The sequence below is a fragment of the Tomitella cavernea genome (assembly GCF_016599145.1).
In the GTDB taxonomy this organism is placed as follows: domain Bacteria; phylum Actinomycetota; class Actinomycetes; order Mycobacteriales; family Mycobacteriaceae; genus Tomitella; species Tomitella cavernae.
In genome coordinates this window covers 1-57,276 of the sequence record NZ_JAENKO010000025.1, presented here as the reverse complement: position 1 = coordinate 57,276, position 57,276 = coordinate 1, and the positions used below count along the sequence as shown (strand labels likewise).

Below are 57,276 nucleotides of genomic sequence, written 5' to 3'. Positions count from 1 at the left end.
CCGAGCCCGACGTGCCCGGGGGTGGCGACGATGGAAGCGGTGACGATGGAAGCGGTGACGACGGTAATGTCACGGAAGGCGCCGTGTCGAGCGACGGGATGCGGGATGACGATCCCGTCGCGTGGGCCGAATCCGTACGGGAGCTCGCCGCAGCCGCCGCCGTGCACACTGCGGACGAGCTGCACACGCGGCGGACTGCGGCCGCGGAGGCACGCTCGCTGGCAGATCGCGAACGGGAAAGGGCGAAGGCGCAACACCGGCGCGCGGAGGCATGTGCCGCGGTAGCGACTTTCGAGCAGGGGAACGAAGCCAGGACGCGCGTCACTGCGGAACTCGGCGCCGCGCGCCGTGCAGAGCACACAGGTTGGGCGGAAAGATCGAGGGCCGCGGCGGAAACGGACCGGGATGCGGCCGTCGCGCGCCGCGACGCGCTTGCCGCCGCCTTCGCCGCGCACGATGCGGAATCCGCCGCCGTCCTGGATGCGGCGACGTCCGATGGCGGCGACATCGACTCCTTCGCGCTGGAGGCGGGTGCCCGCCGGCTCGATGAGGAACTCGTCCGCCTGGACGCTGCCGCCGGAGACGAAGACGCGTTGACCGCGCTCATCTCGGAACAATCGCAGGCCACGGAGCGGCGCGAACGTAATGAGGCCGAGCTGCACGCCGTTCTGGATCAGTCGGAGGCGTTGCCCGCGTCGATCGAGCGGGTACGCGAGGAGCGTGACCGCGCATCGCAGGCGACGACGGCGCTTCCCGCGCAGGCTGCAGCGCTGGACACCGCGAGGACGATCGAGGAAGCGGCGCTGGCGATCCCGGCTGCGCGGGCCGCGCAGGAGAGCGAGGCCGCTGCCGTCGCTGACGCCGAGTCCCGCTATAACGATGCGCGCGCGCACGCGCTGGACCTGCGTGAGCGGCGGCTCAACGGCATGGCCGCGGAACTCGCCGGTGAACTCCGTACAGGGGAGCCGTGCGCGGTGTGCGGATCAGAGCAGCACCCCCGGCCGGCGGCGGCAGCAGAAGGATCGGTGACCCAGCAGGACGAGGACTCTGCGACGCGCGAGGTAGACACGCTCGCAGGCCGGTTGGACGCAGCACGCCGTTCGCTGCGGGATGCAGAGACGGAGCTCGCCGTCCTGGCGCAGAAGGCGGACGGCGTGGACGCCGACGACGCGACCCGACGTCGCGTGGCGGCTGAGGGGGCCCACGTGGAGAGCGCGCGCCTCGCAGGGCGGCTCGACGAGGCCACATCCCGGCTCGAAAGCCTGGAGTTGCAGCTGGGCGCACTGCAGGTGGACCTTGAAGCGCGGCGGGAGGCGAAATCCGGACTGGATTCGCACGCAGCGGGATTACGTGCGCGTATCGACGCTATTCGGGGGCGGCTGCACTCCGCGGTGGGGCAGCACACGGGCGTTCGCGAGCGCGCTGTGGAGATCCGGGGGATCCGTGCGAGGGTGGAAGAACTGCGCGGGGTCGTCGCTGAAACCGACACCGCGGCGGAGGCGCTGCGAAAGGCACAAGAGTCGGTGGTGGCCGCGGCCCTCGAAGCCGGTTTCAAGGACGCCGATGAGGCTCTCGCGGCGGTGCGCACGACGTCCCGGTGCGCCGAGATCGAGGCCGAGCTGGCGGCCGCCCACGAAGCGGTCGCCAGTGCTCGCTCGATTCTCGAAGAACCGGACATCGTTGCTGTCGCCGACCTGCCGCCGGCCGACACCGAATCGGCCGCGGCGGCGTCCGCCGAGGCCGATGACCGGCTCGAGTCGGCAGTGCGGGCGCAGGACCAGGCACGCACGCGGCTGACGGCAGTGACCGAGCAGGCGGAACGTCTGGGCAAGTCCGTCGCGGCGCTCGACCCGCTACGGGACGAGCACGTGTGGCTCTCCGCGCTGGCGGACGTGATGAAGGGCGACGGTGAGAACGCGCGCCGGATGTCCCTGCGGTCTTACGTTCTCGCTGCACGACTCGAGGAGGTCGCGTTGGTTGCGTCGCAGCGACTGCGCGTGATGTCCGGCGGCCGCTACGAATTCGTCCACACCGAGGCAACCATCAAACGTGAGCGGCGAGGAGGGCTGGGCCTCGACATCCTCGACGCCAACACCGGTGCCGTCAGGCCGACGTCCACCCTCTCCGGAGGGGAGACCTTCATGGCTTCGCTGTCGCTGGCGCTCGGGTTGGCCGACGTGGTCTCGGAAGAGTCCGGCGGTATCCACCTGGAAACGCTCTTCATCGACGAAGGCTTCGGCACCCTCGACGCCGAAACCCTCGACGTGGTGATGGGCGTGCTCGATGAACTGCGCGACGGAGGCAGGGCGGTGGGCATCGTCAGCCACGTCGCCGAGATGCGGCACCGCATTCCCAGCAGACTGCACGTGGTCAAGGGGGAGGCCGGTTCGTCGCTGCAGACTTCGAGCTCACGAGTCGGCTGAATCCGTGCGCGGCGGTGCTCAATCGTCACTGCGGCTGCGGCGAATGAGGCGCGCAACGAGCGAACCCCGGGGTCCCTCCGCCTCTGCGGTCTCGGACTGATCCGCGTCCTCCGAAAGAGACGCCATCTGCGGACCACCGGTGCCGCCCGTTCCCGAAGCCTCGGGCAGTCCCACGCCGCTGCCGGCCGGGAGCGGCGAAACTTGGGCGTCGATGTGCTCACTGATATAGCGGACGAAGACCGCGACCACGGCGGCGACGGGCACCGCGAGGAACGCGCCCACGATCCCCCAGAGGCTGCCGCCCGCCGTCACCGCCAGCAGCACCACCACCGGGTGCAGGTCCATGGACCTGCTCTGCAGCATCGGACTGAGCACGTTGCCCTCGAGCTGCTGCACGGCGATGATGAGCGCAAGCACGATCAGCGCGGTGGTCCAGCCGTTCGCCACCAGAGCGACGAGTACCGCCAACGCCCCCGCGACGAAAGCGCCGACGATCGGGATGAACCCGCCGAAGAACGTGATCACCGCCAGGACGCCGGCCAACGGTACGCCGATGATCACCAGGCCGACGCCGATGAACAGTGCGTCGATGAAGGCGACGAGCGCCTGTGTGCGGATGAAGCCGCCGAGCGTCGACCACATCCGCTGCAGCACCTCCTCGACATGGTGCGAGGCGGGCCCGCCGGTGGATCGGTGCATCCAGGGGATGAACTTGGGGCCGTCCTTGATGAAGAAGAACAACAACACCACGATCAGCAGCAACGTCACGACCACCGACCCTGCGGTGCTCACACCGGTGAACACGCCCTGCGCGATCGTCGAGGCGCTGGACTGCACCTTGCTGGTGATGGCGTGGACGGCCTCGTTGATCTGCTCGGGCCGGATGTTGAACGGCGGCCCCGTCAGCCAATCCTGCACCTTGTTGACGCCCTCGACGGTCCTGTCGGCGAGCGGGCCGATCTGGTTCATGACCGACGGCACGATGCCGGCGATGACGGCGGCGAGCACGATCAACCCGCCCACCATCGTCGTCAACGCGGCCACGGCGGGCGGAACCCTGTGCCGCTGCATCCAGCCGCTGATGGGCCACAGCACGGTCGCCATGATGGTCGCGATGAGCACCGGAAGCACGACCACCCAGACCTTGCCCAGCAGGTGGTCGATCAGCCACAAGGCTCCGAGAATGAGGATGATGCGCAAGCTCCACTCGGCGAGCCACCGACCGCCGCGTCCGATCACCTCGCCGCGCGTACGTGCAGGGGTGTGCTGCGACATCGATCCTCACTTCACTGTCGGGAGTTGTGCGTACGACACACCGACGGAGCGTGCGCCGCTGGTCGTCCCTCATCATCGCCGATGATGGGGTGCGGATAGGCGAACATGCCCGCGTGTCACGCATCTCGGCCGCACGGGCCCGACGTGCAAGCGGATGCGGAAGCGCCGGGGTGGCCTTTCGTCGCCCCGATTTGCCGACGGCCGTCCCGGGGCAGCCGGAGCGGGCTACGGTGAGCGGATGACCGTTCGGGGAGGTGGCGGCCGGCTCTTCACCGTTGTCTGCGATGCGTGTCGACGCGCGGGCCGCACGCTGGGTAGGGCGTCGTATCTGCAGAAGTGGCTCGTGCTCGGTGTGCTCATCGGCGCGATCGCCGGCCTCGGTGCGATCGGCTTCTACTGGCTGCTCACCCACGCGACGGATCTGCTGCTCGTAGGCCTGGGCGGCTACACGCCTCCACAGCCGGACGCCGCCGGCGGTGGCGCCCCCGGTGGCATCGGATTCTCCGACTTCACACGGCCGTGGGCGATTCCGCTGGTCGTCGGCGGCGGTGCGCTGGCGTCCGGTTTGCTGGTATTCACCTTGGCGCCGGAAGCCGAGGGGCATGGCACCGATGCGGCGATCGCGGCGATCCACCGCAATCCCCGGCAGATCAAGGTACGCACCGTGATTGTGAAGATCGTCGCGTCGGCGTTGACGATCGGCTCCGGCGGCTCCGGCGGACGCGAGGGGCCGACGGCACAGATCTCGGCCGGATTCGCTTCGTTGCTCACGCGGTTTCTGGACCTGCGGCCGGCGGATGGCCGGATCGCGGTGGGGGTGGGCATCGGATCCGGCATCGGCGCGATCTTCGGAGCGCCCCTGGGCGGCGCCGTGCTGTCGGCGTCGATCGCGTACAAGAACGACTTCGACGCCCGTGTGCTCATCCCCGGTTTCATCACGTCGATCTCGGCCTACGCGGTATTCGGCAGCGTCGAGGGATACCGACCGTTGTTCGGCGATGCCGCAGCCGGGTACATGTTCGACGACCCGGTCCACTTGGTCTGGTTCGCGGTCATCGGAATTCTGTCCGGGGTGGTCGGGCTCGCCTACAGTCGCACCTTCTATGCGACGGTCAGGCTGACGAAGCGGTTGCCGGGCGCCGGTCGCGCCGCGCGCATCGGCAAGGCCACGGCGGGCGGGGTCCTGGTGGGTCTGCTGGCGTTGGCCATCCCACAGGTGCTCGGCAGCGGGTACGGGTGGGCGCAGTTGGCGCTGGACCGGTCCGGGCTCTTGTCGTTGCCATTGTGGGTTGTGCTCATTCTGCCGGCCGCGAAGATCCTGGCCACCGCGCTGTCGATCGGGTCAGGCGGGTCGGGCGGGATCTTCGGACCCGGCATGGTGATCGGCGCCTTCGTCGGCGGAGCGGTGTGGCGGGTGCTGGAGGCCGTGGGCGCGCCGTCGGTCCCCGAGAGCCCCGCGGTGTTCGTCGTCGTGGGCATGATGGCGTGCTTCGGCAGCGTGGCACGGGTGCCGTTGGCGGTGATGCTCATGGTGGGGGAGATGACCGGCAGCTACACCGTGCTCGTGCCCGCGATGCTCGCCGTCGGCCTGGCATATCTGCTCGTGCGGCAGGCGGGCGACACGATCTACAGCGAGCAGGTGGACAGCCGTGAAACCGAGTACGCCGCGCGCGTCGGCTCTGCGCTGCCACTTCTGGACCGCGTTCCGGTGCGCACGGTCGTGTCGGCGCCGCCGGTCGTGTTGTCGTCCCGCGACGCCTGGGGCGACGCGGAACTGAAACTGCGCGCCGCCGGCGTCGTCAGTGCACCGGTCACGGACGTGGACGGTCGTTTCGTCGGCGTGCTCGCCGCCTCTCAGTGCACCGGATCGGCTGATTCCGGCATCGGGCCGGCCATCGATCGTGCCGCGGTAGCCGTGGGGATGGACCAGAACCTCGATGAGGTGCTCGCAGTGCTGCCGCCGGGGTCGGAGGCGGACCAGCGGTGGGCTGTGGTCGTGGATCCGGACCGGGTGCTGCGTGGGGTGGTCACCGTAAACGGCATCGTGCGCGGTTATCAGACTGCGCTGCACATGGACGCCACGCGCTTCCACGGCGTCTCCAAGTACGCGGATGTGGTAGACATCCCGATTGCTGCGGGCTCGACGATGGTCAGGGCCGGCGTGGCCGGTCCGGCGGTGCCGGGCGAGGTGATCGTGCTGTCCATCCTGCGCGGCGGAGCGATCCTGCAGGGCGCGGACGGGGTTGCACTCCAGGAGGGGGACGTGGTGACAGTACTCGGACCTCCGCACAGGCTGGCCGAGTTCCGTGAGCGCGCCTTCGGCGCCGACGAGGTGCGAACGGCCACAACGTAGACTCTGGAGACCGTGAGTCTGACCCTCGGTATCGTCGGCCTGCCCAACGTCGGCAAGTCCACGCTATTCAACGCCCTTACCCGCAACGACGTGCTCGCGGCGAACTACCCGTTCGCCACTATCGAGCCCAACGTCGGCGTCGTCGAGCTACCGGATGCGCGGCTGCTCCGGCTCGCGGAGATCTTCTCGTCGGAGCGGATCCTGCCCGCCACCGTGTCGTTCGTCGATATCGCCGGCATCGTCAAGGGCGCCTCCGAGGGGGAGGGGATGGGCAACCAGTTCCTCGCCAACATCCGCGAGGCTGACGCCATCTGCCAGGTGGTGCGGGTGTTCGACGACGGCGACGTGGTGCACGTGGACGGGCGCATCGATCCGCTTGCCGATATCCAGGTGATCGAGACCGAGCTGATTCTGGCGGACATCCAGACCATAGAGAAGGCCTTGCCGCGCCTGGAGAAGGACGCGCGCAAGAACAAGGACCTCGCCGAGACGGTCGCGGCCGCCAAGCAGGCGCAGGAGATCCTCGACGCGGGCCGGACCCTGTTCTCGGCGCAGGGCGAGATCGACGGGCCTGCGCTGCGCGAGCTGCACCTGATGACGACGAAGCCGTTCCTGTACGTGTTCAACTCCGACGAGGGCGTGCTCACCGACGAGGACCGCAAGGCCGAGCTGCGCGCCGCCGTCGCCCCCGCCGACGCGGTCTTCCTCGACGCCAAGGTGGAGGCCGAGCTGCTCGAGCTGGACGCCGAGGACGCGCTGGAGCTGCTCGAATCGGTGGGCCAGAACGAGCCTGGTCTGGACTCGCTGGCGCGCGCCGGTTTCCACACCCTCGGCCTGCAGACCTATCTCACCGCGGGGCCGAAGGAGTCGCGGGCGTGGACGATCCGCAAGGGCGATACCGCCCCCAAGGCCGCCGGCGTGATTCACACGGATTTCGAGAAGGGCTTCATCAAGGCGGAGATCGTCTCGTTCTCCGACCTCGACTCGGCCGGATCCATGGCCGCCGCAAAGGCCGCCGGCAAGGTGCGCATGGAGGGCAAGGACTACGTGATGGCCGACGGTGACGTGGTGGAGTTCCGATTCAACGTGTGATTGCGTTCCGCAAAGCTGCAGTGCTGACCGCCCCGGTTGCTTGGTGACGAGGCGGCCGAGGCGGTGTCGTCTGATGGATCGTGTGCTCCGCTGATGAGGCTGCGTCGATCGCGCTATCATGAGTGATAGCAGAGGAGGTGGTTGCCGATGTCGTCCATCATCGTTCGCGGTCTCGACGACGCCGTGAAGCAGCAACTCGCCACGCAGGCGAAGGAACACGGCCGATCCATGGAGGCCGAGGTCCGCGACATCCTGACCAGGGCAGCGCGACGGCCGCACATCGGCATGGCGTTGCTGGCTGCCGCTCAAGAGGTCGGCGGTGTCCAAGAACTGCCGGTCCCAGTGCGCGATGACGTCGCACGGTCGGTGGACTTCGGGTGATCGTCCTCGACACGAACGTCATCTCGGAGGTCTTTCGGCCTTCGCCGGAGGCGCGCGTCGTCGGTTGGCTCGCGTCGCTGACGGGGGACGTTTCGATCACGTCAGTGACGCTCGCCGAACTGCTCGCAGGCGTGCGGAGACTGGCGGACGGTCGTCGCAAGACAGAGCTGACGAAGCACATCGAATCGGCGCTCGGGCCGTACCGGGGGAGTCGTTCGGTGCTGCCGTTCGATGAAGCGGCGGCGGAGTGCTACGCGGACGTGCTTCTCGCCCGCGAGGCTGCAGGAGCGCCGATCAGCACGGCCGATGCGCAGATTGCTGCGATCTGCCTGGCGCACGACGCGACCTGCGCGACGCGGAATGTCAAGGACTTCGCGAACACCGGCATCGACCTGATCAACCCGTGGAGAACTGACGGATGACGCATTCCGTGCTCGACGTCATCGCTCACGAAAATCTCACCGAGGGTGAACTGTGTGAGCTCCGGCGGCTCTTCGACGGCGAGCATCTCGATGATTTCGGAGAGTGGGATCGAACAGCCTTATGGCTCCGCACCGCACGATGTTCACGTTATCGCGCGCATCGACGGCCGCGTAGTCGGGCACGTGCGATGAGCCCACCGTGAGATTGATATCGGTCTCGAGACTGTCGCGATCGCTGGAATCGGCGGAGTCCTGGTCTCCGATGAAGCGCGAGGGATGCGCCTCGGGGCTCGCTCATGGAGCGGGCAGAGCGGTCGATGAAGGATCATCACAGCGTCGCCTTCGGCTACCTGGGCTGCCGGAAGCAAGTCGTCGCGTTCTCCGAGGTGTGTGGGTGGACGCGGATCGTTGCCCGCGAGAGGTCGATCGGGCGCAAGGGTGCACCCGTCGTGGATGAGCCGGGCCGGCCGATCCTCATCCGACCCATCAGCGCGTCGCTGGAGTTGTGGCCGGACGGCGACATCAACCTGCGTGGACGTGCTTGGTAGTTCTGTCGGCAGATGGCCTTCTGTGCCGGAACTCGGTCGAGTTCCGGTTTAACGTCTAGCGTTAATGACGGTCCCCGTTATAGACTCGCCTCGTGATCAGATCGTTCGGCACCAAGGACACTGAACGCATCTGGCATGAGCAGTACGTCAAGCGCGTCGACCGGACCGTGCAGCGGGCGAGCATGCGGAAGCTCGAGCTGATCCATGCGGCGAAGGATGTCGAAGACCTCCGGGTCCCGCCGGGGAACCGGTTGGAGCGGCTCGTCGGCGACCGTCGCGGACAGTACAGCATCCGCGTGAACGCGCAATGGCGGCTCTGCTTCTTCTGGAGACATGGAGGTGCGGACAATGTCGAACTCGTCGACTACCACTGAGGCGGATCTGATCGAGCCGATTCACCCTGGAGAGGTCCTCATGGAGGACTTCATCGAGGGCTTCGGGATCACGCAGAACAAGCTGGCCGTGTCCATCGGGGTGCCGCCGCGGCGCATCAACGAGATCGTGCACGGCAAGCGGGGAATCACGGCGGACACGGCGATTCGGCTCGCGAAGTACTTTGGGACGTCCGAGGAGCTCTGGATGAATCTGCAGTCGAACTACGAGCTGCGCCTGGAGCGCCGGGCGCTGCGCGACGAGGTCGCTGCGATCACTCCGCTGCAGGTCGCGTGACCGGGCACCTCATCGTGATCTCCGGTCTCCCGGGTGTCGGGAAGACCAGCGTTGCCGAGGTCTTCGCTGTGAACACGGGAGCGGTCCACCTGTCCATCGACCCAATCGAGGAGTCGATTCTCGCCTGCGGATTGCCGGCGGGGCGGCAAGTCGGTGTCGCGGGGTATGAGACGGTACGTGCGATGGCGGAGCAGAATCTGCGGCTCGGTCACGATGTCGTCGTAGATGCAGTCAACGACGGTGAGGAGGCGCGGCAGATTCGGCGGACGGCGGCCGCGCGTACGGGCGCATTCCTCGAATTCGTGCACCTCATGATCTCTGATGTGCCGGAGCATCGGCGAAGGCTCAGCGGCAGGGATCGCGGTCTCGCCCACGTCAGTGAGCCGACCTGGTCGGATGTGCAGCGTCGTCGCGCTGACTATGCCGTCTGGTCCGATGAGGTCTTGGAGTTTGACACGGCAGCGCAGGCTGCGGACGAGATCGCGGACTCACTCACCGAGCGCCTCAGTGCGAGATGAGGCACCGTCGTCGCTGATGACTCTCCGTGCCGGAACGTGGTCGAATTCCGGTTCAACGTGTGAGCGCGCGCCCGCCCATCGTCCGCCCATCGTGATGGTCGTGACGTGATCGTGCCGATTATGGTCGTGTCATGGCATCGATCCAGACCTTGAGCGATTCGGACCGGCGGGTACTGGCGCGGTGGGCGCTGTCATGCGCTGAGCGGGTGCTTCCGCGGTTCGATGCCGACGCTGCTGCGCAAGCCGAGATCTGCGATGCGGTGGACCGTACCCGTGCCTACAGCGCCGGGGAGAGCAGCGCTGGTGAGGAGATCAAGAAGCGTTTGTTCGCTGTGAAAGCGGCCAAGGCCGCGACGACTCCGGCCGGTGGTGCCGCAGCGCGGGCAGTGGGCCAGGCGGCCGCGGTCGCACACATGGATGCCCACGCGTTGGGGGCTGCCGCCTACGCTGCCAAGGCCGTCTCGTTGGCTCACCCGGATCGACCGGAAGCCGTGCAAGAAGAAGTACGATGGCAGATCGCGGACCTCACAGATCGTGAGCGTGAGGCGCTGCGTCGGCTCCCGCCTCTCGGGGCTGACTCATCTGGACCGCTCGGGGAGGGTCTTCTGTCGCGTGGCGTGCTCGGCTCAGTGATCCGCCAGATCCAGGCGGCTATTGGGTAGCGATCGCTCACGGAGCCTCGGGCAGCGTCAGCAGTGACGTCTCCAACCTCCCGAGAATGTACATTTCGGGGTACTCTTGAGTCGTGGAGATCACCGCAACCAAGGCACGCGACCAGCTCGGTCGGCTCATCGACCGGGCGCACAGCGAGCCCGTATACCTCACTCGCCACGATCGGCGGGTGGGCGCGATCGTGGATGCCGACACCCTCGATCGGCTGATGGAAGCGGCCGAGGAACTCGAGGACATCGCGGCCTATGACGCGGCGAAGGCCGAAGGCGGGGAGAGCGTCACGCTCGATGAGCTCCGTCGCGAGCTCGGTCTGTGACCTGTACCGTTCGAATCGCGTCCGCCGCGCGTCGTCAGATCCGCAAGCTCCCGCGTGACGGTCAGGAGCGGGTCAGCGCTGTACTTGTCCTGCTGGCTGATGAGCCTCGGCCGCCAGCGTCGAAGAAGCTCACTGGCCGTGACGCCTGGCGCGTTCGTACGGGGAACTGGCGAGTCATCTACGAGATCCACGATGACGAACTCCTCGTCATGGTCGTCGCGGCGGGGGACAGGCGTGACGTTTACCGGCGCTGACGCACATGGTTCTACGTGTCGGAACGTGGTCGAGTTTAGATTTTCGAACTGACATCCGGCGGCGAGATGGAGTGGGCTCTGCAGGGGAGAACGTTGGCGAACGACCCGCCGAATCTCGATGGAGCTATTGTCAAATCCTGTGGATGAGTGTGTGTCAGGCGGCCTGTGATTCGCCCTCGGTGGCGGCCGGATCGCCTTCGGTGCGTTCGACGAGGACGCCCTTGTCGAACGTGGTACCGGCACGGACGTGGGCGACCAGGTGCGGCGCGTTCACGGCCCGCCAGCGGCCCTGTGCGGCTTCGATGAGCTTGTAGGCCATCGCCATCGCGGCGGCCCGCGAGCCGGGCCCCTTGGTCACGCGTTTACGCAGACGGACCGTCGAGAAGGTGGACGCGATCGGGTTCGTGGTGCGCAGATGCGTCCAGTGCTCGGCCGGGTATCGGAAGAACTCGAGCAGCACGTCGGCGTCGTCGGTGATCTTCGCGGCAGCCTTGGGCCACTTGACGCCGTAGTCGTGCTCGAATGCGGCGATCGCCTTACGGGCGAGGTCGATGTCCTCGGCCCCGTAGATTTCCTTCATCGCCGCATTCGCACCGCGGTGCACCGATTTCGGCAGGGCGGCAAAAACATTGGCCTGTCTGTAGAACCAGCATCGCTGCTGACGGGTATCAGTGAACACCTCCCGCAGCGCGTTCCAGAAGCCCAGGGCGCCGTCGCCCATCGCCAGCGTTGGCGCCCGCATGCCGCGGCGTTCGCAGTCGCGCGGCAGATCGGCCCACGACTCGTTCGATTCGCGGTAGCCGTCGGTCAGGGCCACGCGCTCTTTGCGGCCGTCGGCGCGCACCCCGATCATGACCAGGAGACACAGTTTGCCCTGCTCGAGCCGCACCTTCAGGTGGATCTCGTCCACCCAGAGGTACACGTATTTGACCTGTGAGAGGTCCCGCCGGCCGAAGGCGGCCGCCTCTGACTGCCACTGGTGAGTCAGCCGGGTGATCGATGCCGGCGACAGGCCGGCGCCGGTGCCGAGGAACTGCTCGAGCGCGGGCTTGAAATCGCTGCCAGGCAGGCCCCGCAGATACAGCAGCGGCAGCACCTCGGATATCTGCGGCGACTTGCGGGCCCAGGCGGGCAGGATCGCCGAGGCGAACCGCTTGCGCTGCCCGGTGTCGGGGTCGATGCGCTTGTCGCCCACGCGCGGCGCGGTCACCGGCACCGCGCCCGCAGAGGTGATCACCTCCCGCTCGTGGTGGTAACCATTACGGACCACGAGCCGGTGGCCCTTGTCGTCGACCTGACCTGCGTGCGCCTCGATATAGTCGGCGACCTCGGCCTGCAGGGCGGCGGCGAGCATCCGCCGGGCCCCGTCCCGGACGATCTCATCGAGCAGCGACCGGCCGGCACCGGCCATCACCTCGCCGCTGTGCTGGTCTTCGCTGCCGTCGTCGTTGTTGTCTACTACCGTGAGCGCGGGCGTACCTTCCCGACAGCGTTGCCGCGCTGGTCTTGATCAGAGTCCTGTGAGTTCGTAGATCATCTTCCGGGAAAGTACGCCCTTCCCGACATCCACAGGTTCTGATCATTGCTCCTCCGGCCGCGCAACGGGATATGTCTTCGATCGAGGACTTCACCGCAGGGCGCTGGATCGTCGGTCAGAAGGAAAGGTACATCCGCGAGATCCAGGCGTCGGTCGAGCGGCAGTGCGCGGTACCTCGCTCCGTCGGAGAGGAAGCAGTCCCCGTGCCTGATACACGAAGTGCGGTCCACGCGGTGCGCACTGCCTACGGGGCACGCGCCCAGGAGTACACGGAACTGCTCGGTTCGATGGAGTCGATGTCGCTGAGCGACGTGGCGGCGATCAACGGCTGGGCCCGCCACGTCGACGGCGCGATTCTCGACGCGGGCTGCGGCCCCGGACACTTGGCGAAGCATCTGCGTGATCGGGGCGCCGACGTCGTGGGTGTGGACATGGTCCAGGAGTTCGTCGAACCCGCACGCGCACGGTTCGCCGGGGTGCCGTTCAGCGTCGGCCGTCTCGAGGCGCTGCCGGTGGACACGGACGCACTTACGGGCCTGCTCGCGTGGTACTCCGTGATCCACAGCCCGCCGAGCATCGTCGCGGAGATTCTCACCGAGTTCGCCCGATGCCTCAGGCCAGGGGGCTCCCTTCTCCTCGGATTCTTCACAGGGCCGCGGATCGAACCGTTCGGTCACGCGGTGGCCACCGCCTACATCTGGCCGGTCGATGCAATGGCACGGCTACTGCGAAGCTCAGGGTTCGATGTGGTGGACGTCCAGACGCGGGAGGATCCCGGCGTGCGGCCGCACGCGGCCATCACCGCCGAATTCCGCGGCTGATCGTCCGGACATGGGGCGCCCTGCGCACCAGCAGGACTGGGATGAGCGCAAGCGCGAGCACGCCGCCGCCGAGCGCCAGCCACTGGTAACCGGCGGAGGACATGACGACCCCGGACATGGTGCCGCCGCCCGCCCCGGACAGTGCGATGAGAACGTCGATGGTGCCCTGCATCCTGGGTCGGTTCTGCGGAACAGTCGCGTCGACCACCAGCGCGGTCCCGGAGACCAGGCCGAAGTTCCAGCCGAGGCTGAGCAGCATGAGCGCGAGGGTCAGCAGGCCCAGCGAGTCGCCCGAAGCGGTGGACGCGACGATCCCGGCCAGTAGCAGCGTGACCCCGGAGGCGACGGCCATCGGTGTGCGGCCGAGCTTGTCGACGAGGAGGCCGGTGACGAGCAAGGACAGCCACATCGCCCCGATGCGCATGCCGATGACGAGCCCGACGGCCGCCAGATCGAAATCGTGCGCGCGCATGTGCACGGGCGTCATCGTCATGATCGCGACCATGACGAGCTGCGCCACGACCATCACCGTGGCGCCCGCGTATGCCCCGGCCCCGATTCGCGGCGCAGCCCCCGTCGGCGACATATCGGTGCTGTCCCCGTGCGGGGGTCACGCTCGCGATGCGCCGCGCGAGCAGGTACGGGTCGGGGCGCAGGAACACGAAGAGCACCAGCCCGGCGGCGACGTAGGCGGCGGCGGCCAGGATGAGCGGACCGGCGAGCGTGGGCACGCCCAGGGCGTCGGCGAGGCTGCCGAGCGGGTCGATGAGGTTCGGCCCCGCCACGGCGCCGACGGCGGTGGCGACCATCGCCACGCTGCTGCCGAAGCCGCGTCTATCGGGCGGGGCCAGATCTGCGCCCGCGTAGCGCGCTTGCAGGTTCGTCGCGGCTCCCGCCCCGTAGACGAACTACGCGACGAACAGCAGGGGCACGCTTCCGGCCATTGCGGCGACGACCACGAACGCCGCCAGCGCTGGACCGAGGGTGAACAGCCCTGTCGGCAGCCCCGAGTGCGCATCGGAACCCAGCATGTTCTCCGCGAGCAGCGCGCCCACCGAGATTCCCGCGGCGAGACCGGCCCCGCCGAGGATCTGGCTGAGGACGACGGCGGTGAGGGTCCGCTTGTGCACCCGCGCGCGCTGGGCCTCGGCGGCAGCGGCGCTCGCGGAGAAGGGGATCGGTCTGCACCGGAACCGGTCTCCTTGCCCCCCGCGTCGGCGCGATGAGCACGACGGCAACGTCGACGGTAATCTAGCGGGCCGAAAGCAGTGCAGGGCGGAGTCGTTCAGACGTGGGTCCCGACGTTGACGACGCGTCCCGACGCGTCGCGGTAGAAGAACCGGCGCACGCCCCACGGCTCTGTGGACAGGGGATGGATGATCTCCAGCCCCGAGGTCACGGCGGCGGCATGGGCCGCCTCGACGTCGTCGACGAAGACGGAGACATCAGGGTTGACGGGGGCGGTCGCATCGGTGGTCATCAGACCGATCTGCCTGCCGTCGTGGTCGGCGAGGAACACGATCCACCCCATGTTCATCACCACCCGCATCCCGAGGACGGATGAGTGCTCGGCGACGGCGGCGTCGATGTCGTCGACGGTGAGTATGGGTGCGATCCGTTCGACCTTCATACGTGCTACACGAGCATCTCGGTAGCGCCTGGTCAAGAGGGGCGCACGTCGCTGTGAGGCGGAAGGATCCGATAAAGTCGCCCAGCGTGAACACTCGTAGGTGCGCCACCGTAGGGCGGAGCTGACGCGATGCCGTTCGAAGGCACTCCTGATATCAGCATCCGCAGCACGTTCGGGCCGGAGGAGTATCCGCGGCTCGTGGCGGTGTGGCGCAGCGCGGTGGATGCCACGCACGACTTCCTCGCCGAGGAGCACCGCGCCGAGATCGAATCCCACTTGGCCTCGGACTACTTTCCGCAGGTGGAGTCGTATGTGGCGGAGCGCGGGGGAGTGCCCGTCGGATTCGCCGGTGTCGCGGAAGGGAATCTGGAGATGCTGTTCGTCGACGCGTCCGCCCGCGGCCAGGGGATCGGGAGCGCGCTCCTGTCGTCCGTCGTCGCCGGGCACGGTGTGCGTACCGTCGACGTCAACGAGCAGAACGCACAGGCGGTCGGATTCTACGATCGCCACGGATGCCGGGTGGCCGGCAGGAGCGAGTTGGACGACCAGGGCCGTCCGTATCCGCTTTTGCACATGGTGCAGGGGTGACGCTGCTACCGTACGTTTCGGGGCGGTACGCGCCTACGTGTGAGAACGGCGCCAGGACCCCGCCTCGCGGTTGAGCCGCCTGCGTGAGGAGGTCCGATCCGCCATGGGAACCCTCAGCTACGCGGCGACGGTGTCCATCGACGGCTACGTCGCCGACTCCGACGGCGACTTCCAGTGGACCGCCCCGGACGACGCGGTGTTCGCGGCCCATCTCGAGCGCATCGCCGGAGTGTCCACCGAGGTGCTCGGGCGCAGAACGTACGAGTTGATGGGTTTTTGGGATACCTATCCGGACTCGGCGGACAGTCCTGCGGCGGAACGGGAGTTCGCCCGGCATTGGCGGGCCATCGACAAGGTCGTGGTGTCGTCGACGATGACGCCGGAGCGGCTCACCTCCGAACGGGCTCGCATCGCGTCAGCGGTGAGCCTCGTCGAACTGCAGCGGATCGTGGAACGTGCAGAAGGCGCGGTCGAGATCTTCGGGCCCACCACAGCGGCGGAGGCGATCCGTGCGGGGCTCATCGACGACTACCACCTCTTCGTGGTGCCGAGGATCGTCGGCGGCGGCCTTCGGGCTCTGCCTGACGGCGTGCGACTCGATCTGAGGCTCGCCGGACACCGGGTCTTCGACGGCGGCGTCTCATATTCGCGGTACCGGCGCCGCTGAGCCGGCCCGGGGCCCGCTCACCGGTCGATCATGACCGCGAAGCGAGCCCGCGGCGCACAGCGTCGAGCGTCGTTTCCGGCGAGTCGTTGAAGCAGAACGGGACGCCCGGCCGGAGGGCGGCCACCGTGTTGACGACCCGCTCGAATACGAGTGTGTACTCATGCGACGTCCGCAGCCCGGATCCGACCTCGACCGCGTCGAACGGCTCGTCGCCGACGACCTTCCGCACCGCCGACTCGGCGGCGTCGGCGTCGTCGGGCAGCAGGCACACCGTCACATCGACATCGGCCCCGCGGAGCGCCGCCTCGGCCTCGCCGAGGCGGGCACGCAGCGCGCCGGCGTCCTGGCCGGGCCACGGCGAGAAGTCGATCACTTCCGGGTCCATCCCGATCTGCAGCACTCGGGGAGCAGTCATGATTCCACCGTACGACCCGCGGCCATGCGCCTCCAGGGGGAAGGGGCGTGCACTCGGGCTCAGTCGATGGTCACGATCATCGGGCAGTCGCGGGTCGGGTGGTCGGTGACGAGTACCTCCTGCCGGTAGACCTCCTTGATCCGGCGTGCGGTGAACACCGCGCGGGGCGGTCCGTCGGCGACGACCACGCCGCCGTGGAGCATGACGACACGATCGGAGTAGGCGGACGCGAGGTTCAGGTCGTGCAGCACGACGACGACGCAGGCGCCATCGTCGCGGAGCCGGCGCGCGTGCCGCAGCACCGCCTCCTGGTGGCGCAGGTCGAGGGCGGCGGTCGGCTCGTCGAGCAGCACGACGGGAGTGGTCTGGGCCAGGGTGCGGGCGAACGCGGTCCGGGCCATCTCACCGCCGGACAGGGTCTGCACGTCGCGACGGCGCATGTGGCCCACCTCGGCGGCCTCCATGCTCTGTGCGACGATCCTGTCATCCGTTTCCGGGTCGGTGGGATGCGAGAGCCGGGCGAGGTGGACGACCTCCTCGACCGAGTACGAGAACCGCACCAGATGGTCCTGCGGCAGCACCGCCCTGCGCAGGGCAAGCTGGCGCGGACGGTACGATCGCACCGGCGCACCGTCGAGCAGCACCTGGCCGCGAGTGGGCTCCAGGTCCCCCGACAGCGTGGCGAACACCGTCGACTTGCCGGCGCCGTTCGGGCCGATCAGAGACGTGAGTCGTCCCGCTTCGACATCGATGTCGAGTCCTTTGAGGATGTGGTTGCCGCCGAGCATCACGTCGACCCCGGTGGCGCTGAGCAGACCGGTCATGCGCGCATCTCGCTTCGTCGACGGAACAGCAGCCACAGGAAGAACGGTCCGCCGACGAGGCCGGTGAACAAGCCGATCGGCACCTCCGACGGGGGGTTGAGCGTGCGCGCGCCGATGTCGGCCACCACGAGCATCAGTGCGCCGCCCAGCGCCGAGATCGGCAGCAGCCACCGGTGCCCGGGACCGATCAGGAGGCGCACGATGTGGGGGACGACGAGGCCGACGAAGCCGATCGAGCCGGCGAGTGCCACCGCGGCGCCCACCACCAGTGCCGTGGCGACGATGAGCAGGATCCGGGTGCGCTTGACGTGCAGGCCCACATGGTGCGCCTGCCGTTCGCCGAGCGCGAGGACGTCCAGCGGCCTGGCCAGACTCAGCATCACCGTCACCCCGACGACGTAGAGAGGAAGTGCGGCGAGCATGGTCGACCACGACGCGCGGTTGAGCGACCCCATCGACCAGTAGGTGATCGACTCGAGCTCGGTGGTGTCCGCGATGTAGGTGAAGAAGCCGTTGGCGGAGCCCGCGATCGCCGTGATCGCGATGCCCACGAGCAGCAACTGGACGGTGCCCCGGCCTTTGCCGGGACGCGCGAGGACGTAGATCAGCCCGGTGGTCATCAGGCCGAACAAGAACGCCATGCCGGGCACGGTCCACGTGCCGAGGACGGTCAGGCCCAGCACGATGGCGGTGATCGCGCCCAAGGATGCCCCGGCGGTGACGCCGATGATGCCGGGGTCGGCCAGCGAATTGCCGAACAGTCCCTGCAGCGCCGCGCCGGAGATGGCCAGCGCCGATCCGACCATGGCGGCCAGCAGCACGCGGGGGAAGCGGATTTCCCAGACGACGTTGACCTCGGCGACCGAATGCTCTGCGGCGTCGCCGATGCCGATCTTCGCGGCGAGGATGTCGATGACGTCCAGCGGGGCGAGCCCCAGCGGCCCGGTCGCGATGCCGGCGACGAGGCCGGCCAGCAGGAGCGTGGCGACGATCGCGACCGCCAACGGTCCGCGGGGGCGGCGGACGACGCCCTTGGACTCGCCGTCGTCATCGAAGCGTGCGGCCGTGACCGGGGCGGTGCGGGGTGCGGCGCTTTCGGCGGTCGTCATGCGTTCTGATGAAGCTTGGACTGCAGGTCGAGAATGCCCACGCCGGCGCTGATGCCGCCGCCCTTGAGCTGCATGTCGTCCATCACGATCAGCGTTTCAGACTGGGCGGCCGGCGTGCCGCGCAGGCCCTTGACGTGCCCCCAGATGCCGTCCTCGCCGCCGAGGTCGTCGATCTCCGAGGAGGCCACGACGATGACCTCGGGTGCCGCGGCGATCAGGCCCTCGGCGGTGATCGACTGGTAGCGGTCCAGCCCGGACTCGGCGCCGGTGTTGAGTCCGCCCGCCTGGACGATCACCTGGTGTGCAGGAGTCTGCTGCCCGGCGGCGGTCGTCGCGCCGCTGTCACCTGCGCCGCTGGAGGAGAGGATCATCACCCGCGGGCGCTCCGTGACCCCGTCGAGCTGGGCTGCGGCCTGGTCGAACTGCTTTTGCACCGCATCCGCGAGCTGCGCGCCCGCCTCCGGAACGCCGAGCACCGCCGCGGTTTTGCCGATCTTCTGCGGGGCCAACTGTGTGCCGTCGATCAAGGTGGCCGGGATCCCGGCGTCCTGCAGCCCGGTGATGACCTCGCCGTGGCGGCGCATGCTGGTGCCGATGACCAGCGTCGGTTCCAGGGCGACGACGCCCTCGACGGTCAGGCTGCCCCGGCCGGCGGTGGTGATGCGCTCATCGGCGTTTGCGGCGACGTCCTCGATCAGCGAGGTTTCGGGCGCAATGCCGATCGTGTCGGCCATGCCCAGCGCGGCCATGATCTCCATGGTGGCGTCGTCGAGTACCAGCACCCTGTCGAGGCTGGTCACGGTGATCTCGACGCCGTCGTCGCCGGTGAACGTGATGGGGAGCTGCGGATCGGGTGCATCGACCGACGGCACCCCGGCGCCCTGGACGCCTCCGGCTCCGGAGGCGTCCACCGCAGCTGCTTCGTCCGATGCGCTCTGGGCGGTGTCGGAACCGCATCCGGCCACGGCGAGGATCAGGGCCATCAGAAGTGCCGAGAGGGTCAGGCGGCACGGGATTCGGGTCACGAGATCTCCTGGGAACACGCGGATACAGGAACTCGGCGGCTCGAAATGGGACGAACGGCCGAATCGGTAATGTGACCGTACCCTAACTCAGGCAAGGCTTGCCTTATGGATCACTTCACGGCAAGGGGGTATCCCGTGCATAGCGCCCGATCCGCGTGCCGGGCCGACGGCTCTTCGGTGTTCCACGCCGCTTCGAGCACCGAAGAGCCCCCGGCTCGGGGCCGCAGCTATGCCGGTGCCACCACCGCCCACTTCACGCCGAACTTGTCGACCACCTGTCCATAGAGGTCGCCCCACGGCGCCACCTCGAACGGCATCGCGACCTCGCCGCCCGTCGACGTCACGCGCTCGATGAACGCCCGGCCTTCGTCGGCGGAATCTATCTCGAGCAGGAACGAGTACACGTCCGAGCGCAGGGGCGGACGGTCCGAGCTCATGGCATCGCCGCCGCTGATCGCGATGGCGTCCGCGGTGAGCTTGGCGTGGGCGACGGCCTCCGGCGGAGGCGTGAACGGCAGGCCGTCGAGGTCGGCGCTGCCGTAGGTGAGCAACTCCAGTTCACCCCCGAGCAGGTCCTGGTAATAGACGAAGGCCTCCGCGGCGTTGCCGGGGAAGCTGATGTAGGTGCTGCTGGTCACGGACATGTCGGGCCTTTCTCGGTGCATATCGGACGGGGAGTTCCCGCTGTGCATGCGGACCCGCGCTCGCCCGGGAACTCATCGCCGGCGGTTCCCGCGCGTGCGTAACCTGGTGGCATGTTGTTCGCATTCTCCGTGGCCCCCACCGTCAGCGACGCAGAGGACGGCTCGGTGAGCGAGGCGGTGGCCGCCGCGATCGGGGTCGTCCGCGCGTCGGGGATCCCGCACCGCACCGACTCCATGTTCACGACGCTCGAGGGCGAGTGGGATGAGTGCATGGCCGTGGTCAAGCGCGCATGCGACGCGGTCGCAGAGTACGGCCCGCGGGTGAGTCTGGTGCTCAAGGCGGACCTGCGCCCTGGCCGCACCGGAGAGCTTGACGGCAAGGTGGACAGGGTCGAGCGGCTGCTGGAGTGAGCACGGGGCGGATGAGAATCCCGGGTCACCCCATCCGGAACGCACGCACCGGTAGGGCCCGCTCGACGCCCGCCGCGGCACCGCCTTCCGTGGTGATCCCGGTGATCATCTCGCCGGGGGCCATGTGGCCGGGGAGCGCGGACAGGTACACCGTGTGCGCCTCCAGGGACGCGATGCCCTTGGCGACGGAACCCTCGCTGAGGGGGATGGCGTGCGCGGCGCCGGGGCCGGGGACGAGAAGCCACTTCGTAGACCAGGGCTCGAGCCCGTCTTCGGTGAGCTGGTCGCGGAAGATCCACGGATTGTCCGCGTCGCGGATCGCGTCGATGGTGGCGATGCCAGTGTGGCGGTGGTCCACGTGGTTGAGCCCCCAGCCGGGTTCCAGCTCCCAGGTCTGCCCCACGATGGCGTCCGGCCGGAACTCGCGGATGCGCCGTGCGATGGCTTCGCGCACGGTGTGGTCGGCAGGCACGAGCCCGTCAGGAAAGTCGAGGATGGTCAAGTCGTCCACGCCCACGATGGCGCAGGCGTCCCGCTGTTCTTCGGCGCGCAGGGGCCCGACCTCCTGCGGCAGCCTGTCGCGGATGCCGGCCTCGCCCGCGGTGAGTAGCAGGTAGGCGACCTCCACGCCGCGGGAGCTCCACTCGGCCACCACCGCCGAGCCCCCGTACTCCATGTCGTCGGGATGGGCGACGACGCACAGGACTCGGTGGAGGCCGGCGTCGTCGAAGACCTCGAGAGGCGTCTGCGGACCAGTCATGGGCTCAACATACAGGCGGGGCGGGTGCGTCGGCAGTGATCAGCGTGGCCGCTGCGGGACGCGCATGCGGAAGTACTCGTCACTGCGTGCACGGGACCAGCCACGTGACTCGCGCAGGCCCTCCGCGAGGGTCGCCAGGTAGGGCTCGCCGGGCGCGGTATGCGGAACGGTGGCACAGGCGTGCGATGCGGTGATGGTGAGCATCGGCGTGCCGTCGAGGCGGCCTACCTCGACGACGGTCTCGTAGTGCCCCGGTCCGGATGCGTGCCGCCCGCCGGGGAGCCCGGCGAGTACGACGGCCTCCAGCGGGTCGTCGGGCTGCGGCCGCCGGTGCATCTCCTGCGCGGCGATGTCGACGAACTGCCCCACGGTGACCAGGAAGGCCCGGGCCGGTGTGGGGCCGGCCGCGTCATGGTCGTAGAAGGCCATTCCGCCGCCCCACGTGCGCGATTCGCCCGCGAAGTAGACGCGCCCCGGGAGCGTGACGGCCGCGTCGCGCACCGGCGGGGTGCGGTCGCGTGCGCCCACGTGGTCCACGCGGCCGCCGCGGGGCCGGCCGCCCTCGAGGTAGCACCGCAGCCGGGCGGCGCTCATGTTCGAGCCGTAGCTGACGTACCAGATCAGATCCTGTGCCATCGTCGCCATTGTGCCCCGCCGGCCGCGACCTCGCGGGCACTGCCGAGCAGCGATGGCGCGCGGTGCGTCCCGCGCATCGGCCCCGGCGAGCGGGCGGCCGGGCGTAAGGTTCGACCATGGAACCTGGCTCGGGCGCTGATCCTGACCCGGGCGCTGGGCCGACCGGTCCCGAGCGGGTCATCGTGCTCGGCGGGGATCGGGTGCGGATCGGCCGCGGCACGGACAACGACGTGGTGATGGACGATCTGACCGTCTCCCACCGGCACGCCGAGCTGCGTCCGCGCCCGGGGGAGGGCTCCGGCATCTGCTACGAGATCGTCGACCTGCACACCGACGGCGGAACCTACCTCAACGGCGGCCCCGTGGATCGTGCTCTCGTCCGCGACGGCGACGTCATCGGTATCGGACATGCCACGTTCGTCCTCGACGGCACGCGCCTGGCGGAGTTCGACGACTCGGCCGGGGTGTGGCTGGAGGTCGAGGGGCTGGTGGTCACCGCCGCGGACGACGGGCACCGGCTGCTGGACTCCGTTTCCTTCCCCGTACCCGAACGCTGCCTGGTGGGCGTGATCGGGCCGAGCGGTGCGGGAAAATCAACGCTGCTCAGCGCCCTCACCGGCCAGTTGGACGTGGACGAGGGGCGCGTCCTCTACGACGGCCGCGATCTGCACCGCGACTATGCGGAACTGCGCCACCGCATCGGTGTCGTGCCGCAGCAGGACATCCTGCACGTGCATCTGCCGCTGCGCCGGGCACTGGGTTTCGCCGCCCGCCTGCGGTTCTCGCGTGACACCACAGCGGACGAGCGTGATGAACGGGTGGAGGCGGTGATCGCCGCTCTCGGCATCGCCGGCCGTGAAGAGCAGCGCATAGTCACGCTCTCCGGCGGCCAGCGCAAGCGGGTCAGCGTCGCGTTGGAGTTGCTGACGAAGCCGTCGCTGCTACTGCTGGACGAGCCGACGTCCGGGCTGGATCCGGGCATGGATCGGTCGATGATGATGCTCCTGGCAGAGCTGGCGCACGAGGGGCGCACGGTCATCGTGGTGACGCACAGCGTGCTCAACCTGCAGTTCTGCGACCGGCTGCTGGTGTTGGCGCCGGGCGGTCGGGTGGCGTATTACGGGCCCCCGGAACAGACGCTGCGTTTCCTCGGCTTCGACTCGTGGCCGGAGGCGTTCGACGCGTTCCAGAACGACGGGGCGCGCGACTGGGCGGGGGAGTACCACGGCTCGGAAATGCACACCGGCTACGTGAGCGGCCCCGGGGGGCGAGGGGAGGGCGACGCGATGGGCGCGCCGGAGCGCAGGCTCACGGTGCGCAGGTGGATCGGACTGGTCCGCACGCTCGTCACTCGTTATGCGGCGGCGATCGCGTCGGACCGGACGTTCCTCGCGATCATGGCGGTGCTGCCGATAGTGCTGGGCGCGATGGCGAGGGCACTGGCGGGCGGGGCCCTCGACGCGGAGCACACGGTGAACACGGTTCTCATCATCTGCGTCGGGGCAGTGCTTACGGGCACGGCCAACTCGGTGCGCGAGCTGGTCAAGGAGAGACCGATCTACCGCCGTGAACGCGCGGTGGGGTTGCCGCGGTCCGCGTATCTCACCTCCAAGGTGCTGGTGCTGGGGACGATCAGCGTCGTCCAGGCACTGGTGCTCACCGCGGTCGCCGTGGCCGGGGTGGACGTGGACCCGCGGGGCTTCGGCGGCGTGTGGGGGCAGGTGCGCCTGGAGCTGCTGATCGTCGCTGCGGCGCTGGCGTTCACCGCGATGATGGGCGGGCTGGTGGTGTCGGCCCTCGTGGGTCGCGAGGAGGTGACGATGCCGCTGCTGGTGCTCATCGCCATCGTGCAGGTGATCTTCTGTGGCGCGCTGCTGCCGTTGTATTCGATTCCCGGCCTGGCGGAGGTCTCCTGGTTCGTCCCGGCGCGGTGGGCGCTCGGCGCGATGGCCGGCACGCTGCACCTGCAGGAGCTCCTGCCCGGCAAGTTCGGCGAAGACCCGCTCTTCGCCTCCGACGTGGGCTCGTGGGTGATGGACGTGGGCATCCTCGCGGCGTTGTCGGTGACGGCGGGGGGCGTGGTGTACTGGTTGCTGCGCAGGCAGGAGCCTGCGGTGATGCGGCGCAGATGAGGCAGAAGATGCTGCCGGATCCGTGATCGAGGGGCTGATATGACGGACGTGAGCGCGGAGGATCTGCGGCACCTGCGCCGGTGCGTGCAGTTGGCGGCCGAGGCGGTGGACGCCGGCGACGAGCCGTTCGGGTCGGTGCTCGTCGGAGCGGACGGCGCGGTGCTCGCGGAGGACCGCAACAGGGTTTCGGGCGGCGACGCCACCCGGCATCCGGAGTTCGCGCTGGCCCGCTGGGCGGCGCGAAACCTGCCGGCGGCGCAGCGCGCCACGGCGACGGTGTACACCTCGGGCGAGCATTGCCCCATGTGCGCGGCCGCGCACGCCTGGGTGGGACTGGGGCGGATCGTCTTCGCCACGTCCGTCGGGCAGCTCGGCGGGTGGCTCGCCGAGCTGGGGGTGCCGGCGGCCCCCGTGGCGCCTCTGCCGATCGCGCAGGTGGCGCCGGGAGTCGACACCGTCGGCCCCGTGCAAGAGCTGGCAGGGGAGATCCGGGACCTGCACGCCCGCGCGCACGCGTGACCGTCCCGGAACAAGGGTCGGAAGTCGGCGGGACGCTGCTGAAGCCGCGTGTCGGGCGATAGTCTCGGCGCATGCGTTCGCCGATCCACGACTACCTGACCGAGCTCCTGCAATCGTGCGCGGCCGTCGGAGGCGGCGCGCCCGCCTCGTACATCCCCGAGCTCGCCGAGGCGGACCCGACGTTGTTCGGGGTCGGCCTTTCCGCAGTGGACGGCGCCGTGTACTGCGCGGGAGACGCGGACGTGGAGTTCACGATCCAATCGATCTCCAAGCCGTTCGTCTATGGTTTCGCGCTCGAGGACCTGGGCCCGGAGACGGTGTGGGAGGCGGTGGACGTGGAGCCGTCGGGCGATGCGTTCAACGAGCTGTCGCTGGAGCCGGAGACCGGCCGTCCGATGAACCCCATGATCAATGCCGGTGCGCTGGCCACCCACGCGCTGCTGCTCCCCGGCGGCGGGGTGGACGCGCGGGTGGAGCGGATCCGCGCCGGGCTGTCCGCTCTTGCGGGGCGTGAGCTGGAGATCGACGAGCAGGTCTACCACTCCGAGATGGAGACCGCGTACCGCAATCGTGCGCTGGCCAACATGCTGCGCAGCGCGGGCAACGTGGATCTGGAGCCGCTGCAGCTGGTCCGCGGCTACACCCGGCAGTGCGCGGTGCGGGTGACGACCCGTGACCTGGCGATCATGGCCGCGACGCTGTCGAATGGCGGGGTGCAGCCCAGGACGGGCGAACGGGTGTTCTCGGCGCGCGTGGTGCGCCAGGTGCTCACGGTCATGACGACCTGCGGGATGTACGACTCTGCCGGTGATTGGCTCTCGACCGTGGGGATCCCGGCGAAGAGCGGCGTGGGCGGCGGCATCATCGGAGTGCTGCCCGGCCAGGCGGGGATCGCGACGTTCTCGCCGCCGCTGGATACGCACGGCAACAGCGTGCGGGGGATCGGCGTGTTCGAGCGGATGACCGAGGACATGGGCCTGCACCTGATGTCGGTTCCGCCGCCGGCCCGCTCGGTGCTGCGCGACGACGGCGAGGTCACGGCGGCCGACGGCGGCCGGGTGGGCATCTATGCGCTGCAGGGCGCCATCCAGTTCGCCGGCGCCGAGTGGATCGCGCGGCACCTTGAACAGTTCCCGCCGGAGTCGCCGACGGTGGCCTGGGATCTCTCGCGCGCATACTCCGTCAACAAGGTGGCGCGCAGGCTGCTGCTGGAGATCGCCCGCGGGCTCGAGGACGACGGCCGCACCGTCGTGCTGATCGACCCGGACGGAGTGATCGCGGACCCGGTGATCGGCGACGGGCGGCGGCTGCGCGTGGTGGATTCGCTCGCGGGGATCGTGGGGGAGGAGGCCCTGCGCGTGCCGGCCTTTTACACGAGCCCCAGCGTGGACACTCCGACACCCGACGTCACCACGGTGGAATAGCCGGGGGATCGCACGGCGCGCCGCCGAGGAATGACGAGGGCCTCCGCCGGTTTCGGAATTCGGCCCGGCGGGCCGTGCCCCGTGGGTAGCATCGGCGGCGTGAAGTGGAAGCGCGCCGCACGGCCCTCCGCCCGCGGCGGGACGGATGCGGCTCCCGGCCGGCGCCCCGCCCGCGTGCTGGTGTACAGCAGCGACCACTCCACGCGCGCCGCGGTCGTGGATGCGATCGGCACCCGGCCGTCGCCCAACCTGCCCGAGGTGGCGTTCCTTGAGGTCGCCACAGCACCCATGGTGCTCCGGTACCTGGACGCGGGCGGCATCGACGTGGTGATCCTCGACGGCGAGGCGTCGCCGGCAGGCGGGCTCGGCCTGGCGCGTCAGCTCAAAGATGAGATCGATCAGTGTCCGCCCGTGCTGGTGTTGCTGGGGCGACGTGCCGATGCATGGCTCGCCGAGTGGTCGCATGCGGAGGCGGCAGTGGTGCACCCGCTGGACCCGTTCGACGTCGCGGATGAGGCGCTGCGTCTGCTCCGCTCGATGGTCGGTTCCGAGGCCGGCTGATCCGGCGCCCCCCACACGCCGTGCCGTGGAAAACGAAACACGTCGGCAGGGTTCGTGAGTAGGGTGAGTTCCACGTCACAGAAGAGTCCTGGGTCACAGGGCTGATCCGCATCCCGCGCAATCCTGTCCGTGCGGACGCGGATCCGCTCAGGGGATGAATTCGAGTGCGGCATAGGCGTTTCCGGTGGGTTGCGGCGGAGCGAGAGGAGCTGTCGGACGATGAACGCATACGTGCCGATCTTCGTGATCGGGGCCATCGCGCTCGCCTTCGCGGTGTTCTCGGTGGGCGTGGCGTCCTTCATCGGCCCGCGGCGCTACAACCGGGCCAAGCTGGAGGCCTACGAGTGCGGCATCGACCCCCTCGCGCACCAGTCGGGCGAGCCGGGCGCGGCGGCCGGCCAGCGGGTGTCGGTGAAGTTCTATCTGACGGCCATGCTCTTCATCATCTTCGACATCGAGATCGTCTTCCTCTACCCGTGGGCGGTGCACTTCGACGCGCTCGGGTACTTCGGGCTCGCCGCGATGGCGCTGTTCGTCGTCAACGTCTCGGTGGCTTACGCGTACGAATGGCGGCGCGGAGGGCTCAAGTGGGCGTGAGCGGAACGGGAAAGGACGGAGGCGTCGGCTGATGGGACTCGAGGAACAGTTGCCCAGCGGAATCCTGTTGTCGACCGTCGAGGCGGTGGCGGGCTATGCGCGCAAGGGCTCGCTGTGGCCGGCGACGTTCGGGCTGGCGTGCTGCGCCATCGAGATGATGGGCACCGCGGCCGGCCGCTTCGACATCGCCCGCTTCGGCATGGAGCCGTTCCGTGCATCGCCCCGGCAAGCGGACCTGATGATCGTCGCCGGGCGGGTCAGCCAGAAGATGGCCCCGGTGCTCCGGCAGGTGTACGACCAGATGCCCGAGCCCAAGTGGGTGCTGTCGATGGGCGTGTGCGCCTCGTCGGGCGGGATGTTCAACAACTACGCCATCGTGCAGGGCGTCGACCACGTGGTTCCCGTCGACATCTACCTGCCGGGCTGCCCGCCGCGCCCCGAGATGCTGCTCAACGCCATCATCACGCTGCACGAGCAGATCGGCCGCATGCCGTTGGGCGTCCACCGCGAGCAAGCGGTGCGGGCCGCAGAGGAGGCGGCGCTCGCCTCGCCCACCACGCTCGACCTGAAGGGAAAGCTGCGTTGACCGGCGGGCGGCTGCCGGGCGGCGCGACCGGCGGAGGCATCGGGGCCGAACGCCGCGGACTGTTCGGCGTGCGCGGGTCCGGCGACACCTCCGGCTACGGGCGGTTGGTGCGCAGGGTGCCGGCGCCGCCCGCGGCCCGGCGCCCGTACGGCCGGTGGTTCGACGACGCGGCCGATGCGCTCGCCGCGGGTCTCGAGCATGTGGGAGGCGCCTTCGACGACGCGGTGGAGGCCGTGACGACGGTGTTCGACGAGCTGACGTTGTACGTGCGCCGCGATCACCTGCCGCTGGTGGCGCAGCTGCTGCGGGACGACCCGGCCCTGCGGTTCGAGCTGTGCTTGGGAGTGTCCGGCGTGCATCACCCGGAGCAGGCAGGGCGAGAGCTGCACGCCGTGTACCACCTGTTGTCCATCACTCTGGGCCGGCGGGTGCGCCTGGAGGTGGAGGCGCCCGATTCCGACCCGCACGTGCCCACGCTGACGGGCGTCTATCCCACCACCGACTGGCACGAACGCGAGACCTACGACTTCTTCGGCCTGATCTTCGACGGGCACCCCGCCCTGACCCGGATCGAGATGCCCGACGACTGGGAGGGGTACCCGCAGCGCAAGGACTACCCGCTGGGCGGCATCCCCGTCGAATACCACGGCGCGCAGATCCCGCCGCCCGAGTCGAGGAGGTCCTACAACTGATGTCCGACGGGGCGACCACGCACAGGTCCGGTCCTTTCACGTCCGCCGGCGGGGACTGGGACGAGGTGGCGAACGCGATCCGCGACTCCGGCGACGAGCACATCGTGGTGAACATGGGCCCACAGCACCCGTCCACGCACGGCGTGCTGCGGCTGATCCTCGAGCTCGACGGTGAGACGGTCGTGGAGGCGCGGTGCGGTATCGGGTACCTGCACACCGGAATCGAGAAGAACCTCGAGTTCCGGAACTGGACCCAGGGCGTCACCTTCGTCACCCGCATGGACTACCTGTCGCCGCTGTTCAATGAGGCCGCCTACTGCCTGGGGGTGGAGAAGCTCCTCGGCGTCTCCGGCGACATCCCCGAGCGCGCGAACGTGCTGCGGGTGCTGCTCATGGAGCTCAACCGGATCTCCTCGCACATGGTGGCGCTGGGCACCGCGGGCATGGAGATGGGCGCGGTGACGGTCATGGTCTTCGGGTTCCGTGAACGCGAGCTGGTCATGGACGTCTTCGAGGAGATCACCGGCCTGCGGATGAACCACAACTACATCCGCCCGGGCGGGGTCGGCCGGGACATGCCGGAATCCGCAGTGCCCCTGATCCGCCGGCTCATAGAGACGCTTCCCGGCCGGATCGATCAGCTCGAGAAGCTGCTTACCGACAATCCCATCTGGCGCGGCCGCAACGAGGGCATCGGATACCTGGACCTGGCCGGGTGCATGGCGCTCGGCATCACCGGGCCGGTGCTGCGGTCGACGGGGCTGCCGCACGACCTCCGCCGCAGCGAGCCCTACTGCGGGTACGAGGACTACGAGTTCGAGACGGTGACCGACCGCGGCTGCGACTGCTTCGGCCGGTACCTGATCCGCATCGGCGAGATGCGCGAGTCGCTCAAGATCATCGAGCAGTGCCTGGACCGACTGCGCCCGGGGCCGGTGATGATCGAGGACAAGAAGCTGGCGTGGCCCGCCGACCTGCAGGTGGGCGACGACGGCATCGGCCAGTCCCGCGAGCACGTGCGGCACATCATGGAGTCGTCGATGGAGGGCCTGATCCACCATTTCAAACTGGTGACGGAGGGGTTCCGGGTTCCCGCGGGGCAGGTGTACACGGCGGTGGAGTCGCCGCGCGGCGAGCTGGGCGTGCACATGGTCTCCGACGGCGGCTCCCGCCCGTACCGGGTGCACTTCCGCGACCCGTCGTTCACCAATCTCCAAGCGGTGGCGGCGATGTGCGAAGGCGGGATGGTCTCCGACGTCATCGCATCCGTCGCCAGCATCGATCCGGTGATGGGGGGTGTGGACCGATGACGATCCAGCACCGGTCCTACGTGGACCGTTCCGGGGCCGCGGCGCCGGCGGGCGCCGCGGCCCCGGAACGCAGCTCCTATGCCAGCGGCTCCGCGCCGATGAGCGGGCCGGTGCCCGTCCGTATCGGGCGCGCGGCCTCCGAGGACGGCCGGCTGGTCAAGCCGGGTGCGCGCGAAAGCTACGACGCGGACACCCTGCAGCGGCTCGACGAGGACGCCGCGACGATCATCGCCCGCTACGCCGACCCTTCCGCCGCGGACCCAGAGGGCGGCATCGTGCCCGAGCGTTCGGCGCTCATCCCACTGCTGCACCTGGTCCAGTCCCAGGACGGCTACCTCACGCCGGCGGGCATCGAGTTCTGCGCGCGTCACCTGAGTCTGACCACGGCGGAGGTCACCGCGGTGGCGAGCTTCTACTCGATGTACCGCCGCAACCCCACCGGCACCTATCACGTGGGCGTGTGCACCAACGCGCTGTGCGCCACGCTGGGCGGCGACGAGATCCTCGCGGCACTGCGGCGGCACCTCGGAGTAGGCGTGGGCCCTGACGACACCACGGACGACGGCGCCGTCACCGTCGAACCCATCGAATGCAACGCGGCCTGCGATTTCGCCCCCGTGATGATGGTCAACTGGGAGTTTTTCGACGACCAGACGCCGCGGTCCGCGATCGACGTGGTCGACAGGCTCCGTGCGGGCGAGACCGTGACCCCTACGCGCGGTGCGCGGCTGGGCGACTTCCGCGCCACCTGCCGCACGCTCGCCGGGTTCGACGATGAGCGGCCCGGCGCCCTCGCGGCGGGCGGCGCCGCCGGGCACGCGTCCGTGGCCGGGCTCCGGCTGACCAGCGGCGGCGACGGTGCAGGGACGACGAGCCTGACGCCGGTGCTCAGCGAGGGCTGGGACGACGAGGCCCCGTGGACGCTGGACGGCTACCGGGAGCGCGGGGGGTATGAGGGCCTGCGCGCCGCCCTGGCGATGACGCCCGACGAGGTCGTCACGACGGTGAGCGACTCGGGCCTCCGCGGGCGCGGCGGCGCGGGGTTCCCCACCGGCCGCAAGTGGTCGTTCATCCCCCAGGGCCCCGGCCCGGACGGCCGCACCAAGCCGCATTACCTGGTGGTCAACGCCGACGAGTCCGAGCCGGGCACGTGCAAGGACATTCCGATGATGCTGGCCAACCCGCATGCCCTGGTGGAGGGGGCGGTCATCTCCTGCTACGCGTTCCGCGCGCAGCGCGCGATCATCTATCTGCGCGGCGAGGTGGTGCCGGTGCTGCGCCGCCTGCGGGCGGCCGTAGACGAGGCCTACCGGGCCGGATATCTCGGCCGCGACATCCTCGGCAGCGGCTTCGACCTGGAGCTGATGGTGCACGCCGGTGCCGGCGCGTACATCTGCGGCGAGGAGACCGCACTGCTCGACTCGCTCGAGGGCAAGCGCGGCCAACCGCGGCTGCGCCCGCCGTTCCCCGCCGTGGAGGGGTTGTACGCGTGCCCCACCGTCGTCAACAACGCCGAGTCCATCGCGTCGGTACCGGCGATCCTGCGCCGCGGCGTCGACTGGTTCCGTTCCATGGGCAGCGAGAAGTCGCCCGGCTTCACGCTGTACTCGTTGTCCGGCCACGTGGTGCGGCCGGGGCAATACGAGGCGCCGATGGGCATCACCCTGCGCGAGTTGCTCGACTACGCGGGCGGCGTTCGGGAAGGCCGCCGGCTCAAGTTCTTCACCCCTGGAGGATCGTCCACGCCGATCCTCACCGCCGAACACCTGGACCTGCCGCTGGACTACGAGGGCATGGCGGCGGCCGGTTCGATGCTGGGCACCAAGGCGCTGCAGATCTTCGACGACACCACGTGCGTGCTGCGCACCGTCCTGCGCTGGTCGGAGTTCTACAAACACGAGTCCTGCGGCAAGTGCACGCCGTGCCGGGAGGGCACCTATTGGCTGGTGCAGCTGATGGAGCGGCTCGAGGCCGGACGCGGCACGGAGGAGGACCTGGACACTTTGCTGGACCTGTCCGACAACATCCTCGGCCGCGCGTTCTGCGCGCTGGGCGACGGCGCCACCAGCCCCATCACCTCGTCGATCCAGTATTTCCGGGACGAGTACATCGCACACCTCACGCACGGCGGTTGCCCGTACGACCCGGCCGACGCGACGGTCTACGGCGGGGGTGACCGGGCATGACGGCACCACACGACGGCGCGGGCGGCGCAGCCCGCACTCCCATGGTCACCTTCACCATCGACGGCCGCGAGCTGACTGTGCCGAAGGGCACGCTGGTGATCCGCGCGGCCGAGAGCATCGGGGTCGAGATCCCGCGGTTCTGCGACCACCCGCTCCTGGACCCGGTCGGGGCCTGCCGCCAATGCTTGGTGGAGGTGGAGGGGCAGCGCAAACCACTCGCGTCGTGCACCACCGTGGCCACCGACGGCATGGTGGTGCACACGCAGGAGACCTCGCCGGTGGCGGACAAGGCGCAGCGCGGGGTGATCGAGTTCCTACTGATCAACCACCCGCTGGACTGTCCGGTCTGCGACAAGGGCGGCGAGTGCCCGCTGCAGAACCAGGCGCTGGAGCACGGCGACCCGGAGACCCGCTTCGGCCTGGTCAAGCGCGAGTATCCGAAGCCGATCAACCTGTCCGCACAAATCCTCCTGGACCGCGAACGCTGCGTGCTGTGCGCACGGTGCACGCGGTTCTCCGAACAAATCGCGGGCGACCCGTTCATCGACATGCTCGAACGGGGTGCGCTGCAGCAGGTGGGGGTGTACGGCAAGCAGCCGCTGGAGTCGTACTTCTCCGGCAACACCGTGCAGATCTGCCCCGTCGGGGCGCTCACCGACGTGGACTACCGATTCCGGTCGCGCCCCTTCGACCTCGTGTCCACGCCGTCGGCGTGCGAACACTGCGCGTCGGGCTGCGCGCAGCGCACCGACCACCGGCGCGGCACCGTCCTGCGCCGGTACGCCGGCGAGGACCCGGACGTCAACGAGGAATGGAACTGCGACAAGGGCCGGTTCGCCTTCGCCTACACCGCGGAGCCGAACAGGATCACCGTCCCGTTGGTGCGCGGAGACGACGGAGAACCGGCCCCCGCCTCCTGGCCGGCGGCAGTGCGCGCCGCGGCCCGGGGCCTCGCAGAGGCGGCGGCCCCGGGCGTGCTCGTGGGCGGGCGCAGCACGTGGGAGGACGCCTACGCCTACGCCAAGTTCGCCCGGGTGGTGCTGGGCACCGACGACATCGACCACAGGGTGCGCGTGCACAGCGACGAGGAGGCGGGCTTCCTGGCGCAATGCGTCGCCGGACGCCGACTCGAGGTCACCTACGCCGACCTGGCCGCGGCACCCGTGGTGGTGCTCGCGGGCTTCGAGCCGGAAGAGGAATCGCCCATCGTGTACCTGCGGCTGCGCAAGGCGGCCCGCACGCGGCGCATGCCGGTCTACTCGCTCGCGCCGTTCGCCTCGGCCGGGCTGCGGAGGATGAACGGGCGGCTGCTCGAGACGGTCCCCGGCCACGAACCCGTCGTGCTCGACGGCATCGCGGCGGGCGCCTATGACGATGTCGGCACGCTGCTGCGCCGCCCGGGAGCTGTGATCCTCGCCGGCGAGCGGCTGGCGTCGGCGAAGGGCGCCTTCACCGCCGCCCGTCGTCTGGCCGATGCCACGGGCGCGCGTCTCGCGTGGATACCGCGGCGCGCGGGTGAACGCGGCGGCGTCGAGGCGGGAACCATGCCGGGGTTGCTCCCAGGCGGCCGTCGGCTGGCCGAGCCCGAACACCGCCGGCGGGTGGCGGAGACGTGGGGAATCCCCGATCTTCCCGCCGGTCCGGGCCGGGACACGGCCGGGATCCTCGCAGCGGTACACGCCGGCGACGTCGACGCGCTGCTGGTGGGCGGCGTGGACCCCGACGACCTGCCGGACGCGCGGGGCGCGCGTGGGGCGCTGGCGCGGTGCGGATTCGTGGTGAGCCTGGAAATGCGGCGCACCGCGGTGACCGACGCCGCGAACGTGGTGCTGCCAGTCGCGCCCGTGCAGAACAAGGCGGGAACGTTCCTCGATTGGGAGGGCCGCGGCCGGCCCTTCGACGCGGCGCTTCCGGAGCCGGGACTGCTCTCCGACCTGCGGATCCTGCACGTCCTCGCCGGCCGGATGGGTGTCGATCTGGGACTGCCTCACCTGGATGCCGCGCGCGCCGAGATCGCGTACCTGGGCACCGCTGCGCAGGGCAACGGGAAGCAGGGCTCTGCGGGGCCTGGGGCCGGCCCGTCGACCACTGCGCGGGCGAGTGGGGACGGGGCCGGGCGTGGAGTCGGCGCGCCGGCAGCCGGTCAGGCGGTGCTGTCGACGTGGCGGATGCTGCTCGACCGGGGAGCGATGCAGGACGGGCGCCCCAACCTCGCAGCCACCGCACGCCGGCCGGTGGTCCGATTGTCTGCGGCCACGGCGCAGGAGATAGGCGCGTCCGACGGCGGTGCGGTGACGGTGACGACGCCGCGGGGTGCGGTGACACTGCCGTTGGTGGTGACCGCGATGCCCGACCGCACCGTATGGCTGCCGATGAACTCGCCCGGCAGCGCCGTCTACTCCGTGCTGGGCGCAGCGTCCGGCAGCGTCGTCGGGATCGAGAGGGGTGGTGCGGGGTGACCATCGCGACCATGACCGCAGACGCAGCGCGGGTGCGCGCGGCGGACCAGTTCACCGACCTGTCCGACTTCGGCCGCGACCCCTGGTGGCTGATCCTCGCCAAGGCGATCGTCGTCTTCGCGTTCCTGGTGCTCACCGTGCTGGTGGCCATCCTTATCGAGCGCAAGATCATGGCCTACATGCAAAACCGGGTGGGCCCCAACCGCTGGGGCCCGTGGGGTTCTCTGCAGAGCCTTGTCGACGGCGTCAAGCTCGCACTCAAGGAGGGCATCGTCCCGGTGATGGTGGACCGGCCGGTGTACTTCCTGGCGCCGATCATCGCCGTGGTGCCGGCCATCATGGCGTTCGCGGTGATCCCCTTCGGCCCCGAGGTATCGGTGTTCGGGCACAGCACGCCGCTGCAGCTCACCGACCTGCCGGTGGCCGTCCTCTACATCCTCGCCGTCACGTCGGTGGGCGTCTACGGGATCGTCCTCGCCGGGTGGTCGTCCGGATCCACCTATCCGCTGCTGGGCGGGCTGCGCTCGACGGCGCAGGTCATCTCGTACGAGATCGCGATGGGGCTCACCTTCGCGGCGGTCTTCCTCGCCGCGGGCACGCTGTCGACGTCCGGGATCGTCGCCGCGCAGGGGCGCTTCTGGTATGTGCTGTTGCTGTTCCCGTCGTTCGTGATCTACCTGGTGTCCATGGTGGGGGAGACCAACCGTGCGCCGTTCGACCTGCCCGAAGCAGAGGGGGAGCTGGTCGGCGGCTTCCACACCGAGTACTCGTCGTTGCGCTTCGCGATGTTCATGCTGGCCGAGTACATCAACATGACCACCGTCTCGGCGCTGGCGATCACGATGTTCCTGGGCGGCTGGCAGGCGCCGTGGCCGCTGAGCCTATGGGCCGGCGCCGACAGCGGCTGGTGGCCCGTGCTCTGGTTCGTCATCAAGATCTGGCTGCTTCTGTTCCTGTTCATCTGGCTGCGGTCCACCCTGCCCCGGTTCCGCTACGACCAGTTCATGAACCTGGGCTGGAAGGTCCTCATCCCCGCGGCGCTGCTGTGGGTCATGCTCGTCGCTTTCTACCGGGCGCTGCGGGACGACGGCAAGGACGGAGCGGCGATTGCGCTCATCGTGTGCGGTATCGCGATAGCGATCGCCGTCGTCGTCGGAGTGCGCAGGCACTATGCGGCCGCGCGGGCGGAGGTGCGGGCGGGTGGACCACCGGAGCCGGCGGGTTTCGATGCGGCGTCCGGCGGCTTCCCCGTGCCGCCGCTGCCCGAACAGCGCGGCGAACGTGCCCTGACCGGTCGAGCCGAGGGCGGTGTGGACGCCGGCAGGGACCCGGGCGGCGGGGGACCAGGCGACGGGGGCTCCGAGAACCGGAAGGAGAGCAGCGATGTCTGACCTGGGCGGGATGTTCGAGGGCCTCGGCGTCACCTTCGCGACGATGTTCGCGGAGCCGAACACCGAGTTCTATCCGGAGGAGAAGCGCACGCTGGCCGCCGGGTACCACGGCAGCCACCAGCTCAACCGGTACCCGGACGGGCTGGAGAAGTGCATCGGCTGCGAGCTGTGCGCGTGGGCGTGCCCGGCCGACGCGATCTACGTGGAGGGCTCCGACAACACCGACGAGGAGCGCTACTCGCCGGGCGAGCGTTACGGCAGCGTGTACCAGATCAACTATCTGCGCTGCATCGGGTGCGGGCTGTGCGTCGAGGCGTGTCCCACGCGCGCGCTGACGATGATCGCCGATTACGAGATGGCCGACACCGATCGGGGTGCCCTCATCTACGACAAGGACCGTCTGTTGGCGCCGCTCGAGGAGGGCATGGAGCAGCCGCCGCACCCGATGGCCCCCGGCGCGACGGACGAGGACTATTACCGCGGTGCCGTCGGCCCCGTGGACGGTCCGCAGGAGCAGCGGTGACCCCCGGGCAGGCCGCGGCGCTCGCCGCAGGGACGGGCGGCGCCGGATCGCCGGCAGGTGACGTCGCGGCCACGACCTCCACGGGCGAGGCGGTGCTGTTCTGGCTACTCGCCTCCGTCGCGGTGATCGCCGCGCTGGGCGTCGTGGCGTCCCCGCGTGCCGTCTACTCGGCGCTGTTCCTGGCGTTGACGATGATCATCATGGCCGTGTTCTACATCGCCCAGGGGGCGCTGTTCCTGGGCGTGGTCCAGGTGGTCGTGTACACGGGCGCGGTGATGATGCTGTTCTTGTTCGTGCTCATGCTCGTCGGCATCTCGTCCGAGGAATCGCTGGTGGAGACGCTGAAAGGGCAGCGCGTGGTGTCGATCCTGGTGGGGATCGGCTTCGGGGCGCTGCTGGTCGGCGGCATCGGTCACGCCGTCGCCGCCATGGGGCCGGGCGGCACCGGGGCGCCCGGCCCGGACGGTGACGGGCACGTCGACGCACTCGCGGAGCTCATCTTCGATCGCTATCTCTGGGCCTTCGAGCTCACCGGGGCGCTGCTCATCACCGCGACGGTGGGCGCGATGATCCTGGCCCACCGTGAGCAGATCGGCCCCGTACGCACGCAGCGCGAACGCTCACGCGAGCGGATCCGCACTGGGCGGCACGTGACACCCATGCCCCCGCCCGGCGTTTACGCACGCAACAACGCCGTCGACTCGCCGGCCCGGCTTCCCGACGGAACCTACTCGACGCTGTCGGTCAGCCCGGCCCTGCGGGCCGGGCACACGATCGTCGGCCCGCGCCCCGGCGTCGAGGCGGGCTCCGCGGCACCCCCTCCCACATCTTCCGGAACATCCTCCGGCACAGCGCAGGCGGTGGACGGCGGGACGCAGGCGCTGGACGATGGGGACCCGGACGATGGAGGACGGGGGCCGGCCTCATGAACCCCGACAACTACCTGTACCTGGCCGCCATCCTGTTCACGATCGGCGCGGTGGGCGTACTTGTACGGCGCAACGCCCTGGTCGTGTTCATGTGCATCGAGCTCATGCTCAACTCCGCCAATCTCGCGTTCGTGACGTTCTCGCGCAGGCTGGGCAGCCTCGACGGGCAGGTGCTGGCCTTCTTCACCATGGTCGTCGCGGCGGCCGAGGTGGTGGTGGGCCTGGCGATCATCATGACCGTGTTCCGGACGCGCCGCAGCACGTCCGTCGACGAGGCCGACGAGCTGAGGGGGTGACGGCGCGATGACGGTGATGGACTCCGCGTCCGGCCACGGCGCGGCGGTGGCCGCGGACATGGCCGGCGGCGCCGCGTCGGTGCTGTGGCTGGTGCCCGCGCTGCCGGCGGCAGGCGCGCTGCTGCTGCTCGTGGTGGGCCGGCGCAGCGACCGATGGGGCCACCTGCTCGGCTGCGCCACGGCGCTCGCGGCATTCGGGCTGGGCCTCGCATTGTGGTCGCAGATGCTCGGCCAGGATGCGGCGGCGCGGACGGCGGACAAGGACCTGTTCAGTTGGGTGCCGGTGGGGGATTTCCACGTCGACTTCGGACTGCTGCTCGACCCGCTGTCGCTGTGCTTCGTCCTGCTCATCACGGGCGTGGGATCGTTGATCCACATTTACTCGATCGGCTACATGGCGCACGGCCCCGACCCGGCCGGCCGCTTCGCCGGGGACGCGCCGGGGCGGCGGCTGTTCTTCGCCTACCTCAACCTGTTCCTGGCCGCGATGCTCGTACTCGTGCTCTCCGACAACTACCTGGGGCTCTACCTGGGCTGGGAGGGGGTGGGCCTGGCCTCCTACCTGCTCATCGGATTCTGGCAGTACCGGCCCACCGCGGCCACCGCGGCCAAGAAGGCGTTCGTGGTCAACCGCGTCGGCGACATGGGGATGGTCATCGCCATGATGATCATGTTCGCCGTGGTCGGATCGGTCGGCTTCGGCGACGTGTTCGGGGCGGCCGGCGCCATGGGTGAGGGCACGCTCAACGCGATCGGCCTGATGCTCGTGGTGGCCGCGTGCGCGAAGTCCGCCCAGGTGCCGTTGCAGTCCTGGCTCGGTGACGCGATGGAGGGCCCCACGCCGGTCTCGGCGCTGATCCACGCTGCGACGATGGTGACGGCAGGCGTGTATCTCATCGTGCGTTCCGGTCCGATCTTCGACCTCGCCGAGGGTGCTCGTACCGCGGTGCTCGTGGTCGGGACGGTGACGGTGCTCTTCGGCGCCGTGATCGGCTGCGCCAAGGACGACATCAAAAAGGCGCTCGCGGCGTCGACGATGAGCCAGATCGGATACATGGTCCTGGCCGCGGGGCTGGGGCCGGCCGGATACGCGTTCGCCATCCTGCACCTGCTCACGCACGGCTTCTTCAAGGCCGGGCTGTTCATGGGCGCCGGGTCGGTGATGCACGGGATGCACGACGAGGTGGACATGCGCCGGCTCGGCGGACTGCGCAGCGTAATGCCGATCACGTTCATCACCTTCGGGCTCGGGTACCTGGCGATCATCGGGATACCTCCGCTGTCCGGGTTCTTCTCGAAGGACAAGATCATCGAGGCCGCCTTCGCCCACGGCGGCGCGGCGGGCACGGCGCTGGGCGCAGCGGCGATCGTGGGTGCCGGGCTCACCGCCTTCTATATGACGCGCGTGATGCTCATGACGTTCTTCGGTGAGCGGCGCTGGCAGCCCACGCTCGAAGAGTCCACAGGCGAGGTGAGCATGCCCGAGCCGGAGGAGGCGCCGTCGTCGATGACCGTGCCGATGATCGTGCTGGCCCTCGGGTCGATCTTCGCGGGCGGCCTGCTCACCATCGGCGACCGCTTGGAGCACTGGCTCGAACCGGTGGTGGGCGCCGCGCACAGCGCGCCGCCGATCCCGGTCTGGGCGATCACGGTCATCACGCTGGCCGTCGTGCTCGTCGGCGTCGGAGCCGCCTACCGCGCCTACGCGATGCGGTCGGTCCCCGCGACCGCGCCCGGCGACGTCTCCGTGCTGACGACTGCGGCCCGCAAGGACCTCTACGGCGACGCGTTCAACGAGGGCGTGTTCATGCGGCCCGGCGCGGCGCTCACCGATTCCCTCACCGTGGTCGAGCACGACGGGATCGACAGGTTCGTCGACGCGTGCGCGGCAGCCGCCTTGGCGCTGTCCCGCGCGGCCCGCAGGGTGCAGACGGGGTTTGTACGCAGTTACGCGCTCACCATGTTCGCGGGCGTCGCGATAGTGCTGGCCATCGTCGTGCTGGGGAGGGCGTGGTGAACGGATTCCCCTGGCTCACGCTCCTGTGGGCGCTGCCTGCGGCCGGCGCGTTCGGCGTGTTCGCGGTGCCCCGCGGGCGGCCCGCCGTGGCGAAGGCAGTGGCGCTGGCGGTCGCGGTGGCGACGTTCGCGGTGGCCGTGGTCCTGGTGGTGGGCTTCGACGCCGGCGGGGCGCGCTACCAGTTCGTCGAGCAGCACCAGTGGATCCGCTCGCTCGGGGTGGGCTACCACCTGGGCCTCGACGGTATCGGCCTGGCGCTGGTGCTGCTCACCGCAGTGCTGGTGCCGCTTCTGCTGCTCGCCGGCTGGCACGACCCGGGCGGGGGCGGCCGTCGGGCGCACACCTACGTGGCGCTGGTGCTGGCGACCACGGCCATGGTGATGATCTCCTTCACCGCGCTGGACGTGTTCCTGTTCTATGTGGTGTTCGAAGCGATGCTGATGCCGCTGTATTTTCTTATCGGCGGCTACGGGCAGGACGCACGCGAGGCCGGCGCGCGGTCGCGCGCCGCCGTGCGCTTCCTGCTGTACAACCTGCTGGGCGGGCTGATCATGTTGGCGGCGGTGATCGGGCTGTACGTGGCCACGGCGGGCGACGACAGCCCGTTCGCCTCCGGGACATTCGACCTGCCTGCCATCGCGCGGGCGGTCTCCTCGGGGGATCTGGCGATCTCCGCCCCGGTGGCCAACGCGCTGTTCCTGGGCTTCATGTTCGCGTTCGCGGTCAAGGCGCCGCTGTGGCCGTTGCACACGTGGCTACCGGACGCCGCCGTCTACACCACGCCCACCGTCGCGGTGCTGATGATGGCGGTGGTCGACAAGGTCGGCACCTTCGCGATGCTCCGCTTCGCCGTCGAGCTGTTCCCCGACGCGGCACGGACCTTCGCTCCGTGGATCGTCGGGCTCTCGGTGGTGGCGGTGGTCTACGGCGCGATGCTCGCCATCGGGCAGCGCGACGTGATGCGCCTGATCGCCTACACCTCGATCTCCCACTTCGGCTTCATCATTCTGGGCATTTTCGCGCTCACCAGCCAGGGGCAGTCCGGCTCCACGCTGTACATGGTCAACCACGGCCTCTCGACAGCGGCGTTGTTCCTCATCGCCGGGTTCCTCGTCACCCGCCGGGGCACGCGCACCATCGCAGCGTACGGCGGCATCCAACGGGTGGCGCCCGTGCTCGCGGGGACCTTCCTCGTGGCGGGGATGGCGACGCTGTCGCTGCCAGGGTTGGCGCCGTTCATCAGCGAGTTCCTGGTGCTCATCGGCACCTACACGCGGTACGGTGCCGCGGCGATCATCGCGACGGCGGCGCTGGTGCTGTCCGCCGTCTACATCCTTTGGCTATACCAACGCGTCATGGGGGGCAGGACGGACGACGGCAACAGGCACATCCGCGACCTGCGGCCCAGGGAGATCGTCGCGGTCGCGCCGCTGATCGTGCTACTGCTGGTGCTGGGGCTCTACCCCAAGCCGATCCTCGACGTGATCGATCCGGCGGTGGAGTCCACACTCACGTCGGTGCACTCGTCCGATCCACCGCCGACGGTGCGCGGCGGTGTGCCCGCGGTGGCCGAGGCGCCGGGCGGCGGACCGGCCGGTGCGGAAGGGGGGCATCCGTGAACCCGGCGGACCTGCTCGCGGCGCAGCCGGCGCCGCACATCGACTACGCGGCGCTCTCGCCGATGATCGTGGTGTTCGCCGCCGCAGTGGTGGGCGTGCTGATGGAGGCGTTCTCGCCCCACCGCGGACGGTTCACGGCCCAGGCCGTACTCAGTGGGACGGGGCTGGTCGGCGCGTTCGCAGCCGTGATCGTGCTGGCCATGCGCGGCACCGGGCGCACCGTGATGGCCGGTTCCGTGACGGTCGACGGGGCCGCGCTGTTCCTCCAGGGGACGATCCTCGTCGTGGGATTCCTGTCGCTCATGCTCTTCGCCGACAGGCGCCTGACGGTGCACCGCCCGGTACGGGAGGGGGCCGCGGCGGGCGCGGGGGCGCCGTTCTTCGCCCCACAGGCGTCCGCGGTCCCCGGCGGTGCGGACGAGGCCCTTGCGCGGCGCGCAGGCATCGTCCAGTCGGAGATCTTCCCGCTCGCGATGTTCTCCGTCGGCGGCATGATGCTGTTCCCCGCGTCCGCCGACTTGATCACGATGTTCATCGCCCTCGAGGTGCTTTCGCTCCCGCTGTACCTGCTGTGCGGGCTCGCACGGCACCGGCGCCTGATCTCGCAGGAGGCGGCGCTCAAATACTTTCTGCTGGGCGCGTACTCCTCGGCGTTCTTCATCTTCGGCGCGGCCCTCCTCTACGGGTACGCCGGCACCGTGTCGCTCGACGGCATCGCCGAAGCCGCACGGGCGAGCGTCGAAGCCGACGGGCCGGGAGGCACGACGGTGCTTGCACTCGTCGGTGCGGGTCTGCTCGGCATGGGCCTGCTGTTCAAAGTGGGCGCGGTGCCGTTTCATTCGTGGATACCGGATGTGTATCAGGGCGCACCGACCCCGGTGACCGCGTTCATGGCGTCGGCGACGAAGATCGCGGCCTTCGGCGCGCTGCTGCGGGTGTTCGTGGTGGCGTTGCCGGCGCTCCACGACCAGTGGCGCCCGGTCCTGTGGGCGGTGGCGATCGCGACGATGGTCTACGGCTCCATCGTGGCGCTGACGCAGACCGACATCAAGCGAATGCTGGCGTACTCGTCGGTGTCGCACATCGGGTTCATGCTCACCGCTGTGGTCCCGGCATCCGGCGACGGCCTGTCGGCGGTTCTGTTCTACCTGGCCGCGTACGGGGTGAGCGCGGTCGGGGCGTTCGCGTTGGCGGGCCTGGTGCGCAGCGCCGCAGCGGACGGCTCGGGGGACGGCGTTGCGCCCGAAGAGCCGGACACCGCGCAGTGGGCCGGACTGGGTCGGCGTCACCCGGTGTTCGGCTCGGCCCTGGCGCTGCTGCTGCTCGCTTTCGCCGGGATACCGCTCACCAGCGGGTTCGTGGCGAAGTTCGTGGTGTTCTCCGCGGCGCTCGGCGGTGGCGAGACGGCGCTGGTGATCGTCGGGGTGGTGTGCAGCGCCATCGCCGCCTTCTTCTACATCCGCGTCATCGTGCTGATGTTCTTCGCCGACCCGGACGGGGACACCCCCGTCGTGGCCGCGCCCGGCGCGCTCACTGCCGTCGCCGTGGCGGTGAGCGTGGTCGTGACGATCGTGCTCGGGGTGGCGCCGCAGCCGCTGCTCGACCTTGCGGACAAGGCAGCCCCGTTCCTCCATTGACTCGAGCGCGACTAGGCGCCGCAGGCGATGGAGTCCGCAAAGGTCGCGATTTACGGGGAGTGTCGTTATGGTATCGATACGACATTGATGCGACTATGCGTTACAGCATTGCCGGGGCCGTGGGAGAGAGCCGTGGTGTGCGGGGTGCGGGGCATGACCACGGGAGGGGCGAGCGTGAGTTCGACGAAGGATATGACAGGCACGGCACTGGGACGGACGGCACTGGGACGGACGGCACTGGGACGGACGGCCAGAGCGATCGCGGCTCCGTCGGCGGCGCTGCTGTTGGTGACGGGGGTGTCGGCTTCGGCGGCGGTGGCCGTCGGCCTTCCGGGCGTGGCGGCCGCGGCCCCCACGTCCGGGGCCGTGCCGCAGGACCTGCAGCAGTATCTGGATCTTCCGCTGGTGAACAGGGACGCGGCGCACGGCCCGGGCGGGGTGAATCCGGCCTTGCCCTACGACGAGGCCCGGCTGGGCGCGCTGCTCGACGAGGCCCGCGCCGCAGGCGTCGCGCCCACCCGCTACGCCGCTCTGTTGTACCAGTACTGGCTGGTCGACGTGAGCAATGCCGCCGGAATCGACCTGGCGCAGTGGGATCCGCGTGCGGGGGCGGAGGCGAACCGACAGAACCTCATCGACTCGTACAAATACTACGAAAACCTGCAGTTGCAGCATCGTGAGCTGCAATGGGCGGGCATGGGCGGCCTCGTCGGCGGCGACTTCGGCGGCGGCCTGCTGGACTTCGAGCTGCTCACGGACGTCTACGAGTATCCTGGCCTGTCGCAGGCTGCCAACTCCGTGGTCTCCGAGGTGCTGCGCGCCGGCGGCGAGGAGGCCGCCGCGCAGCTCCCCGAGGGGCTCCGCGCACTCGCCGAGGTGGGCGCCACCGTCACGCCGGAGGATTTGCACTGGGTGCTCGGGATGATCCTGGTGATGCAGAAGAACATCTTCTCCGATCTGATGCCGATGCACCAGGCGTACGTCACCGAGGGGCTGCCGGCGCTCGAGGAGATGCAGCGCGCCGGGCTGTTCGGCGCGGACATCATGGGCGCCTGGCGGGACGTCGCCTCCGGCGATCCGGGTCGCATCGCCGACGGCAACGGGGTGCTGCTGCGACGCGAGCAGTACACCGTGATCGCCGACCAATGGGACCAGGTGCGAAACTACAAGGGCGCGGTCGGCGAGGCGATCACCTACGCGACCACGATCGCCGCGACACCGTCGGTGGCGGGGGTCGTGCCGCCGCGCGAGTTCCACCCCATCGAGATCACTCGGCCGTTGCCGGACGGGCGCACCGCCACAATCACCACGCCGCTGCCCGACTGGAACTGGTCGGTGTTCGATGAGCGCTGGGAGTACATCAACGCCCAGCTGCTGCCCAAGTACAAGGCGATGGTCGAGGACGACTGGCCGGCCCTCGCCGCGCAGCTGAGCCGGCCGTACGCCGAGCAGCTGCGGCGCGGACGCCCCCTTCAGCACATCCCCGAGCTGCTCGCCTCCGCGGCCGCGGCGACGAAAGTGACGGTCTCATGACGGTATCCGGAACGATCGCACGGAACCGCCGTGGCGGTGCGGGCGCGGGAGCCGGGCGTGCGCGCCGATGGCTGGCGGTGGCGGGCAGCGGGCTGGTTCTGTCCGGGAGCGCGGCGCTCGGTGGCGCCGCGCTGGGCTCCGGGGTCGCCGCAGCCGACCCTCCGGTACGCACCCCGGGCCTCGACGAGGTCTTCACGCCGTACGTGCAGAGCACCTTTGCCGACGGGCGCCTGGCCACGCCCGGCGAGGTGATCGACGGCCTGCGCGCCGACGACCCGTTCTACGAAGAGCCGCCGCTGGACGGAGAGGTGGCGCCGGGCACGCTGCTCAAATCGAAGCCGGTCCAGGTGATGTTCGGGGGCGTGCGCCCGGCGCATCTGGACGCGCACAAGGTCATGTACGTGACCCGCGGCGTGCAGGGGCAGCAGGTGATCAGTACCGGAATCCTCATGATTCCGCGCCCGCCCGGGTCGGGAGACCCCGAGGCGCTGATCGGCTACCAGGAGGCCAATGACAGCGTCGGTCCCGGCTGCCATCCGAGTACGCAGTGGACCGGCGGAGACCAGCTGGACCCGGCCGCTTATTCGGCCCTCGGCCCGCTGGCGCTCATGTTCGACCGCGGCATGGCGGTGATGATCAGCGACGTGGGCAACGACGCCGACCAGGACCCGCACGGGGTCTTCGCAGGACAGTTCAGCGGGCGCGCCAACTTGGACGGCCTGCGGGCGGCGCTGCAGGTGCCCGGCACGGGGTTGGCCGACGACGTCCCCATCGGTCTGTTCGGCATCGCCGGCGGCGGCGTCGGCGCGGCGATGGCGGCCGAACTACAGCCGACCTACGCCCCGGAGCTCAATGTGCGTTCCGCAGTGCTTGAAGGCATGGTGGTCGACCAGCGCAACTTCATGCGCGTCGCCGACGGCTCGGTGGGCTCGGGATTCGCGTTCGCCAATCTGCTGGGGCTCGAGCCCTGGTACCCGGGGATGAAGATCGACGAGAAGCTCACACCGGTGGGCCGGCAGATCGCCGACTTCTACCGCACCCAGTGCCAGATCTCCTACTTCTCCATGCCGTTCGTGCCGCTGCACCTGCTGTTCGAGTCCGGCATGAACCCCGCAGACATCCCCGACTTCCAGCACGCCTACGACGACAACGTCCTCGGCCGTTCGGCGCCGGAGGCGAAGGTACTCATCACCTCGTGCGGCGCCGACGATTCGCCGATGTCGCTGGTGCCGGCAAAGGATTCCCGCGAGCTCGCCGAAAAGTACCGGGCCGGTGGGACCGACGTGACATACGCCCCCAGCGACTGCTCGATGGCCGAGTTGCTCAGCGACCCCTACGGCTGGGGCACGGACCTTTTCGGGATGCAGACGATCGACTGGTTGGCGAGGACGGTGGAGTAGCCGATTCAGCGAGCTGAACCTCGCCGCATCCATTACGGTCGGAAGCGTGGAGGACGACGTGCAGACCGGTGACAACACCTCGGACGGAAGCGGTTCCGCGCAGACTACGCGCTGGGACGTGATCGTCGTCGGCGGCGGCTTCGCGGGCGTCGCCACGGCGCAGCAACTCGGTCAGGCGGGCGTGGACGTGCTGCTGATCGACGCCAACGACTACCACCAATTCCAGCCGCTGCTCTACCAAGTGGCCACGTCCCAGATCGGTATCACCGAGGTGGCGCGCCCGTTGCGGTCGATGTTCCGGCGCCAGGAGACCGTGCGCGTGGCCATCTCGGAGGTCACCCGCATCGACGCCGCCGCGCGCACCGTGACCCTCGACGACGGCTCCGTGTGCACCGGACGGGTGCTGGTGGTCGCGACGGGGGCCCAGGCGAACTTCTTCGGTATCACCGGCGCCGCCGAATACTCGTACCCGCTGTACTCGCTCGACGACGCGGTGCGGCTTGCCGGGGCCATGCTCACCGCGCTCGACGAGGCCGACAGGCTCTCCGCGCCGCGCGATCCCATCGACCTGGTGGTGGTCGGCGGCGGCGCGACGGGGGTCGAGTTCGCCGGCGCCGTGGCGGAGAGTCTCGCATCCGCGGTCGCGGCGGTGTTCCCGGGCGACCTGGCCGCGCGTACCACCGTGCACCTTGTCGACATGGTGCCCACCGTCCTGGGCCCGTTCTCCGAGAAATCGCAGAAGTACGCTCGCGGCGTGCTGGAGAGCGCGGGCGTCCGGCTGCACCTGGGCAAGGGGGTCACCGAGGTGCACGGCGACGGCGTCACCCTCGAAGACGGCACCCGCGTGCCCGCGCGGATGGTCGTGTGGGCCGGCGGACTCAAGGGGCGTGACGTGCTCGCCGACTCCGGCCTGCCGCTGGGCCGGGGCGGCCGCGTAGACGTGGCCCCCGACCTCACCGTCGCCGAGCTGGACGGCGTGTACGCGCTGGGCGACTCCGCGAACATCACCGACGGGAAGGGCCGCGCATTGCCGCAGCTCGGGTCGGTGGCGCAGCAGTCGGGCAAGTGGGCCGCGCGGAACATCCTGGCCGACTTGTCCGGCCGCCCGCGCACACCGTTCGCCTACCGCGACAAGGGCATCATGGCGATGATCGGCCGTGGCGCCGCGGTGGCCGAGGTGGGGCCGCGCCGCTGGCAGATCAAGGGGCCCCTCGCATTCATCGCTTGGCTCGGCGTGCACGCGGCGCTGTTGTCCGGTGTGTGGCAGCGGGTGGGGGCCGCCGCGTCGTGGAGCGTCGGATACTTCACCAAGTACCGTCCGCAGGCGATGATCGCGCACGTGGCGCAGGACCTGCGGCAGGGGAGGCCGCCGGGCTGAGCGGGGGCCCAGCGGCCGGCCCGCCGGTCAGACCCCTACAGTCCGGGCCGCTTTCCTATGGTGAGGGTCACCTCGCCGCTGTGTGCGAAGAAGTCGTTGCCCTTGTCGTCGACCACGATGAACGCGGGGAAGTTCTCCACGTCGATCTTCCAGACCGCCTCCATGCCGAGCTCCGGATACTCGAGCACCTCGACCTTCTTGATGCAGTCCTGCGCCAGGCGCGCCGCCGGGCCGCCGATGGAACCCAGGTAGAAGCCGCCGTGCTGCTCGCAGGCGTCGGTGACCTGCTTGGACCGGTTGCCCTTGGCGAGCATCACCATCGAGCCGCCGGCGCCCTGGAACGATCCGACGTACGAATCCATGCGGCCCGCGGTGGTGGGGCCGAAGGAGCCGGACGCCATCCCGTCGGGCGTCTTTGCCGGGCCCGCGTAATAGACGGGGTGGTTCTTGAGGTATTCGGGCATCTGCTCGCCGGCGTCCAGGCGCTCCTGGATCTTGGCGTGCGCGATGTCGCGGGCCACCACCAGCGGCCCGGTGAGTGACAGCCGGGTGCTGACCTTGTGCTTGCTCAGCTCGGCGAGTATCTCCGGCATCGGGCGCGTCAGGTCGATCTGGACAGCGGCGTTCTTGCCGGTGCTGGCGACGCCGTCGGTGTCGGCGTCGAGCTGCTCGTCGGTCACCTCCGGCAGGAACCGGCCCGGGTCGGTGACGAGCTTTTCGAGGAACACGCCTTCCCGGGTGATCTTGGCCTTGGCCTGTCGGTCGGCCGAGCACGACACCGCGATGGCCACCGGCAGCGACGCGCCGTGCCGTGGAAGGCGCACCACGCGCACGTCGTGGCAGAAGTACTTGCCGCCGAACTGGGCGCCGATGCCGATCTTCTGCGTGAGCTCGAAGACGTCCTTCTCCAGCTCGGTATCACGGAATCCCCGCCCCGTGATGGCCCCCTCGGTGGGCATTTCGTCGAGGTAGTGGGCCGACGCGTACTTGGCGGTCTTGAGCGCGAACTCGGCCGAGGTGCCGCCGATGACGATCGCCAGGTGGTACGGGGGGCACGCAGCCGTGCCGATGGAGCGGATCTTCTCCTCGAGGAACTGCATCATCTTGTCCGGATTGAGGATCGCCTTGGTCTGCTGGTACAGAAACGATTTGTTGGCGCTGCCGCCGCCCTTGGCCATGAACAGGAACTTGTAGGAGTCCTCGTGGCCGACGGCGGTGTCCGCATACAGTTCGATCTGTGCGGGCAGGTTGGAGCCGGTGTTCTTCTCCTCCCACATCGTCAGCGGGGCGTTCTGCGAATACCGCAGGTTGAGCCTGGTGTAGGCGTCGAACACCCCGCGGGAGATGTGGCGCTCGTCGTCGCCCTCGGTGAGCACGTGCTGGCCGCGCTTGCCCATGACGATCGCGGTGCCGGTGTCCTGGCACATCGGCAGCACCCCGGCAGCGGCGATGTTGGCGTTCTTGAGCAGGTCCAGCGCCACGAACTTGTCGTTGTTCGACGCCTCGGGGTCGTCGAGGATCTTCGTCAGCTGAGCGAGGTGGTCGGCGCGCAAGTAATGGGAGATGTCGTGCAGCGCGGTTTCGGTGAGCAGACGCAGGGCCTCGGGGCTGACGGTGAGGAAGGTGCGGCCGTCGGGACCGGTGGCCGCCCCGACCCCTTCCTTGGTCAGCAGCCGGTACTCGGTGCGGTCCTCACCGGTCGGCAGCAGGTCCTCGTAACGGAAATCGGCCATTATCACTCCAGGTCCGAAGAATTCTATGGTTTCGCCTCCAGGTTAACGACCGCCGATCCGGAGCCCGCCTGCGGGAACCCGTGATGTGCCGCACGGCCCGTTCCAGGCCGCGGCGGGGTCGTGAAGCCGCCGCTATCCTGGAACAGGTGACAGCGATGGACACGGGTGCGCCGGGCCCTGCAGGACCCGGCGAGGAAGGGCTCCTCATCCCGGTACGGCGCGGCGCGATGGAACCCGCCCCCCACGCGCCGTCGGACGCGGCCCCGTCGATGATTGGCGGCGTGCGGGCCATCCGCGCATGGGTGGACGTGGCCATCGTCGTCGTGGTGCTGGTGTCCACCAACCTGGTCGCGCACTTCACCACCGTGTGGGCGTCGATCGCCGCGGTGCCGGTGGCGGCGATCGTCCTGTTGGGGATGATGCGCGCGCGGGGCATGGCGTGGTCCGAGCTCGGGCTTTCCCCGCGGCACTGGAAGCGCAGCACCGTCTACGCGCTCGCCAGCGTCGTCGCGGTCGCCACCGTGGTCGTCGTCGGGGCCGTACTGCCGGCGACCCGCGAGTTCTTCATGGTGGACCGCTACGCCACCGTGTCGGGCGCACTTATCGCGGCGATGGTGGTGATCCCGCTGCAGACGGCCATTCCGGAGGAACTCGCCTTCCGCGGAGTCCTGCACGGCACGCTCAGCAGGGCCTCCGGTGTCCGTGGCGTGTTCGTCGTCGGATCGATGCTGTTCGGTCTGTGGCATGTGGCCTCGTCGCTGGGGCTCACCGCGGGAAAGGAGGGCTTGTCCGCGATCTTCGGGTCCGGGGTGCTCGGGCAGATCGCCGGTATCGCGGGAGCCGTGGTGGCCACCGCGCTGGCGGGCGCACTGTTCACGTGGCTGCGTCGCCGCAGCGGCAGCCTGTTGGCGCCGATCGCGCTGCACTGGTCGCTCAACGGGGCCGGTGCGCTCGCGGCCGCGCTGGCGTGGCATCTGGTGGCCTGAATCGTCGCGTGGCCTGACGCGCCGCCGGTGCCGGATCTTCAGGCGTGGTCAGCTCCCGGCCCACTGCTGCCGGCTGCAGCCCGGCGCCTGCGGAACGCCGTCGAGCCGGTCGGACAGGTATTGCACCACCATCGGGAAGGAGGTGAACCCGCCCGAGAGATGCTCGCCGGGGACCGGCGCGTAGATGACGTCGGCACCCTGGTCGCACCACTCGTGGAAAAGATCGATCACCCCGGACTCGGGTATCCACTCGTCGCCGAGGAACACCGAGCTCGAGGCCTGGAAGAGTAGCACCGGCGCCGCGGGCGGCATCCCGCCGAGCCTGTTCTCGGCCATCACGGCGCGCACGTCGGGGGAGTCCAGCACGCCCGGGTAGGTGAACGTCTCGATCCTCTGCATCGCGATGCCGGACGCCATGAGCGCCTTGGCGCACAGGTCCTTGGCGGGGGAGCGCGCCATCGTCTGGCCGAAGTCGTTGAGGCTGGTCAGCAGCCGCGGGTATTCGCGGGCCAGGCCGAAGGACGCGGCGATGAACAGTCCGCTGCCCAGGGCGCCGTCCATCGTGGCGGGCAGCAGCGCGAAATCGGCGGGCACACCGCCGATGGCGGCGCCGGCGAAGTCCACTTCGGGTGCGTAGACGGGCTGTAGCTGGGCGGCCCACCCGGCGGCGATGGCGCCACCGCTGTATCCGGTGAGGGCCAGGCGGGAGTCCTCGTCGATGCCGGTGCGCGGGAGCGCGGGGAGCCGCCGCATCGCACGGACGGAGTCGAGGACGATGTGCCCGGCGAGTATGCCTGCGGCGTAGGCCATGCGCGGACCCTCGTGGTCGGGGACGAGCACGGCGTATCCGCGGTTGAGGATCGTCGCGGTGAACGGGGGGATCTCGATCTCGAACGGTTTGTGCACCAGGGCGTAACTCGGCGTGCAGGTGGCGCCCAGGCTGTCGATGGCGGCGGCGTTCACGACGACGGGGCGTGGGCCGGTGCCGCGCCAGGGGCGGTCCGGCACGAGGAGGCTGGCTGTGGCCGCGATCGGCTCGCCGTGCGAGTTGTTGGAGCGGAACATGAACTGGTGCAGACGGTTGCCGGGCAGGCCTATCTGCACCGTTCCGGCGCGGCGGTGCCGGATGAGCTCCCCGTCGTCACGCGCGGCCAGTCGTTCGGGGTCGTCCGGGTAGGCGAAGAACGGGTCGTCCCGGATGGGCGTGGGCATCACCGCGGCGGTCCACGGCGGCGGGCTGTCACCGGGCTGTGCTCCGGTGGAGGCGAACCCCGCCTCGGCGGAGCCGGACCCGGCCTGCGCCGCGACGGACCCCGCAACGCCCGGCGGCCCGGCGGCGGCGGGGGACGCCGTGGCCGTGAGTGCGAACAGGAGGACGGCGGCGCAGGTTACGGCAAACCGGGATCCGCATCGAACCGGACGCATGACCCGATGATGCGCCGCCGCGTCACCGGACGTGCGGAGGCGCGCCGCGACGGTCGTCAGGCGGACGTGACGACGATCCGCCCCCGCGCGCCCCTCTCCGCATCGCTCATCACATGGTCGACGAAGCTGTAGGTGCCGGGTTCGGTGAACGTCATCTCGACGAAGCCGCCCTGCGCCGGGCTCAGGTCGAGCACCTGCGCGCCGCCGTGCAGCGAGTTGTCCGGACGCAGAAGGTACGCGCCCTCCTTATAGACGGTGTCGAACTGCGTGCCCACGACGTGGAAGGCGGACGGCAGGTTGGGGCCGGCGTCGACCACCCAGATGCGGATGCGGTCGCCCACCTTCGCATGGAGAGGGCGGGCCACGTACTGATCGGCGAAGCCGTTGAACACCACGAGGTCGGGGGTCTTGGCCGCGACCTTGGTATGGTCGACCTTCCCGCCCTCGGGCCCCAAGTACACCTCGGACTGTTCGAAGAGGTACTCGGCGTCGACCGGGGCGAGCCCCGGTGGGTCGATGATGACCGCACCGAACATGCCCGCGGCGATGTGGTCGGACATGGGCGCGGTCGAGCAGTGGTACAGCCACGCCCCGGTGTTCTCGGCGGTGAATCGGTAGACCAGCGACTCGCCCGGGTTGATGGTGCGCATGGTGGCGTCGGGCGAGACCATGCCCGCATGGAAGTCGATGGAATGCCCCATCGTGCCATGGTTTACCAAGGTGATCTCGAACGTGTCGCCCAACCGGCCGCGCAACGTCGGTCCGCCGACGGTCCCGTTGTACGTCCACAGCATCTGCGAGATGCTGGGGGCGACCCCTCCCCGCTGCTCCGTGATGTCGAAGGTGTACCGGTGCACAGTGCCGGGCGGTGCGGGAGCCACCACGGGGTCCGCGGCGCGGAAGTCGCCGGGCAGCGGCGTGTGCAGTGACCGGGCGGCATCGTCCGGGGTGAGCGGATCGCCCGCGGCGTCCCGGTGGCCCATGGCGGAGTGGTCGGTGTTGCCGGCCTTCCCGGTACTCGCATTCTCGGTGCCAACGCCGCCGATGGGCGTGATGGTGAGCGTCATGCCCTGCTGCCGGTGGCCCACGATCGAACACCAGCCGTCGACGGTGCGGCCCACCACGCCCACGTCGACCGTGGCCGTCTCACCGGGGTTGAGCCGCCCTGACGAGGCGTCGGTGTCCAGCACCAGGTCGTGCACCATGTCGTCGGTGTTCGTCGCGGTGATCACCAGTCGGTCGCCGGCCGGGACAGCGATGTCCGACGGGGTGAAGCGCATGTCCGCGGCGGTCACCTCCACCCGGGTGGTGTTGCCCGTCGCGGTGATCCCCTGGTCGGGCGACGCGGTCTGCCCGGGGCCGGAGACCGCGGCGCCCACCGCCACCACCAGACCCAGAGAGGCCAGCGCGGCGGTGATCTGCGTGCCGCTGCCGTGTTGCGCCATGGGACCCGCCGGCATGGGCGCCGTGGGCCGGCCGCCCGCGGCGATCGCCCACCGCGCGGCCATGGCGCGCCGCGCGCTGACGATCATGATGGGCAGGAATGCCACGAACGCGGCCATGACGAGCGCGGAAAGCGCCACTCGCGCCCAGCTGGGCAGGGGCAGCAGCCACAGCAGCAGCCCGCCGTTGATGACGACGATCCGCCACACGGCCCAGCGGTTCATCGCCTGCACGCCGATGTCGGTGACGGTGCCGCCGGAGCCCATGAGGCTCGGCAGCAGCCGGCTCATCACGCCGAGCAGGAGCTGCGCTGCGAACCCCGCGACCAAGGGGATCGTCAGCGGGGCCAGCCTGGCCGGGGCCAAGGGGCCGGTTGCGATGATCACGGCCAGCGCGATGAGCGAGCCGCCGAGCCAGAGCAGCGCTGCGGACACGGACAATGCGTCGTACCAGGGCCGCAGCCGGACGCCGGGGGTGCGGAACGCACGCACCACCGTGGGCGCGGCGACCGCCGCCCAGCCGAGAAGGTAGAGCACCGTGCCGGCGGCAGCGAGCGGTGCGATCCCGGCCAGCGCCCCGGCGACGATCGCGGCCAGGCCGCACAGCAGCGCCGCGAGCGTGGGGAGCGTGCGGCGGAGTGTCCCGCCGGAGGTGGCGTCGTCGTCGATCCCCAGCATCCGCGGATAGACGACGAGGAGCGTCCCTGCCGCAGCGAGGCCCAGGAAACCGAGCAAGTTCGTCGCCTCGTGGGCGAGGATCAACCGGACGTGCCACACGTCGGACAGGCCGGACGCGAGGGCGGCGCCGAATCCCGCGCCCACCGGGAGGAGCAGCGCCGAGCAGATGTAGAACCAGACGCCGTCGGCGTGCCAGGCGGTGCCGCCGGCGCGTGCCGCGCACAGCTGCCGGAGCAGCCCGACGGCGTGCCAGGCGACGACCACGCCGACGAGGACGGAGCCGGCCAGGGCGACGGGCCAGATCCCGCCTGCCACCCCCACGATGGTGACCATGATCGCGGCGTTGAGCGTGTAGATGCGGGCGAGCTGCAATCGGCGGGTGCGCGGGGAGACCTCGCCGCGCAGGAAGCGCTCGGTGAAGTGCTGCGACCACACCAGGATGGAGTTGGTGACGGCGCCGAGGGTGAACATGTGCACGAGCAGCCAGCGGGACTCGGGGAGGAACCGGTGCAGGACGCCCGCGAGGACAAGCAGGACCAGCCACACGCGCACCGGCATGCCGGCGCGCTGATGCCAACTGCGCGGGCGCCGGGGGCGACCCGGCTGCGCATCGGTGGTGCTCACGCGGGAATCGTAAGCCGCGAAACAATTTCACGCATCATTGACCGCGATATGAGACGGACGTCATGGTTCTCTCGTACGCGGAACGTGCGTGCGCGGGTCAGGACCGCTCCTGCGTCGTCAGGTCACGCGCTTTCGGGCGCGGTCCGCGTGGCGCGCGCCCGGGACGCGCGCGGCACGCACGCTGTCAGGGCCGTGGACACGAGCGCGGCGGCCAGGCAGACGGCGGCGGCGGTCGTGAAGCCGGCGGCCGTGGGCGCCACGAGCTCCTGCGTACCGCCGGCGGAGTCGCCCACGGCCACTGTCACCGTCATGGTCGCCAGGACGGCGCTGATGACTGCGGAGGACGACGAGGTGCCGATCGAACGCATCAGCGCGTTGAGCCCGTTGGCGGCGGCTGTCTCGCCGACGGGCACGGCGGCGATGATGAGCGCGGGCATGGCGGCGTAGGCGATGCCGATCCCGCCGTTGACGACGATGCTGGCGATGAGGATCTGCACGGCCCCGAAGGGCGCGGCGAGCACTACGATGTAGCCCGCGGCGATGACGATGGTGCCGCTCATGAGCGTGACACGGGGGCCGTAGCGGTTGCTGATCCGCGCCGACAACGGCGAGCAGAAGAACATCACGATACCGCTGGGCGCGATGAGCAGCGCCGTCTGCGTCATCGTCAGGCCCAGCCCGTAGCCGGTCTCCTCGGGCGCCATGAGCAGTTGCGGAGGTATCAGGGCCATCCCGAACATGGCGAAACCCACTGCGACGGAGGCGAGGTTGGTGAACAGCACCTGGGGGCGGGCGCTCACGCGCAGGTCTACGAGCGGGGCCCGCACCCGGAGCTGGTGTACCGACCACAGCGCGAAGACCGCGGCGGCGGCGCCGAAAGCGCCGAGTGTGCGGGCCGACGACCAGCCCCACACAGCGCCCTCGGTGATGGCGAGAAGGAATGCGGCCAGGCCCGCCGCCAGCCCGAGCGCGCCGACCGCGTCCAACCGCCCGCCGCTGCGCACCGGTGATTCGGGGACCAAGCGCAGTACCGCCACCAGGGCCCCCGCCGCGAGCACGCCGGTGGCGGCGAAGACCACGTGCCAGTCGGCGCGCTCGGCCACGATGGCGGCGGCGGGCATGCCGATCGCCCCGCCGATACCGATCGTCGCGCTCATCATCGCGATGCCGCCGCCCACCCGCTCCTCGGGCAGCTCGTCACGCATGATGCTGATGCCGAGGGCGATCACGCCCATCGACACCCCCTGCAACCCGCGGCCGATGGTCACGGGGATCAGCGACGAGGTCAACGCGCACAACACCGAGCCGGCGACCAACGAGATGAGGCACAGGGCCAGTACCCGGCGCTTGCCGTACATGTCGCCCAGGCGTCCGGCGATGGGGGTCATGATGGCGCCGACGAGGAGCGTGGCGGTGACCGCCCAGGAGGCGTCGGCGGGGCCCGCGTCCAGCAGCTCCGGCAGCCGCGGCACGAGCGGGATGATGATGGTCTGCACCAGCGAGGCGAGGATGCCCGTCGTGCACAGAACCGTCACCACCACTGCGGGGCGGCGCTGAGGGGGCATACGGGGGGTCTCGTTCCGTGGTCGACGGCGTCCTGCGCGCATTGGCGCGGCCCGCCCCGGCGGTGCCGGGGCGGGCCGCGTCGTCCGCAGTCTAGGGAACTTTCAGGCGGCGGCGAGCCCCTGATCCCGCCGACTGCGACCGCGTGCGATGCGGCGCACGATCCCGCGCCGGGAGCCCTTGAGCGCCGAGGCCAGGCCGCGCCGGCGGCCGGTGGCAGGGTCGATGAGCGACGTGGTGCTGCCGTCGAACCGGTACTCGGAGTTGGTCTCCGGCGCCGCGTCCGCGGTGTCGCGCAGGTACTTGTTCGGCAGCGACAACTTGGCGATGGTGCGCCAGGACTGGCCGTACTGCACCAGCAGGGGGCCGTTGGTGTAGGGCAGGTCGTACTTGTCTGCCAGTTCTCGGACGCGTACCGCAATCTCGGCGTAGCGGTTGCTGGGCAGGTCGGGGAACAGGTGATGCTCGATCTGGTAGCTCAGGTTGCCGGTCATGAAATCCATGGCGCGGCCGCCGGAGATGTTGGCGCTGCCGAGCATCTGGCGCAGGTACCACTCGGCGCGGGTCTCTGTGTCGACGTCGCGCTTGGTGAACTTCTCGGCCCCGTCGGGGAAGTGGCCGCAGAAGATCACCGCATTGGTCCAGACGTTGCGGGTCGCGTTGGCGGTGAGGTTGGCGGTGAGGGTGCTCTTCCACCGGCGGCCGGACAAGGCGGGGAACAGGACGTAGTCCTTGAGGATCTGCTTGCCGATCTTGCGCAGCGCGGGCGTGAGCTGGGCGCGGAACCGTTCCTTGGGCACGCGGCCCTTGGCCACCTTGCCCAGCTCGAGGGCCTGGATGGCCACGCCGTACTCGAACAGCAACTGCAGGATCGCGTTGTAGGCGACGTTGCCCGCGTAGAACGGCGACCACCGCTGGTCGCGGGTCACGCGCAGCAAGCCGTAGCCGATGTCGTCGTCGATGCCGAGTACGTTGGTGTACTTGTGGTGGATGTGGTTGTGCGTGTACTTCCAGTTCTCGGAGGTGCCGACGATGTCCCACTCCCATGTGGAGGAATGGATCTCCGGGTCGTTCATCCAGTCCCACTGGCCGTGCATGACGTTGTGGCCGATCTCCATGTTCTCGATGATCTTGGCCGTGCCGAGGATGGCGGTGCCCGCCAGCCAGCCGGCCTTGCGGTCGCTGCCCAGGGCCAGGGTCAGCCGGCCGGCGAAATCGAGCGCGCGCTGGGCCCGGATCGTGGTGCGGATGTAGCGCGCATCGCTCTCGCCGCGGGACTCCTCCACGTCACGACGGATCGCGTCGAACTCGCGCCCCAGCGCTTCGACGTCTTCGTCGGTGAGGTGTGCGTACTCGACTACGTCGGTGATTGCCATACGGCTACGTTACCGTAAGTTACGGCTCCGTAGGTAGGGGTTTGCGGCGGAGATCTATGTCACATTGCGGCTCGCGGCGTGGGTCATTCGCACGCGACGCCGTCCCTATCGCCGTCGAGGCCGGGCCGGTAGCCGGGGTCCCCGGCATGCACGGGCGCGGCCCCCGCCTCCCGTGCCTGGGCGCAGTTGCGGAAGTGCACCCCGGCCCCGTCCGCCGGTGCCGGCGGGTTCCCGCCCGCGGCGGGCGCGGTGCCGGCGGCGTCGGCGGGC

The 57,276-nt window shown here is 69.7% G+C and carries 55 protein-coding genes and 1 pseudogene (1 of these 56 only partly in view); 38 read left to right on the top strand and 18 right to left on the bottom strand.

The window, feature by feature from the left end; genetic code table 11:
• On the top strand, positions 1–2,423 hold the 3' portion of the coding sequence (locus tag JJ683_RS10335) for an AAA family ATPase (protein WP_200173819.1). Its footprint begins 694 nt before the window's first position; only the last 2,423 of its 3,117 coding nucleotides appear in the window; the start codon falls outside the window, past its left edge; it ends in the stop codon at positions 2,421–2,423.
• A gap of 18 nt (positions 2,424–2,441) precedes the next feature.
• Here JJ683_RS10335 and JJ683_RS10330 read toward each other — a convergent pair whose 3' ends face one another.
• Entirely contained in the window at positions 2,442–3,698 is a 1,257-nt protein-coding gene (locus tag JJ683_RS10330) for an AI-2E family transporter (protein WP_200173818.1), read from the bottom strand.
• Between the two features lie 238 nt (positions 3,699–3,936).
• On the opposite strand from JJ683_RS10330, the pseudogene JJ683_RS10325 reads away from it, so the two are divergent.
• The 12 genes and pseudogenes from JJ683_RS10325 to JJ683_RS10275 form a co-directional block, all read left to right on the top strand.
• Positions 3,937–5,349 (top strand): annotated as a pseudogene (locus tag JJ683_RS10325) (chloride channel protein); the annotation flags it as partial.
• A 270-nt stretch (positions 5,350–5,619) separates the two neighbouring features.
• Positions 5,620–6,051, top strand: coding sequence for a TrkA C-terminal domain-containing protein (locus tag JJ683_RS19660; protein ID WP_307810838.1), 432 nt, complete (start codon positions 5,620–5,622; stop codon positions 6,049–6,051).
• 12 nt (positions 6,052–6,063) lie between these two features.
• Complete coding sequence (ychF, locus tag JJ683_RS10320; protein ID WP_200173813.1) at positions 6,064–7,143, top strand: redox-regulated ATPase YchF; 1,080 nt, start codon at positions 6,064–6,066, stop codon at positions 7,141–7,143.
• 147 nt (positions 7,144–7,290) lie between these two features.
• Positions 7,291–7,524 carry a FitA-like ribbon-helix-helix domain-containing protein gene (locus tag JJ683_RS10315; RefSeq protein WP_200173811.1) on the top strand — a complete coding sequence of 78 codons (234 nt, stop codon included), beginning with the start codon at positions 7,291–7,293 and terminating at the stop codon, positions 7,522–7,524.
• On the top strand, positions 7,521–7,946 hold the full coding sequence (locus tag JJ683_RS10310) for a type II toxin-antitoxin system VapC family toxin (RefSeq protein WP_200173809.1): 426 nt from the start codon (positions 7,521–7,523) through the stop codon (positions 7,944–7,946). Before JJ683_RS10315 ends, JJ683_RS10310 begins: the two co-directional genes overlap by 4 nt.
• A gap of 296 nt (positions 7,947–8,242) precedes the next feature.
• Positions 8,243–8,494: a hypothetical protein gene (locus JJ683_RS10305; protein WP_207280132.1), complete on the top strand. Its 252-nt coding sequence runs from the start codon at positions 8,243–8,245 to the stop codon at positions 8,492–8,494.
• A 92-nt stretch (positions 8,495–8,586) separates the two neighbouring features.
• The gene (locus tag JJ683_RS10300) at positions 8,587–8,868 is read left to right on the top strand and encodes a type II toxin-antitoxin system RelE/ParE family toxin (RefSeq protein ID WP_200173805.1); all 282 of its coding nucleotides are present in this window, start codon (positions 8,587–8,589) and stop codon (positions 8,866–8,868) included.
• The gene (locus JJ683_RS10295) at positions 8,843–9,163 is read left to right on the top strand and encodes a HigA family addiction module antitoxin (RefSeq protein WP_200173803.1); all 321 of its coding nucleotides are present in this window, start codon (positions 8,843–8,845) and stop codon (positions 9,161–9,163) included. The genes JJ683_RS10300 and JJ683_RS10295 overlap by 26 nt, the downstream gene beginning before the upstream one ends.
• Positions 9,160–9,681 carry a P-loop nucleotide/nucleoside kinase family protein gene (locus JJ683_RS10290; protein ID WP_200173801.1) on the top strand — a complete coding sequence of 174 codons (522 nt, stop codon included), beginning with the start codon at positions 9,160–9,162 and terminating at the stop codon, positions 9,679–9,681. Before JJ683_RS10295 ends, JJ683_RS10290 begins: the two co-directional genes overlap by 4 nt.
• A 131-nt stretch (positions 9,682–9,812) precedes the next feature.
• Positions 9,813–10,343 carry a putative immunity protein gene (locus tag JJ683_RS10285; RefSeq protein ID WP_200173799.1) on the top strand — a complete coding sequence of 177 codons (531 nt, stop codon included), beginning with the start codon at positions 9,813–9,815 and terminating at the stop codon, positions 10,341–10,343.
• 83 nt (positions 10,344–10,426) lie between these two features.
• A complete protein-coding gene (locus JJ683_RS10280) occupies positions 10,427–10,669 on the top strand; it encodes a type II toxin-antitoxin system Phd/YefM family antitoxin (RefSeq protein WP_182348256.1) in 243 nt (80 codons plus the stop codon).
• Positions 10,666–10,923: a type II toxin-antitoxin system RelE family toxin gene (locus JJ683_RS10275; protein WP_200173797.1), complete on the top strand. Its 258-nt coding sequence runs from the start codon at positions 10,666–10,668 to the stop codon at positions 10,921–10,923. Before JJ683_RS10280 ends, JJ683_RS10275 begins: the two co-directional genes overlap by 4 nt.
• A 154-nt stretch (positions 10,924–11,077) precedes the next feature.
• On the opposite strand, the gene JJ683_RS10270 is transcribed toward JJ683_RS10275, so the two are convergent.
• Positions 11,078–12,334 carry an IS256 family transposase gene (locus tag JJ683_RS10270; RefSeq protein ID WP_200173795.1) on the bottom strand — a complete coding sequence of 419 codons (1,257 nt, stop codon included), beginning with the start codon at positions 12,332–12,334 and terminating at the stop codon, positions 11,078–11,080.
• Between the two features lie 329 nt (positions 12,335–12,663).
• Between JJ683_RS10270 and JJ683_RS10265 the strand changes: the two genes are divergently transcribed.
• Entirely contained in the window at positions 12,664–13,281 is a 618-nt protein-coding gene (locus JJ683_RS10265) for a class I SAM-dependent methyltransferase (RefSeq protein WP_307810834.1), read from the top strand.
• On the opposite strand, the gene JJ683_RS19095 is transcribed toward JJ683_RS10265, so the two are convergent.
• The 3 genes from JJ683_RS19095 to JJ683_RS10255 form a co-directional block, all read right to left on the bottom strand.
• Positions 13,259–13,801, bottom strand: a complete 543-nt coding sequence (locus JJ683_RS19095) for an MFS transporter (RefSeq protein WP_307810833.1) — start codon at positions 13,799–13,801, stop codon at positions 13,259–13,261. The genes JJ683_RS10265 and JJ683_RS19095 overlap by 23 nt on opposite strands.
• A 388-nt stretch (positions 13,802–14,189) precedes the next feature.
• Positions 14,190–14,411, bottom strand: a complete 222-nt coding sequence (locus tag JJ683_RS19090; RefSeq protein WP_242474594.1) for a hypothetical protein — start codon at positions 14,409–14,411, stop codon at positions 14,190–14,192.
• A gap of 155 nt (positions 14,412–14,566) precedes the next feature.
• On the bottom strand, positions 14,567–14,911 hold the full coding sequence (locus tag JJ683_RS10255) for a VOC family protein (RefSeq protein ID WP_200173791.1): 345 nt from the start codon (positions 14,909–14,911) through the stop codon (positions 14,567–14,569).
• Between the two features lie 129 nt (positions 14,912–15,040).
• On the opposite strand from JJ683_RS10255, the gene JJ683_RS10250 reads away from it, so the two are divergent.
• The gene (locus JJ683_RS10250; protein WP_200173790.1) at positions 15,041–15,499 is read left to right on the top strand and encodes an acetyltransferase; all 459 of its coding nucleotides are present in this window, start codon (positions 15,041–15,043) and stop codon (positions 15,497–15,499) included.
• A gap of 103 nt (positions 15,500–15,602) precedes the next feature.
• Positions 15,603–16,166 carry a dihydrofolate reductase family protein gene (locus tag JJ683_RS10245; RefSeq protein WP_200173789.1) on the top strand — a complete coding sequence of 188 codons (564 nt, stop codon included), beginning with the start codon at positions 15,603–15,605 and terminating at the stop codon, positions 16,164–16,166.
• A gap of 28 nt (positions 16,167–16,194) precedes the next feature.
• Here JJ683_RS10245 and JJ683_RS10240 read toward each other — a convergent pair whose 3' ends face one another.
• The 5 genes from JJ683_RS10240 to JJ683_RS10220 all read right to left on the bottom strand — a co-directional run bounded on the left by JJ683_RS10240 (position 16,195) and on the right by JJ683_RS10220 (position 20,183).
• Entirely contained in the window at positions 16,195–16,581 is a 387-nt protein-coding gene (locus JJ683_RS10240) for a hypothetical protein (RefSeq protein WP_200173788.1), read from the bottom strand.
• A 59-nt stretch (positions 16,582–16,640) separates the two neighbouring features.
• Positions 16,641–17,405: a heme ABC transporter ATP-binding protein gene (locus JJ683_RS10235; RefSeq protein ID WP_200173787.1), complete on the bottom strand. Its 765-nt coding sequence runs from the start codon at positions 17,403–17,405 to the stop codon at positions 16,641–16,643.
• Positions 17,402–18,514 carry a FecCD family ABC transporter permease gene (locus tag JJ683_RS10230; RefSeq protein WP_200173785.1) on the bottom strand — a complete coding sequence of 371 codons (1,113 nt, stop codon included), beginning with the start codon at positions 18,512–18,514 and terminating at the stop codon, positions 17,402–17,404. Before JJ683_RS10230 ends, JJ683_RS10235 begins: the two co-directional genes overlap by 4 nt.
• Positions 18,511–19,539 carry a heme/hemin ABC transporter substrate-binding protein gene (locus tag JJ683_RS10225; RefSeq protein ID WP_200173783.1) on the bottom strand — a complete coding sequence of 343 codons (1,029 nt, stop codon included), beginning with the start codon at positions 19,537–19,539 and terminating at the stop codon, positions 18,511–18,513. Before JJ683_RS10225 ends, JJ683_RS10230 begins: the two co-directional genes overlap by 4 nt.
• A 227-nt stretch (positions 19,540–19,766) precedes the next feature.
• A complete protein-coding gene (locus JJ683_RS10220) occupies positions 19,767–20,183 on the bottom strand; it encodes a VOC family protein (RefSeq protein WP_200173781.1) in 417 nt (138 codons plus the stop codon).
• 111 nt (positions 20,184–20,294) lie between these two features.
• On the opposite strand from JJ683_RS10220, the gene JJ683_RS10215 reads away from it, so the two are divergent.
• The gene (locus tag JJ683_RS10215; RefSeq protein ID WP_200173779.1) at positions 20,295–20,594 is read left to right on the top strand and encodes a thiamine-binding protein; all 300 of its coding nucleotides are present in this window, start codon (positions 20,295–20,297) and stop codon (positions 20,592–20,594) included.
• A 25-nt stretch (positions 20,595–20,619) separates the two neighbouring features.
• On the opposite strand, the gene JJ683_RS10210 is transcribed toward JJ683_RS10215, so the two are convergent.
• Together JJ683_RS10210 and JJ683_RS10205 are read right to left on the bottom strand one after the other, a co-directional pair.
• A complete protein-coding gene (locus JJ683_RS10210; protein WP_200173777.1) occupies positions 20,620–21,354 on the bottom strand; it encodes a PIG-L deacetylase family protein in 735 nt (244 codons plus the stop codon).
• A 39-nt stretch (positions 21,355–21,393) separates the two neighbouring features.
• A complete protein-coding gene (locus JJ683_RS10205) occupies positions 21,394–21,990 on the bottom strand; it encodes a histone deacetylase (protein WP_200173775.1) in 597 nt (198 codons plus the stop codon).
• 116 nt (positions 21,991–22,106) lie between these two features.
• On the opposite strand from JJ683_RS10205, the gene JJ683_RS10200 reads away from it, so the two are divergent.
• The 20 genes from JJ683_RS10200 (at position 22,107) to JJ683_RS10105 (ending at position 47,179) form a co-directional block, all read left to right on the top strand.
• On the top strand, positions 22,107–24,122 hold the full coding sequence (locus JJ683_RS10200) for an ATP-binding cassette domain-containing protein (RefSeq protein ID WP_200173773.1): 2,016 nt from the start codon (positions 22,107–22,109) through the stop codon (positions 24,120–24,122).
• A 48-nt stretch (positions 24,123–24,170) separates the two neighbouring features.
• Positions 24,171–24,641, top strand: coding sequence for a nucleoside deaminase (locus tag JJ683_RS10195; protein ID WP_372435282.1), 471 nt, complete (start codon positions 24,171–24,173; stop codon positions 24,639–24,641).
• A 71-nt stretch (positions 24,642–24,712) separates the two neighbouring features.
• Positions 24,713–26,065: a glutaminase gene (locus JJ683_RS10190; RefSeq protein WP_200173769.1), complete on the top strand. Its 1,353-nt coding sequence runs from the start codon at positions 24,713–24,715 to the stop codon at positions 26,063–26,065.
• Positions 26,066–26,239: 174 nt separating this feature from the next.
• Positions 26,240–26,626 carry a hypothetical protein gene (locus tag JJ683_RS10185; RefSeq protein WP_200173834.1) on the top strand — a complete coding sequence of 129 codons (387 nt, stop codon included), beginning with the start codon at positions 26,240–26,242 and terminating at the stop codon, positions 26,624–26,626.
• 219 nt (positions 26,627–26,845) lie between these two features.
• Positions 26,846–27,223 (top strand): NADH-quinone oxidoreductase subunit A, encoded by a 378-nt coding sequence (locus JJ683_RS10180; RefSeq protein ID WP_200173767.1) that lies wholly within the window; start codon positions 26,846–26,848, stop codon positions 27,221–27,223.
• A gap of 31 nt (positions 27,224–27,254) precedes the next feature.
• Entirely contained in the window at positions 27,255–27,809 is a 555-nt protein-coding gene (locus tag JJ683_RS10175) for a NuoB/complex I 20 kDa subunit family protein (RefSeq protein WP_200173763.1), read from the top strand.
• Positions 27,806–28,501 (top strand): NADH-quinone oxidoreductase subunit C, encoded by a 696-nt coding sequence (locus tag JJ683_RS10170; RefSeq protein WP_200173761.1) that lies wholly within the window; start codon positions 27,806–27,808, stop codon positions 28,499–28,501. The genes JJ683_RS10175 and JJ683_RS10170 overlap by 4 nt, the downstream gene beginning before the upstream one ends.
• Positions 28,501–29,811 carry an NADH dehydrogenase (quinone) subunit D gene (locus JJ683_RS10165; protein WP_200173758.1) on the top strand — a complete coding sequence of 437 codons (1,311 nt, stop codon included), beginning with the start codon at positions 28,501–28,503 and terminating at the stop codon, positions 29,809–29,811. Before JJ683_RS10170 ends, JJ683_RS10165 begins: the two co-directional genes overlap by 1 nt.
• A complete protein-coding gene (gene nuoF / locus JJ683_RS10160) occupies positions 29,808–31,997 on the top strand; it encodes an NADH-quinone oxidoreductase subunit NuoF (RefSeq protein ID WP_372435281.1) in 2,190 nt (729 codons plus the stop codon). Before JJ683_RS10165 ends, nuoF begins: the two co-directional genes overlap by 4 nt.
• Positions 31,994–34,456 (top strand): NADH-quinone oxidoreductase subunit G, encoded by a 2,463-nt coding sequence (locus JJ683_RS10155; RefSeq protein ID WP_200173756.1) that lies wholly within the window; start codon positions 31,994–31,996, stop codon positions 34,454–34,456. The genes nuoF and JJ683_RS10155 overlap by 4 nt, the downstream gene beginning before the upstream one ends.
• A gap of 11 nt (positions 34,457–34,467) precedes the next feature.
• On the top strand, positions 34,468–35,847 hold the full coding sequence (gene nuoH, locus JJ683_RS10150; protein WP_200173754.1) for an NADH-quinone oxidoreductase subunit NuoH: 1,380 nt from the start codon (positions 34,468–34,470) through the stop codon (positions 35,845–35,847).
• Positions 35,840–36,370 carry an NADH-quinone oxidoreductase subunit NuoI gene (nuoI, locus tag JJ683_RS10145; protein WP_200173752.1) on the top strand — a complete coding sequence of 177 codons (531 nt, stop codon included), beginning with the start codon at positions 35,840–35,842 and terminating at the stop codon, positions 36,368–36,370. Before nuoH ends, nuoI begins: the two co-directional genes overlap by 8 nt.
• On the top strand, positions 36,367–37,299 hold the full coding sequence (locus JJ683_RS10140; RefSeq protein WP_200173750.1) for an NADH-quinone oxidoreductase subunit J: 933 nt from the start codon (positions 36,367–36,369) through the stop codon (positions 37,297–37,299). The genes nuoI and JJ683_RS10140 overlap by 4 nt, the downstream gene beginning before the upstream one ends.
• Positions 37,296–37,595, top strand: coding sequence for an NADH-quinone oxidoreductase subunit NuoK (nuoK, locus tag JJ683_RS10135; RefSeq protein ID WP_200173748.1), 300 nt, complete (start codon positions 37,296–37,298; stop codon positions 37,593–37,595). Before JJ683_RS10140 ends, nuoK begins: the two co-directional genes overlap by 4 nt.
• Positions 37,596–37,653: 58 nt before the next feature.
• A complete protein-coding gene (nuoL, locus tag JJ683_RS10130; RefSeq protein WP_200173830.1) occupies positions 37,654–39,612 on the top strand; it encodes an NADH-quinone oxidoreductase subunit L in 1,959 nt (652 codons plus the stop codon).
• Positions 39,609–41,231 carry an NADH-quinone oxidoreductase subunit M gene (locus JJ683_RS10125; RefSeq protein ID WP_200173746.1) on the top strand — a complete coding sequence of 541 codons (1,623 nt, stop codon included), beginning with the start codon at positions 39,609–39,611 and terminating at the stop codon, positions 41,229–41,231. The genes nuoL and JJ683_RS10125 overlap by 4 nt, the downstream gene beginning before the upstream one ends.
• On the top strand, positions 41,228–42,868 hold the full coding sequence (gene nuoN, locus JJ683_RS10120) for an NADH-quinone oxidoreductase subunit NuoN (RefSeq protein ID WP_307810831.1): 1,641 nt from the start codon (positions 41,228–41,230) through the stop codon (positions 42,866–42,868). Before JJ683_RS10125 ends, nuoN begins: the two co-directional genes overlap by 4 nt.
• Before the next feature lie 174 nt (positions 42,869–43,042).
• Positions 43,043–44,401 (top strand): hypothetical protein, encoded by a 1,359-nt coding sequence (locus JJ683_RS10115; protein ID WP_307810830.1) that lies wholly within the window; start codon positions 43,043–43,045, stop codon positions 44,399–44,401.
• Positions 44,398–45,801 (top strand): lipase family protein, encoded by a 1,404-nt coding sequence (locus JJ683_RS10110; RefSeq protein WP_200173743.1) that lies wholly within the window; start codon positions 44,398–44,400, stop codon positions 45,799–45,801. Before JJ683_RS10115 ends, JJ683_RS10110 begins: the two co-directional genes overlap by 4 nt.
• 46 nt (positions 45,802–45,847) lie before the next feature.
• A complete protein-coding gene (locus JJ683_RS10105; RefSeq protein ID WP_200173741.1) occupies positions 45,848–47,179 on the top strand; it encodes an NAD(P)/FAD-dependent oxidoreductase in 1,332 nt (443 codons plus the stop codon).
• Positions 47,180–47,214: 35 nt separating this feature from the next.
• Here JJ683_RS10105 and JJ683_RS10100 read toward each other — a convergent pair whose 3' ends face one another.
• Positions 47,215–48,912 (bottom strand): fumarate hydratase, encoded by a 1,698-nt coding sequence (locus JJ683_RS10100; protein ID WP_200173738.1) that lies wholly within the window; start codon positions 48,910–48,912, stop codon positions 47,215–47,217.
• 269 nt (positions 48,913–49,181) lie between these two features.
• Here JJ683_RS10100 and JJ683_RS10095 point away from each other — a divergent pair, with 269 nt between their 5' ends.
• A complete protein-coding gene (locus JJ683_RS10095) occupies positions 49,182–49,898 on the top strand; it encodes a CPBP family intramembrane glutamic endopeptidase (RefSeq protein ID WP_242474596.1) in 717 nt (238 codons plus the stop codon).
• A gap of 48 nt (positions 49,899–49,946) precedes the next feature.
• Here JJ683_RS10095 and JJ683_RS10090 read toward each other — a convergent pair whose 3' ends face one another.
• From JJ683_RS10090 to JJ683_RS10070, 5 genes are all read right to left on the bottom strand, one after another.
• Complete coding sequence (locus JJ683_RS10090) at positions 49,947–51,323, bottom strand: lipase family protein (protein WP_200173736.1); 1,377 nt, start codon at positions 51,321–51,323, stop codon at positions 49,947–49,949.
• A gap of 56 nt (positions 51,324–51,379) precedes the next feature.
• On the bottom strand, positions 51,380–54,067 hold the full coding sequence (locus JJ683_RS10085; RefSeq protein ID WP_307810829.1) for a multicopper oxidase domain-containing protein: 2,688 nt from the start codon (positions 54,065–54,067) through the stop codon (positions 51,380–51,382).
• 122 nt (positions 54,068–54,189) lie between these two features.
• Complete coding sequence (locus JJ683_RS10080; RefSeq protein WP_200173734.1) at positions 54,190–55,632, bottom strand: MFS transporter; 1,443 nt, start codon at positions 55,630–55,632, stop codon at positions 54,190–54,192.
• A 102-nt stretch (positions 55,633–55,734) separates the two neighbouring features.
• Positions 55,735–57,006: a fatty acid desaturase family protein gene (locus JJ683_RS10075; protein WP_200173732.1), complete on the bottom strand. Its 1,272-nt coding sequence runs from the start codon at positions 57,004–57,006 to the stop codon at positions 55,735–55,737.
• An 83-nt stretch (positions 57,007–57,089) separates the two neighbouring features.
• Positions 57,090–57,276: excalibur calcium-binding domain-containing protein (locus tag JJ683_RS10070; protein ID WP_200173730.1), on the bottom strand; the 187-nt coding region annotated here is incomplete at its 5' end.

Coding starts and splice junctions, on each gene's coding strand:
- JJ683_RS10330 (WP_200173818.1), bottom strand. CDS start 3,698: ATGTCGCAGCACACCCCTGCACGTACGCGCGGCGAGGTGATCGGACGC.
- JJ683_RS19660 (WP_307810838.1), top strand. CDS start 5,620: ATGGACCAGAACCTCGATGAGGTGCTCGCAGTGCTGCCGCCGGGGTCG.
- JJ683_RS10315 (WP_200173811.1), top strand. CDS start 7,291: ATGTCGTCCATCATCGTTCGCGGTCTCGACGACGCCGTGAAGCAGCAA.
- JJ683_RS10305 (WP_207280132.1), top strand. CDS start 8,243: ATGGAGCGGGCAGAGCGGTCGATGAAGGATCATCACAGCGTCGCCTTC.
- JJ683_RS10295 (WP_200173803.1), top strand. CDS start 8,843: ATGTCGAACTCGTCGACTACCACTGAGGCGGATCTGATCGAGCCGATT.
- JJ683_RS10285 (WP_200173799.1), top strand. CDS start 9,813: ATGGCATCGATCCAGACCTTGAGCGATTCGGACCGGCGGGTACTGGCG.
- JJ683_RS10270 (WP_200173795.1), bottom strand. CDS start 12,334: ATGGCCGGTGCCGGCCGGTCGCTGCTCGATGAGATCGTCCGGGACGGG.
- JJ683_RS10255 (WP_200173791.1), bottom strand. CDS start 14,911: ATGAAGGTCGAACGGATCGCACCCATACTCACCGTCGACGACATCGAC.
- JJ683_RS10250 (WP_200173790.1), top strand. CDS start 15,041: ATGCCGTTCGAAGGCACTCCTGATATCAGCATCCGCAGCACGTTCGGG.
- JJ683_RS10245 (WP_200173789.1), top strand. CDS start 15,603: ATGGGAACCCTCAGCTACGCGGCGACGGTGTCCATCGACGGCTACGTC.
- JJ683_RS10240 (WP_200173788.1), bottom strand. CDS start 16,581: ATGACTGCTCCCCGAGTGCTGCAGATCGGGATGGACCCGGAAGTGATC.
- JJ683_RS10235 (WP_200173787.1), bottom strand. CDS start 17,405: ATGACCGGTCTGCTCAGCGCCACCGGGGTCGACGTGATGCTCGGCGGC.
- JJ683_RS10230 (WP_200173785.1), bottom strand. CDS start 18,514: ATGACGACCGCCGAAAGCGCCGCACCCCGCACCGCCCCGGTCACGGCC.
- JJ683_RS10220 (WP_200173781.1), bottom strand. CDS start 20,183: ATGTCCGTGACCAGCAGCACCTACATCAGCTTCCCCGGCAACGCCGCG.
- JJ683_RS10215 (WP_200173779.1), top strand. CDS start 20,295: ATGTTGTTCGCATTCTCCGTGGCCCCCACCGTCAGCGACGCAGAGGAC.
- JJ683_RS10210 (WP_200173777.1), bottom strand. CDS start 21,354: ATGACTGGTCCGCAGACGCCTCTCGAGGTCTTCGACGACGCCGGCCTC.
- JJ683_RS10205 (WP_200173775.1), bottom strand. CDS start 21,990: ATGGCACAGGATCTGATCTGGTACGTCAGCTACGGCTCGAACATGAGC.
- JJ683_RS10200 (WP_200173773.1), top strand. CDS start 22,107: ATGGAACCTGGCTCGGGCGCTGATCCTGACCCGGGCGCTGGGCCGACC.
- JJ683_RS10190 (WP_200173769.1), top strand. CDS start 24,713: ATGCGTTCGCCGATCCACGACTACCTGACCGAGCTCCTGCAATCGTGC.
- JJ683_RS10180 (WP_200173767.1), top strand. CDS start 26,846: ATGAACGCATACGTGCCGATCTTCGTGATCGGGGCCATCGCGCTCGCC.
- JJ683_RS10175 (WP_200173763.1), top strand. CDS start 27,255: ATGGGACTCGAGGAACAGTTGCCCAGCGGAATCCTGTTGTCGACCGTC.
- JJ683_RS10165 (WP_200173758.1), top strand. CDS start 28,501: ATGTCCGACGGGGCGACCACGCACAGGTCCGGTCCTTTCACGTCCGCC.
- nuoF (WP_372435281.1), top strand. CDS start 29,808: ATGACGATCCAGCACCGGTCCTACGTGGACCGTTCCGGGGCCGCGGCG.
- JJ683_RS10155 (WP_200173756.1), top strand. CDS start 31,994: ATGACGGCACCACACGACGGCGCGGGCGGCGCAGCCCGCACTCCCATG.
- nuoH (WP_200173754.1), top strand. CDS start 34,468: ATGACCGCAGACGCAGCGCGGGTGCGCGCGGCGGACCAGTTCACCGAC.
- nuoI (WP_200173752.1), top strand. CDS start 35,840: ATGTCTGACCTGGGCGGGATGTTCGAGGGCCTCGGCGTCACCTTCGCG.
- nuoK (WP_200173748.1), top strand. CDS start 37,296: ATGAACCCCGACAACTACCTGTACCTGGCCGCCATCCTGTTCACGATC.
- nuoL (WP_200173830.1), top strand. CDS start 37,654: ATGGCCGGCGGCGCCGCGTCGGTGCTGTGGCTGGTGCCCGCGCTGCCG.
- JJ683_RS10110 (WP_200173743.1), top strand. CDS start 44,398: ATGACGGTATCCGGAACGATCGCACGGAACCGCCGTGGCGGTGCGGGC.
- JJ683_RS10100 (WP_200173738.1), bottom strand. CDS start 48,912: ATGGCCGATTTCCGTTACGAGGACCTGCTGCCGACCGGTGAGGACCGC.
- JJ683_RS10095 (WP_242474596.1), top strand. CDS start 49,182: ATGATTGGCGGCGTGCGGGCCATCCGCGCATGGGTGGACGTGGCCATC.
- JJ683_RS10090 (WP_200173736.1), bottom strand. CDS start 51,323: ATGCGTCCGGTTCGATGCGGATCCCGGTTTGCCGTAACCTGCGCCGCC.
- JJ683_RS10080 (WP_200173734.1), bottom strand. CDS start 55,632: ATGCCCCCTCAGCGCCGCCCCGCAGTGGTGGTGACGGTTCTGTGCACG.
- JJ683_RS10075 (WP_200173732.1), bottom strand. CDS start 57,006: ATGGCAATCACCGACGTAGTCGAGTACGCACACCTCACCGACGAAGAC.